This window comes from Pseudomonas sp. NPDC088429 (assembly GCF_044753305.1).
Lineage (GTDB): Bacteria > Pseudomonadota > Gammaproteobacteria > Pseudomonadales > Pseudomonadaceae > Aquipseudomonas > Aquipseudomonas rustica.
This window is the reverse complement of record NZ_JBIVMX010000012.1, coordinates 51,303-105,362: the sequence shown is the minus strand read 5'-3', so window position 1 is coordinate 105,362 and position 54,060 is coordinate 51,303. Positions and strand designations below refer to the sequence as shown.

The 54,060-nt window shown below is 59.6% G+C and carries 54 protein-coding genes and 1 pseudogene (1 of these 55 cut by a window edge); 30 read left to right on the top strand and 25 right to left on the bottom strand.

The features are described 5' to 3' along the window. Together ggt and ACIP66_RS09705 are read left to right on the top strand one after the other, a co-directional pair. Nucleotides 1–922, top strand: partial view of a gamma-glutamyltransferase gene (gene ggt, locus ACIP66_RS09710; protein WP_400647476.1) — the 3' portion only. 806 nt of this gene lie to the left of the window's left edge; 922 of the gene's 1,728 nt are visible here — the last part of the coding sequence; its start codon lies off the left edge, out of view; the stop codon is at nucleotides 920–922. A 66-nt stretch (nucleotides 923–988) separates the two neighbouring features. Continuing rightward, nucleotides 989–1,522: a cysteine hydrolase family protein gene (locus ACIP66_RS09705; RefSeq protein ID WP_400647473.1), complete on the top strand. Its 534-nt coding sequence runs from the start codon at nucleotides 989–991 to the stop codon at nucleotides 1,520–1,522. A gap of 139 nt (nucleotides 1,523–1,661) precedes the next feature. Here the strand turns inward: ACIP66_RS09705 and ACIP66_RS09700 are convergent, their stop codons facing one another. Further along, nucleotides 1,662–2,303, bottom strand: a complete 642-nt coding sequence (locus ACIP66_RS09700) for a TetR/AcrR family transcriptional regulator (RefSeq protein WP_400647470.1) — start codon at nucleotides 2,301–2,303, stop codon at nucleotides 1,662–1,664. 142 nt (nucleotides 2,304–2,445) lie between these two features. Between ACIP66_RS09700 and ACIP66_RS09695 the strand changes: the two are divergent. Beyond that, nucleotides 2,446–2,903, top strand: a pseudogene (locus ACIP66_RS09695) (GNAT family N-acetyltransferase). Here the strand turns inward: ACIP66_RS09695 and ACIP66_RS09690 are convergent. After that, complete coding sequence (locus ACIP66_RS09690) at nucleotides 2,894–3,202, bottom strand: hypothetical protein (RefSeq protein ID WP_212551477.1); 309 nt, start codon at nucleotides 3,200–3,202, stop codon at nucleotides 2,894–2,896. The pseudogene ACIP66_RS09695 and the gene ACIP66_RS09690 sit on opposite strands and share 10 nt — an antisense overlap. Before the next feature lie 157 nt (nucleotides 3,203–3,359). Between ACIP66_RS09690 and ACIP66_RS09685 the strand changes: the two genes are divergently transcribed. Beyond that, the gene (locus ACIP66_RS09685) at nucleotides 3,360–4,805 is read left to right on the top strand and encodes a SulP family inorganic anion transporter (protein ID WP_400647467.1); all 1,446 of its coding nucleotides are present in this window, start codon (nucleotides 3,360–3,362) and stop codon (nucleotides 4,803–4,805) included. 179 nt (nucleotides 4,806–4,984) lie between these two features. On the opposite strand, the gene ACIP66_RS09680 is transcribed toward ACIP66_RS09685, so the two are convergent. After that, nucleotides 4,985–5,503 carry a carboxymuconolactone decarboxylase family protein gene (locus ACIP66_RS09680; RefSeq protein WP_400647464.1) on the bottom strand — a complete coding sequence of 173 codons (519 nt, stop codon included), beginning with the start codon at nucleotides 5,501–5,503 and terminating at the stop codon, nucleotides 4,985–4,987. A gap of 133 nt (nucleotides 5,504–5,636) precedes the next feature. Here ACIP66_RS09680 and ACIP66_RS09675 point away from each other — a divergent pair, with 133 nt between their 5' ends. Then, a complete protein-coding gene (locus tag ACIP66_RS09675) occupies nucleotides 5,637–6,452 on the top strand; it encodes a cupin domain-containing protein (RefSeq protein ID WP_400647462.1) in 816 nt (271 codons plus the stop codon). A gap of 3 nt (nucleotides 6,453–6,455) precedes the next feature. Here the strand turns inward: ACIP66_RS09675 and ACIP66_RS09670 are convergent, their stop codons facing one another. After that, nucleotides 6,456–7,349, bottom strand: coding sequence for a DMT family transporter (locus ACIP66_RS09670; protein WP_400647460.1), 894 nt, complete (start codon nucleotides 7,347–7,349; stop codon nucleotides 6,456–6,458). 90 nt (nucleotides 7,350–7,439) lie between these two features. Between ACIP66_RS09670 and ACIP66_RS09665 the strand changes: the two genes are divergently transcribed. Both ACIP66_RS09665 and ACIP66_RS09660 read left to right on the top strand, forming a co-directional pair. Next, nucleotides 7,440–8,771 (top strand): PLP-dependent aminotransferase family protein, encoded by a 1,332-nt coding sequence (locus ACIP66_RS09665; protein WP_400647457.1) that lies wholly within the window; start codon nucleotides 7,440–7,442, stop codon nucleotides 8,769–8,771. 65 nt (nucleotides 8,772–8,836) lie between these two features. Continuing rightward, nucleotides 8,837–9,223: a c-type cytochrome gene (locus ACIP66_RS09660; protein WP_400647454.1), complete on the top strand. Its 387-nt coding sequence runs from the start codon at nucleotides 8,837–8,839 to the stop codon at nucleotides 9,221–9,223. 74 nt (nucleotides 9,224–9,297) lie between these two features. Here the strand turns inward: ACIP66_RS09660 and ACIP66_RS09655 are convergent, their stop codons facing one another. Further along, complete coding sequence (locus ACIP66_RS09655) at nucleotides 9,298–10,188, bottom strand: LysR family transcriptional regulator (protein WP_400647451.1); 891 nt, start codon at nucleotides 10,186–10,188, stop codon at nucleotides 9,298–9,300. A 160-nt stretch (nucleotides 10,189–10,348) separates the two neighbouring features. Between ACIP66_RS09655 and ACIP66_RS09650 the strand changes: the two genes are divergently transcribed. The 3 genes from ACIP66_RS09650 (at nucleotide 10,349) to ACIP66_RS09640 (ending at nucleotide 13,174) form a co-directional block, all read left to right on the top strand. Continuing rightward, a complete protein-coding gene (locus ACIP66_RS09650; RefSeq protein WP_212544671.1) occupies nucleotides 10,349–11,650 on the top strand; it encodes an FAD-binding oxidoreductase in 1,302 nt (433 codons plus the stop codon). Nucleotides 11,651–11,702: 52 nt separating this feature from the next. After that, nucleotides 11,703–12,791 (top strand): polyamine ABC transporter substrate-binding protein, encoded by a 1,089-nt coding sequence (locus ACIP66_RS09645; RefSeq protein ID WP_400647449.1) that lies wholly within the window; start codon nucleotides 11,703–11,705, stop codon nucleotides 12,789–12,791. An 89-nt stretch (nucleotides 12,792–12,880) separates the two neighbouring features. Further along, nucleotides 12,881–13,174 (top strand): hypothetical protein, encoded by a 294-nt coding sequence (locus ACIP66_RS09640; protein ID WP_400647447.1) that lies wholly within the window; start codon nucleotides 12,881–12,883, stop codon nucleotides 13,172–13,174. On the opposite strand, the gene ACIP66_RS09635 is transcribed toward ACIP66_RS09640, so the two are convergent. Together ACIP66_RS09635 and ACIP66_RS09630 are read right to left on the bottom strand one after the other, a co-directional pair. After that, nucleotides 13,175–14,818, bottom strand: coding sequence for a diguanylate cyclase (locus ACIP66_RS09635; RefSeq protein WP_400647444.1), 1,644 nt, complete (start codon nucleotides 14,816–14,818; stop codon nucleotides 13,175–13,177). Between the two features lie 144 nt (nucleotides 14,819–14,962). Next, the gene (locus tag ACIP66_RS09630; protein WP_400647441.1) at nucleotides 14,963–15,529 is read right to left on the bottom strand and encodes a chorismate mutase; all 567 of its coding nucleotides are present in this window, start codon (nucleotides 15,527–15,529) and stop codon (nucleotides 14,963–14,965) included. A 170-nt stretch (nucleotides 15,530–15,699) separates the two neighbouring features. On the opposite strand from ACIP66_RS09630, the gene ACIP66_RS09625 reads away from it, so the two are divergent. The 3 genes from ACIP66_RS09625 (at nucleotide 15,700) to ACIP66_RS09615 (ending at nucleotide 18,556) form a co-directional block, all read left to right on the top strand. Next, on the top strand, nucleotides 15,700–17,058 hold the full coding sequence (locus tag ACIP66_RS09625) for an MATE family efflux transporter (protein ID WP_053121529.1): 1,359 nt from the start codon (nucleotides 15,700–15,702) through the stop codon (nucleotides 17,056–17,058). A 92-nt stretch (nucleotides 17,059–17,150) separates the two neighbouring features. Continuing rightward, nucleotides 17,151–17,708 (top strand): YceI family protein, encoded by a 558-nt coding sequence (locus ACIP66_RS09620; RefSeq protein ID WP_400647437.1) that lies wholly within the window; start codon nucleotides 17,151–17,153, stop codon nucleotides 17,706–17,708. A gap of 161 nt (nucleotides 17,709–17,869) precedes the next feature. Then, nucleotides 17,870–18,556, top strand: coding sequence for a GNAT family N-acetyltransferase (locus ACIP66_RS09615; RefSeq protein ID WP_053121525.1), 687 nt, complete (start codon nucleotides 17,870–17,872; stop codon nucleotides 18,554–18,556). Here the strand turns inward: ACIP66_RS09615 and ACIP66_RS09610 are convergent. Next, nucleotides 18,553–19,179, bottom strand: coding sequence for a TetR/AcrR family transcriptional regulator (locus ACIP66_RS09610; protein WP_400647434.1), 627 nt, complete (start codon nucleotides 19,177–19,179; stop codon nucleotides 18,553–18,555). The genes ACIP66_RS09615 and ACIP66_RS09610 overlap by 4 nt on opposite strands. A gap of 85 nt (nucleotides 19,180–19,264) precedes the next feature. On the opposite strand from ACIP66_RS09610, the gene ACIP66_RS09605 reads away from it, so the two are divergent. Next, a complete protein-coding gene (locus tag ACIP66_RS09605) occupies nucleotides 19,265–19,852 on the top strand; it encodes an NAD(P)H-dependent oxidoreductase (protein ID WP_400647432.1) in 588 nt (195 codons plus the stop codon). 96 nt (nucleotides 19,853–19,948) lie between these two features. Here ACIP66_RS09605 and ACIP66_RS09600 read toward each other — a convergent pair whose 3' ends face one another. Then, nucleotides 19,949–21,067 (bottom strand): P1 family peptidase, encoded by a 1,119-nt coding sequence (locus ACIP66_RS09600; RefSeq protein ID WP_400647429.1) that lies wholly within the window; start codon nucleotides 21,065–21,067, stop codon nucleotides 19,949–19,951. Nucleotides 21,068–21,361: 294 nt separating this feature from the next. On the opposite strand from ACIP66_RS09600, the gene ACIP66_RS09595 reads away from it, so the two are divergent. Further along, nucleotides 21,362–22,135 (top strand): helix-turn-helix transcriptional regulator, encoded by a 774-nt coding sequence (locus tag ACIP66_RS09595; RefSeq protein ID WP_212544662.1) that lies wholly within the window; start codon nucleotides 21,362–21,364, stop codon nucleotides 22,133–22,135. Nucleotides 22,136–22,249: 114 nt separating this feature from the next. On the opposite strand, the gene ACIP66_RS09590 is transcribed toward ACIP66_RS09595, so the two are convergent. Then, nucleotides 22,250–23,191 carry a class I SAM-dependent methyltransferase gene (locus tag ACIP66_RS09590; RefSeq protein WP_400647426.1) on the bottom strand — a complete coding sequence of 314 codons (942 nt, stop codon included), beginning with the start codon at nucleotides 23,189–23,191 and terminating at the stop codon, nucleotides 22,250–22,252. Nucleotides 23,192–23,390: 199 nt separating this feature from the next. Between ACIP66_RS09590 and ACIP66_RS09585 the strand changes: the two genes are divergently transcribed. Both ACIP66_RS09585 and ACIP66_RS09580 read left to right on the top strand, forming a co-directional pair. Further along, a complete protein-coding gene (locus ACIP66_RS09585) occupies nucleotides 23,391–23,804 on the top strand; it encodes a response regulator (protein WP_053121513.1) in 414 nt (137 codons plus the stop codon). Between the two features lie 56 nt (nucleotides 23,805–23,860). Next, on the top strand, nucleotides 23,861–24,526 hold the full coding sequence (locus tag ACIP66_RS09580) for an HAD family hydrolase (RefSeq protein ID WP_400647423.1): 666 nt from the start codon (nucleotides 23,861–23,863) through the stop codon (nucleotides 24,524–24,526). 111 nt (nucleotides 24,527–24,637) lie between these two features. Here the strand turns inward: ACIP66_RS09580 and ACIP66_RS09575 are convergent, their stop codons facing one another. Together ACIP66_RS09575 and ACIP66_RS09570 are read right to left on the bottom strand one after the other, a co-directional pair. Continuing rightward, nucleotides 24,638–25,297, bottom strand: coding sequence for a methyltransferase family protein (locus tag ACIP66_RS09575; RefSeq protein ID WP_400647420.1), 660 nt, complete (start codon nucleotides 25,295–25,297; stop codon nucleotides 24,638–24,640). Nucleotides 25,298–25,502: 205 nt separating this feature from the next. Beyond that, complete coding sequence (locus tag ACIP66_RS09570; protein WP_400647418.1) at nucleotides 25,503–26,450, bottom strand: LysR substrate-binding domain-containing protein; 948 nt, start codon at nucleotides 26,448–26,450, stop codon at nucleotides 25,503–25,505. Nucleotides 26,451–26,562: 112 nt separating this feature from the next. Here ACIP66_RS09570 and ACIP66_RS09565 point away from each other — a divergent pair, with 112 nt between their 5' ends. From ACIP66_RS09565 to ACIP66_RS09555, 3 genes are read left to right on the top strand one after another with little or no spacing between them, the layout of a single operon-like run. Continuing rightward, entirely contained in the window at nucleotides 26,563–27,585 is a 1,023-nt protein-coding gene (locus ACIP66_RS09565) for an aldo/keto reductase (protein WP_400647415.1), read from the top strand. After that, complete coding sequence (locus ACIP66_RS09560) at nucleotides 27,582–28,379, top strand: SDR family NAD(P)-dependent oxidoreductase (protein WP_053121494.1); 798 nt, start codon at nucleotides 27,582–27,584, stop codon at nucleotides 28,377–28,379. The genes ACIP66_RS09565 and ACIP66_RS09560 overlap by 4 nt, the downstream gene beginning before the upstream one ends. A gap of 23 nt (nucleotides 28,380–28,402) precedes the next feature. After that, nucleotides 28,403–28,813 (top strand): SRPBCC family protein, encoded by a 411-nt coding sequence (locus ACIP66_RS09555; RefSeq protein WP_159814704.1) that lies wholly within the window; start codon nucleotides 28,403–28,405, stop codon nucleotides 28,811–28,813. A gap of 400 nt (nucleotides 28,814–29,213) precedes the next feature. On the opposite strand, the gene ACIP66_RS09550 is transcribed toward ACIP66_RS09555, so the two are convergent. Together ACIP66_RS09550 and ACIP66_RS09545 are read right to left on the bottom strand one after the other, a co-directional pair. After that, nucleotides 29,214–30,608 carry a sensor histidine kinase gene (locus tag ACIP66_RS09550; RefSeq protein ID WP_400647412.1) on the bottom strand — a complete coding sequence of 465 codons (1,395 nt, stop codon included), beginning with the start codon at nucleotides 30,606–30,608 and terminating at the stop codon, nucleotides 29,214–29,216. Continuing rightward, nucleotides 30,586–31,269 (bottom strand): response regulator transcription factor, encoded by a 684-nt coding sequence (locus ACIP66_RS09545; protein WP_212544654.1) that lies wholly within the window; start codon nucleotides 31,267–31,269, stop codon nucleotides 30,586–30,588. Before ACIP66_RS09545 ends, ACIP66_RS09550 begins: the two co-directional genes overlap by 23 nt. A gap of 309 nt (nucleotides 31,270–31,578) precedes the next feature. On the opposite strand from ACIP66_RS09545, the gene ACIP66_RS09540 reads away from it, so the two are divergent. From ACIP66_RS09540 to hcnC, 4 genes are all read left to right on the top strand, one after another. Beyond that, nucleotides 31,579–32,511: a hypothetical protein gene (locus ACIP66_RS09540; RefSeq protein ID WP_053121485.1), complete on the top strand. Its 933-nt coding sequence runs from the start codon at nucleotides 31,579–31,581 to the stop codon at nucleotides 32,509–32,511. 381 nt (nucleotides 32,512–32,892) lie between these two features. Beyond that, nucleotides 32,893–33,207, top strand: a complete 315-nt coding sequence (hcnA, locus tag ACIP66_RS09535) for a cyanide-forming glycine dehydrogenase subunit HcnA (protein ID WP_400647408.1) — start codon at nucleotides 32,893–32,895, stop codon at nucleotides 33,205–33,207. Next, nucleotides 33,204–34,613, top strand: coding sequence for a cyanide-forming glycine dehydrogenase subunit HcnB (hcnB, locus tag ACIP66_RS09530; protein ID WP_400647405.1), 1,410 nt, complete (start codon nucleotides 33,204–33,206; stop codon nucleotides 34,611–34,613). Before hcnA ends, hcnB begins: the two co-directional genes overlap by 4 nt. Further along, entirely contained in the window at nucleotides 34,606–35,865 is a 1,260-nt protein-coding gene (hcnC, locus tag ACIP66_RS09525; RefSeq protein ID WP_400647402.1) for a cyanide-forming glycine dehydrogenase subunit HcnC, read from the top strand. Before hcnB ends, hcnC begins: the two co-directional genes overlap by 8 nt. A gap of 135 nt (nucleotides 35,866–36,000) precedes the next feature. Here hcnC and ACIP66_RS09520 read toward each other — a convergent pair whose 3' ends face one another. Next, on the bottom strand, nucleotides 36,001–37,809 hold the full coding sequence (locus tag ACIP66_RS09520; RefSeq protein ID WP_400647399.1) for a monovalent cation:proton antiporter-2 (CPA2) family protein: 1,809 nt from the start codon (nucleotides 37,807–37,809) through the stop codon (nucleotides 36,001–36,003). 285 nt (nucleotides 37,810–38,094) lie between these two features. Between ACIP66_RS09520 and ACIP66_RS09515 the strand changes: the two genes are divergently transcribed. Continuing rightward, nucleotides 38,095–39,009 carry a LysR family transcriptional regulator gene (locus ACIP66_RS09515; RefSeq protein WP_212544650.1) on the top strand — a complete coding sequence of 305 codons (915 nt, stop codon included), beginning with the start codon at nucleotides 38,095–38,097 and terminating at the stop codon, nucleotides 39,007–39,009. Here ACIP66_RS09515 and ACIP66_RS09510 read toward each other — a convergent pair. Together ACIP66_RS09510 and ACIP66_RS09505 are read right to left on the bottom strand one after the other, a co-directional pair. Continuing rightward, entirely contained in the window at nucleotides 38,999–39,766 is a 768-nt protein-coding gene (locus tag ACIP66_RS09510) for a substrate-binding domain-containing protein (protein WP_212544649.1), read from the bottom strand. The genes ACIP66_RS09515 and ACIP66_RS09510 overlap by 11 nt on opposite strands. A gap of 12 nt (nucleotides 39,767–39,778) precedes the next feature. Continuing rightward, nucleotides 39,779–41,071, bottom strand: a complete 1,293-nt coding sequence (locus tag ACIP66_RS09505) for an MFS transporter (RefSeq protein WP_053121470.1) — start codon at nucleotides 41,069–41,071, stop codon at nucleotides 39,779–39,781. 424 nt (nucleotides 41,072–41,495) lie between these two features. Between ACIP66_RS09505 and ACIP66_RS09500 the strand changes: the two genes are divergently transcribed. Further along, complete coding sequence (locus ACIP66_RS09500) at nucleotides 41,496–41,801, top strand: RcnB family protein (protein WP_053121466.1); 306 nt, start codon at nucleotides 41,496–41,498, stop codon at nucleotides 41,799–41,801. Nucleotides 41,802–41,809: 8 nt separating this feature from the next. Here ACIP66_RS09500 and ACIP66_RS09495 read toward each other — a convergent pair whose 3' ends face one another. Continuing rightward, the gene (locus ACIP66_RS09495; RefSeq protein ID WP_400647394.1) at nucleotides 41,810–42,889 is read right to left on the bottom strand and encodes a diguanylate cyclase domain-containing protein; all 1,080 of its coding nucleotides are present in this window, start codon (nucleotides 42,887–42,889) and stop codon (nucleotides 41,810–41,812) included. Nucleotides 42,890–43,052: 163 nt separating this feature from the next. Here ACIP66_RS09495 and ACIP66_RS09490 point away from each other — a divergent pair, with 163 nt between their 5' ends. Next, the gene (locus ACIP66_RS09490; RefSeq protein WP_400647391.1) at nucleotides 43,053–43,391 is read left to right on the top strand and encodes an FKBP-type peptidyl-prolyl cis-trans isomerase; all 339 of its coding nucleotides are present in this window, start codon (nucleotides 43,053–43,055) and stop codon (nucleotides 43,389–43,391) included. Nucleotides 43,392–43,567: 176 nt separating this feature from the next. Here ACIP66_RS09490 and ACIP66_RS09485 read toward each other — a convergent pair whose 3' ends face one another. The 3 genes from ACIP66_RS09485 to ACIP66_RS09475 all read right to left on the bottom strand — a co-directional run bounded on the left by ACIP66_RS09485 (nucleotide 43,568) and on the right by ACIP66_RS09475 (nucleotide 45,997). Next, entirely contained in the window at nucleotides 43,568–43,879 is a 312-nt protein-coding gene (locus tag ACIP66_RS09485) for a helix-turn-helix domain-containing protein (protein ID WP_282356559.1), read from the bottom strand. Nucleotides 43,880–44,081: 202 nt separating this feature from the next. Continuing rightward, entirely contained in the window at nucleotides 44,082–44,459 is a 378-nt protein-coding gene (locus ACIP66_RS09480; RefSeq protein WP_282356558.1) for a DUF6124 family protein, read from the bottom strand. A gap of 434 nt (nucleotides 44,460–44,893) precedes the next feature. Continuing rightward, nucleotides 44,894–45,997: a cytochrome P450 gene (locus ACIP66_RS09475; protein ID WP_400647388.1), complete on the bottom strand. Its 1,104-nt coding sequence runs from the start codon at nucleotides 45,995–45,997 to the stop codon at nucleotides 44,894–44,896. Between the two features lie 78 nt (nucleotides 45,998–46,075). Here ACIP66_RS09475 and ACIP66_RS09470 point away from each other — a divergent pair, with 78 nt between their 5' ends. The 3 genes from ACIP66_RS09470 to ACIP66_RS09460 all read left to right on the top strand — a co-directional run bounded on the left by ACIP66_RS09470 (nucleotide 46,076) and on the right by ACIP66_RS09460 (nucleotide 49,018). Next, entirely contained in the window at nucleotides 46,076–46,837 is a 762-nt protein-coding gene (locus ACIP66_RS09470) for an ArsR/SmtB family transcription factor (protein ID WP_400647385.1), read from the top strand. A 142-nt stretch (nucleotides 46,838–46,979) separates the two neighbouring features. Further along, on the top strand, nucleotides 46,980–48,200 hold the full coding sequence (locus ACIP66_RS09465) for a putative DNA modification/repair radical SAM protein (RefSeq protein WP_212551534.1): 1,221 nt from the start codon (nucleotides 46,980–46,982) through the stop codon (nucleotides 48,198–48,200). Beyond that, nucleotides 48,197–49,018, top strand: coding sequence for a TIGR03915 family putative DNA repair protein (locus tag ACIP66_RS09460; RefSeq protein WP_400647382.1), 822 nt, complete (start codon nucleotides 48,197–48,199; stop codon nucleotides 49,016–49,018). Before ACIP66_RS09465 ends, ACIP66_RS09460 begins: the two co-directional genes overlap by 4 nt. A gap of 127 nt (nucleotides 49,019–49,145) precedes the next feature. Here ACIP66_RS09460 and ACIP66_RS09455 read toward each other — a convergent pair whose 3' ends face one another. The 4 genes from ACIP66_RS09455 to ACIP66_RS09440 form a co-directional block, all read right to left on the bottom strand. Beyond that, complete coding sequence (locus tag ACIP66_RS09455; protein ID WP_053121443.1) at nucleotides 49,146–50,165, bottom strand: branched-chain amino acid aminotransferase; 1,020 nt, start codon at nucleotides 50,163–50,165, stop codon at nucleotides 49,146–49,148. Nucleotides 50,166–50,379: 214 nt separating this feature from the next. Continuing rightward, the gene (gene lpdA / locus ACIP66_RS09450; protein ID WP_400647380.1) at nucleotides 50,380–51,753 is read right to left on the bottom strand and encodes a dihydrolipoyl dehydrogenase; all 1,374 of its coding nucleotides are present in this window, start codon (nucleotides 51,751–51,753) and stop codon (nucleotides 50,380–50,382) included. Between the two features lie 7 nt (nucleotides 51,754–51,760). After that, nucleotides 51,761–53,032 (bottom strand): dihydrolipoamide acetyltransferase family protein, encoded by a 1,272-nt coding sequence (locus tag ACIP66_RS09445; protein ID WP_400647377.1) that lies wholly within the window; start codon nucleotides 53,030–53,032, stop codon nucleotides 51,761–51,763. Further along, nucleotides 53,033–54,052 (bottom strand): alpha-ketoacid dehydrogenase subunit beta, encoded by a 1,020-nt coding sequence (locus ACIP66_RS09440; protein ID WP_400647497.1) that lies wholly within the window; start codon nucleotides 54,050–54,052, stop codon nucleotides 53,033–53,035. Nucleotides 54,053–54,060: the final 8 nt, after the last annotated feature.

Genomic DNA, 54,060 nt, shown 5'->3' with positions numbered 1-54,060 from the left:
TGGCTACCACGTGGTTTCCGCGCCACCGCCAAGCTCCGGCGGTGTGGTGATCTGCCAGATCATGAACATCCTCGAAGGCTATCCGATGAAGGAGCTGGGCTTCCATTCGGCCCAGGGCATGCACTATCAGATCGAAGCGATGCGCCACGCGTACGTGGATCGCAACAGCTATCTGGGTGATCCGGATTTCGTCAAAAACCCGATCGAACACCTGCTCGACAAGAACTACGCAACGAAACTGCGCGACGCGATTCAACCGCAGAAGGCTGGCGTCTCGGCTGAGCTGAAACCGGGTACCGCACCGCATGAAGGCAGCAACACCACGCACTATTCGATCGTCGACAAGTGGGGTAACGCGGTTTCGGTCACTTACACCCTCAACGACTGGTTCGGTGCAGGCGTGATGGCGAGCAAGACCGGGGTGATCCTCAACGATGAAATGGACGACTTCACCTCCAAGGTCGGCGTGCCGAACATGTACGGTCTGGTGCAGGGCGAAGCCAACGCGATCGCGCCGGGCAAGGCACCGCTGTCGTCGATGAGCCCGACCATCGTCACCAAGGACGGCAAAGTGGTGATGGTGGTGGGCACGCCGGGCGGTAGCCGGATCATCACCGCGACCTTGCTGACCATGCTCAACGTCATCGACTACGGCATGGGCCTGCAGGAAGCAGTCGATGCGCCGCGCTTCCACCAGCAGTGGATGCCGGAGGAAACCAACCTCGAAGACTTCGCGGCGAGTCCCGACACGAAGAAGATTCTCGAGAGCTGGGGCCACAAGTTTGCCGGCCCGCAGGATGCCAACCACATCGCCGCGATTCTGGTCGGCGCACCGTCGCTGGGCGGTAAGCCGGTTGGCAAAAACCGCTTCTACGGTGCCAACGATCCACGGCGTAATACCGGTTTGTCATTGGGTTACTGAGGCGCGTAAAAACGGGGCGGGCTCATGTCCGCCCCTGTTTCAAGGACTGATCAAGGAAGGCTCATCATGACCACCGCATTGCTGATCATCGACGTCCAGCAAGCTCTCTGCTCGGGCGAGTATGAGTGCCATGACATTCACCGGGTGATCGACACCATCAACGGCCTCAGCCGCCGAGCGCGCACGGCCGGGGTGCCGGTGGTGCTGATTCAGCATGAAGAAAAGGACAGTCCGTTGGCTCATGGTGCGGAAGGCTGGCAACTGGCCAAAGGGCTGGAAACATCGAGCGAGGATTTACGCGTGCGCAAGACCACGCCCGATTCGTTCTATCAGACTGATTTACGCAAACTGCTGCCGAGCGAGGATTTCGAACGCTTGGTCATTTGCGGCTTGCAAACCGACTATTGCATCAACGCGACCGTGCGCCAGGCCCATCAACTGGGCTACGACGTAGTGCTCGCCGCCGACGCACACTCCACCGTCGACAACGGCCCGATGAGCGCCGACGACATCATCGCCGAACACAACAAAGACCTCGCGCATTTGACCGGCTCCGTCGCGCGCATCGACGTGAAACCCGCTGCCACCATTATGTTTTGAAAACACCACACCCCTGTAGGAGCTGCCGGAGGCTGCGATCTGTTGATCTTGAAAATCATGATCAAAGATCGCAGCCTCGTTTCACTCGACAGCTCCTACAGGGGTTGTGTTTGCAGATGTACTGCGGTCATTCTGCGGTTCAAGTCGCAAACAAAACCCCGCGAATCTCCCCAGCCCTCGGCGGCACAACACCCTCCAGCACCAACCGCGTAATCGTCTCCGCCGCCCGTTCGTAATCCTCATCCAGCGGCTCTTCGCGTTCCATGATTCGGCCCATCTGCCAGCCAATGTTGGTGTACGTGCGCGTCGCCGACCAGATGAACAGCATCAAATGCTCCGGATCCACCGGTGCCAGCAAACCGCGCTCGATCCAGCTGCGCAAACACTCGACATTCCGTCGCGCTTCAGCGTGCAGCAGGTCGCGGCACTCGTCTGGCAACTGCCGCCCGCCGAGCAACAACTCTCCACTGAAAACCTTGGCTATCGCCGGATGCTCGCGGGCGATGCGAATCCGCGCAGCGACATAAGCGCGCAAGCCCACCAGCGGATCGTCGCTTTCACGCAGCACCGCCGACGCCTCCAGCAACGGTTCGACAAACCCCAGCAAGACTTTCGAGTAGAGGTTTTCCTTGGTCTGGAAGTAGTAATACAGGTTCGCCTTGGGCACGCCGGCGCGGGCGGCGATGTCGCGGGTCTGGGTGGCGTCGAAGCCGTTGGCGGCGAATTCTTCACTGGCAGCGTTGAGGATCAACTGCTCGTTGCGTACGCGGATGGCGCTCATGAAAACACGGTCTGAATGGACAACATGGAAAGATTCTGGCGATTTCGGTTTCGCAATATACAAAACTATATAGCGGTGAGGCCAGCTTACTCGACAGACAGCGCTATGCTGCTTCGATCATTGAATAAACGAGGAAGGGGTCATGACGATTAAGGCATTGCGCGCCGATAGCGCACAGCTGGAGGCGGTGGCGCAGTTGTTCGACGTTATCGGGGTTTCTACGAGCAGCCGTCGAATCTGCCACAGTCGCGCGCCTTCATCGCCGAACGCATGGCGGCGGGGGAGTCAGCGATTTTTCTGGCGCAGGACGAGCACGGTGAGGCGCTGGGATTTGTGCAGTTGTACCCGACGTTTTCCTCCATCGACGCCCATCGCACCTGGCTGCTCAGCGATCTGTTCACCACGCCGGCCGCCCGGGGTCGCGGCGTTGGCCGATTGCTGATGAACACCGCCCGCGCGTTTGCGCTGGAAACCGGCGCGAAGGGGTTGGTGCTGGAAACCGCCACCGACAACTTCACCGCGCAGGGTTTGTACGAGTCGTTGGGGTATGTGCGCGACACCGGTTATTACACTTACGTGCTCGACTTGCGTCAGGGCTGAGGGGATTGCGCCAGTAGCCGTTCGATCTGCGCCAATTCCCAAGTGCTGAGCAAACTCACCGGATCAGTGCCATAACGTTGCCAACCCTCGAGCGCGCCTTCGCGCCCATCGGTATCGCGCGCGTATTCACAGTGATGCAACCGGCCGCCGTCAAAATCCAGCAGCAAGCGCCAGCCTTCGATATCGACGGCAACCAGCCCGGACGCGGAAGGTGCCTCGCATACTTTAAAAACGAGCACCTCAAGCGCCGCGTCACGCAAACGCTGACAAACTTCGCGAGCGGTTAAAAATGCAGACATGTTCGAACTCGATGAAGACTGAGCGCACCAGCATAAAGCGCAGGTCGATAACTGTCAGCGATCACTGGCCGCTGCGGGGACAATTCCGTAACATCCGCAACCCACTTTTCCCCGAACACCTGCGGTCACCGACGTTGGCCGCTCAGTCAGGTAAGCCATGAAACCGATTCGTCTGCGCGCCGATGTCCTGGCCGGACTCACCACCTCGTTTGCCCTGTTGCCCGAATGCATCGCCTTCGCGCTGGTGGCACACCTCAATCCGCTGATGGGCCTGTACGGTGCTTTCATCATCTGCACGCTGACCGCTTTGTTCGGCGGTCGGCCGGGTATGGTCTCCGGGGCGGCGGGTTCGATGGCGGTGGTGATTGTTGCGCTGGTGGTGCAACACGGCGTGCAGTATTTACTGGCGACCGTGCTGCTCGGCGGTTTGATCATGATGGCGTTCGGTTTGCTGCGCTTGGGCAAACTGGTGCGCATGGTGCCGCACCCGGTGATGCTCGGGTTCGTTAACGGTCTGGCGATCATCATTGCCCTGGCGCAACTGGAGCATTTCAAGAACGGTGAGGAATGGCTCAGCGGCACGCCGCTGTACCTGATGGCAGGGCTGGTGGCGCTGACCATGGCGATCGTTTACATCCTGCCGCGCCTGACCAAAGCGGTGCCGCCGGCGCTGGTAGCGATTCTTGGCGTCGGCCTGCTGGTCTATCTCTTCGGCCTGCCGACCCGCACCCTCGGTGACATGGCGCACATCGCCGGTGGTCTGCCGACTTTCGCTCTGCCGGACATCCCGTGGACTTTCGAAACCCTGCGCATCATCGCCCCCTACGCGATTCTGATGGCGCTGGTCGGGCTGCTGGAAACCCTGCTGACGCTGAACCTCACCGACGAAATCACTGAAACCCGTGGCTACCCGGATCGCGAATGCGTGGCGCTGGGCGCGGCGAACATGGTCTCGGGCGCATTCGGCGGTATGGGCGGTTGCGCGATGATCGGCCAGACCGTGATCAACCTCAGCTCCGGTGGGCGCGGACGCTTGTCCGGCGTCGTGGCGGGCGTGCTGATTCTGTTGTTCATTCTGTTTCTGTCGCCGCTGATCGAGCGTATTCCGCTGGCGGCGCTGGTCGGGGTGATGTTCGTGGTCTCGCAACAGACCTTCGCCTGGGCGTCGTTGCGCGTCATCAACAAAGTCCCGCTCAACGATGTGCTGGTGATCATCGCCGTGACCACCATCACCGTGTTCACCGATCTGGCCACCGCTGTGCTGTGCGGCATCATCATTGCTGCGATGAATTTCGCCTGGCAGCAGGCGCGCGAGTTGTACGCCGATGAGCACTTGGAGGCCGACGGCAGCAAACTCTATCGCCTGCACGGCACGCTGTTTTTCGCCTCGACCACGCCGTTCCTCAACCAGTTCGACCCGGCGACCGATCCGCAAAAAGTCACCCTCGATTGCCGGCATCTGAGCTTTGTCGATTACTCGGCGATTGCCGCGCTGAAAACCCTGCGCGAGCGCTACGCCAAAGCGGGCAAGGATCTGCAGGTGTTCCACCTGTCCGAGCGCTGCAAAAAACTGCTGAAACGCGCCGGCGTTGATCACGAGTGACACACGGCGCTTACACGACTTTGTGATGAATGTGGACTTGTGGCGAGGGGATTTATCCCCGATGGACTGCGCAGCAGGCCCCTGTTTTCTAGTTAAAAGAGGGATCGGTCCGCAGTCCAACGGGGCGGTGCGACGTTTCGCTAAATCCGCTCGCCACAAGGGTTACACGGGGCTTCTAATCAGGCGTCGATGGCCGGGAAGTCGATCTCGGTCAGCGCCACGTTGTTCAGGTAGTTGGTCAGGGTCTGCACCGCCACCACGGCAATCACTTCGATGATCTTGCTGTCGTCAATCCCCGCAGCGCGAGCGGCGGCGATCTGCTCGTCACTCAAGTGGCCACGGCTTTCCGTCAATTGATAGGCGAGGGCGGCATAGGCGTTCAACTCACCTTGGCGCGCCGCGACGATTTCCTCGGCCGACAACCCGGCCTTGCTGCCGAAAAAGGTGTGCGCCGCCAGGCAGTAATCGCAGCCGTTAACCTGCGAGGTCGCCAGGTACACCGCTTCTTTTTCCTTGGCGCTGAGCGACGATTTGCCCAGTGTCGCTGACGCTTGCACGTAGGTGTCGAGCGCGACCGGCGCCTTGGCCAGTGTGGCGAACAGGTTCGGCAGGAAACCGATTTTCTTCTTCACACCTTCCAGCACGGGGCGGGTGGCGTCGGTGGCGGTTTCGAGGCTGATGGCGTTGATGCGGCTCATGGTGATTCTCCGAAAGTCCGGCGCGAACTGCGTCGGCGATGGAGTGAATGTTAGTGAGCGCAACTGGTGCTTTGGCGGCAAATCGTCGACGATATGCGGCAGATCGTCCAGATTCGCCCGCAGGAGTCGCCCAATGGATCGCCTTTCTACTTTGCTCAGCCACTTCGGTGTGAATGCCGGCACCTTTCACAGCGGCGCGTTTTGCGGCATCAGCGTGCATGAGGGCGAGCCGTGCGGGCATGTGCATCTGTTGCAGGCGGGCGAGTTGCTGCTCAGGCCGGGTAACGAACGCGAGCTCAGGCTGAGTGAACCCTCGCTGATTTTCTTTCCGCGACCGTTTCCCCATCGAATGTCTGCCGACGAGTCCATGGACACCCGCGTGGTCTGCGCCACGCTGACGTTCGACGGCGGATCGGGCAATGCACTCGCCACCGCGTTGCCGGATTATCTGGTGCTGAAACTCAGCGACATTCCCGAACTCGGCAGCACGCTGGAGTGGTTGTTCAAGGAAGCCTTCGAAGGACATTGCGGGCGGGTTGCGGTGATGGATCGGCTGTTTGAACTGCTGGTGATTCTGCTGTTGCGCCACCTCATCAGCAGTCGCGATCAACAACCGGGGATGATGGCCGGGCTGGCCGATCCGCGTTTGTCGCGGGCCTTGATCCAGATGCACGAGCAGCCGCATAAACCGTGGAGCGTGGCCGAGCTGGCCAGCGTCGCCAACCTCTCGCGCGCCAGTTTTGCCGAGCAGTTTCGCCGCGTGGTCGGGCAGACGCCGGCCGATTATCTGCTGAGCTGGCGGGTCAGCCTGGCGCAGAAACGTTTGCGCGAGGGCACGCCGATTGCGCTGATCGCCGCAGAGGTCGGTTACGAAAGCCCTTCGGCGCTGGCTCGCGCGTTTCGCCGCAAGACCGGGCTCAGCCCGCGCGAGTGGAAGGCTGGCGCCTAGAGATTATTTGGCGAACTTCTTCGCCCCGGCGACACACAGAATGACGCCCAACGTCACCGCGAGCATGCCGACGCTGACGTGTTCATGCAGCAACGTCGCCGCCAGCGCCAAACCAAAAAACGGCTGCAACAACTGCAACTGACCCACCGCCGCAATCCCGCCCTGCGCCAGGCCGCGATACCAGAACACAAAACCGATCAACATGCTGAACAGCGACACATAGCCCAGACACAGCCATGCCGACAGGCTGATGGTGCTGAACGAGGCGGGCGCCAGCCACAGACTGAGCACCGCCATCAGCGGCAGCGACAGCACCAGCGCCCAGCAAATCACCTGCCAGCCGCCGAGGCTGCGCGACAATTTCGCCCCTTCGGCGTAGCCCAGACCGCAGGCGACGATGGCGGCCAACATTAGCAAGTCGCCGGTTGGCGAAGCGGTCAGGCCTTGAGAGATCGCAAACCCCACCACCAGCGCACTGCCGAATACCGAGAAAATCCAGAACACCGGACGCGGCCGTTCACCACCGCGCAACACGCCGAAAATCGCTGTCGCCAGTGGCAGCAATCCTACAAAGACAATCGAATGTGCTGACGTCACGTGTTGCAATGCCAACGCAGTCAGCAGCGGAAATCCGAGCACCACGCCCATCGCCACGATGAACAACGACAGCCACTGATCGCGTGTGGGGCGCCGTTCGCGAAACAGCCACAGCAGTGCCACGGCCAATACCCCAGCGATGGCGGCACGCAATACCGTGAGAAACACCGGGTCGAATTCCAGCACCGCCAATCGCGTGGCTGGCAGCGAACCGCTGAAAATCACCACGCCAATAAAGCCGTTGATCCAGCCGCTGGTTTTTTCCAGTGCCGGGTTTGTCAGATTCGAGGTTCGTTCCATATCGGGGCGCGCTCAAAAGTGGGGTTGCGTCATTTCAATCCTATGGCTGAGAATCAGGACAATCAAAGAATTGTCATGGATACAGCCGACATGCCGCGCTCCCGATACAAGACGCTGGTTGATACTTACGCCGATGACATTCGCTCGGGTCGCCTGTCGCCGGGCACGCGCCTGCCGACGCACCGGCAATTGGCGGCGAGCGAAGGGCTGGCGCTGGTCACCGCTTCACGGGTTTATGCTGAGCTGGAGGCAATGGGCCTGGTCAGTGGCGAGGCTGGGCGCGGCACCTTTGTGCGAGAAACCTCGTTGTCACCGGGGCAGGGCATCGATCAGAAGGATGTCGCGGTCGGCATGATCGACCTCAATTTCAACTACCCGTCGTTGCCCGGTCAGGCGGATCTGTTGCGCACGGCGCTGCGGCAGTTGGCGTTGTCGGGCGATCTCGAAGCGTTGCTGCGCTATCAGCCGCACGCCGGTCGCGCTCATGAGCGCGCGTCGGTCGCGCAACATCTGCTAAGCCGTGGCGTGCAGGTCGAGGCCGAGCAAGTGCTGATCGCCAACGGTGCGCAGCAAGGGCTGGCGGTGACGCTGATGGCGTTGCTCAAACCGGGTGATGTGATTGCCGCTGACGCGTTGACCTATTCCGGGTTCAAAGTGCTGGCCGAAGCGCTGCATCTGGAAGTGGTGGCGATCCCGCTGACCGCGCACGGCCCGGATTTGCAGGCACTGGACAAGCTTTGTCGGCAGCGCTCGGTGCGCGCCGTTTACAGCATGCCGACGTTGCACAATCCGTTGGGTTGGGTGGCGCCGCATGAGCAGCGTGAGCAACTGGTGGCGATCGCCCGACGGCATGATCTGACAATCCTCGAGGATGCGGCCTACGCCTTTCTGGTGGAAAACCCACCGCGCCCGCTGATTGATCTGGCGCCCGAGCGCACGGTGTACGTGTCCGGACTGTCGAAAAACATCGCCACCGGTTTGCGCGTCGGATTCATCGCCGCGCCCGTGGGGATGGTGCCGGCGCTGGAACGCGTCATTCGCGCCACGACCTGGAACACGCCCGGCGTGATGACTGCGATTGCCTGCGGCTGGCTCGACGATGGCACCGTCATTGAGCTTGAGGAACAGAAGCGCAATGACGCCAAGGCACGGCAAAAATTGGCCGCGGAATTGCTCAAAGGGCTGTCGTGCATCGGCCATCCGTCTTCATACTTTTTATGGCTGCCACTGCCGGAAGATGTGCGCGCCGATCAGATCGTCGTGGAACTACAGCAGCATCAGATCTCCGTCACCACGGCCGAACCGTTTGCGGTGTCCGCCCATGTGCCGCACGCGATTCGGCTGGCGCTGGGCTCGGTGGACATGGCCGTTTTGCGTCAGGCATTGATCACCGTCAGAAAGATCATCGGCGCTTACCTGTAAAAAACTGCCTTGCACAAAATGTTAGGCTTGCCGCAATTGTGTAGCGCCTGTTTTTGGATCGTTCGATGAAAACCACTACCTTACTGTCTCTGGCCTTGAGCCTGATCGCCACCTGCTCATCCGCCCAAGCCGCCGGCGACCCTGAAGCGGGGGCAAAAATCTTCCCGCGTTTGTGCGGTGGTTGCCATCAGGTCGGTGAGTCGGCCCGCCCCGGTTTCGGCCCGGAACTCAACGGCATCGTCGGTCGGCCTGCCGGTACTTCAGCCAATTACGTCTATTCCGACGCGATGAAAAACTCCGGCGTGACCTGGGATGCCGACACGTTGAGGGCGTATCTCAAAGACCCGAAAGGCGTGGTGCCGGGCACGCGGATGATTTTCTGGGGCCTGAGCGATGAAGAGAAACTCGACAACCTGCTCGCCTACCTTCAAACCTTCTCGGAACACCCGTAGGAGCTGCCGAAGGCTGCGATCTTTTGATCTGGTTTTTAAGGGCAAGATCAAAAGATCGCAGCCTTCGGCAGCTCCTACGGGGATTGGGGGTTGAGGGTTTGTTTGGTGAACCATTGCATCACCGATGCACACGCCGGGTGCGTCGCCGCTGACGGCTGCAAGCACAGCGAATAAATGCCGCCGGTTTTCAGCGGTGGGCCGAACGGCACCACCAGCACGCCGCGCTCCAGCGACTCCGCCGCCAGCGTCATGTCCGTGACCGCCACGCCCAACCCGCGCGCCGCCGCATCCAGTGCCAACTCATCAAGATTGAACGGGATGTGCCGGTAATCCTCCAGCGGTTTGCCGTTATTCGCCGCCAGCCATTCGAACCACGCCTGACGATCAGCCGAGCGATGCAGCAAGGCAAAACGCTGCAACTCGTCCACTGATCGTGGTGCGCCCGGCAGATTGGGCGCGCACACCGGCACCAGCGTTTCTTCAAACAGCGTCAGATACGCCGGGTCGCTGGTCGCTTGCGGCAGATACAAAATGTACGCGTCGCTGTCGCTGGCCGGCTCAACCACTTCGGTGGCGACCGTCTCAATCGCCAAGGAAACCTCGGGATGGCTGAGGTAAAAGTCGCTGAGTTTGGGCAGCAGCCAGCGCACCGCCAGTGACACGTGCATGCGGATGCGGAATGGCCGCTCCTGTGGGGCGAGGCGCTCTTCGAGATTTTTCAGTTGTTCGAGAATGCTGCGCGCGCTGGCCAGCACCTGCTCGCCTTCTGCGGTGAGGCGCAGGCTGCGGCTGGTGCGGATAAACAGCGCGACATTGAAGTGACCCTCCAATTGCTGAACTTGCCGACTGACTGCGCTTTGGGTCAGGCACAGCTTCTGCGCCGCCAAGGTGAAGCTGCCGCAATCGGCGACTTCGACCAGTGCCTGCATGGCCTGAAGGGACGGTACGTGGCGAATTTTATCCATGCGATTTCAGAATGGCTCGATGATTTTATAACGTTGGTCGGTCTGACGAAGACCTTATAGATTCTAGCTCTGGCGGCGATCTTCTCAAGGTGTCCATGCGATTCACGCATGCACTTTACACAGAGGCAAGCCGTTGAACGACAGTCTTATGAGGTGATGCATGGAAAACATATGCGGCTGGATCGCGCAGGCTGGCCATTCGCCGGAGCGCGGTCGCCTGAGCGGCGCGCAGAAGGCCGATTGGCTGGTGATTGGCGCCGGCATTACCGGGCTCAGCGCTGCACACACGCTCGCCGACATGCACCCGCAGGCGCGCATCGTCGTGGTCGACCGGCAGCGCGCGGCGCAAGGCGCTTCAGCGCGTAACTCGGGGTTTGTCGTTGCTCACGAACACCCGGCGCACAGCGAATTGATCGGCACCGCCGGATTTGCCGGGTTCGAAACCGACACGATGATTTCCCGGGCGGCCAGCGAAGAAGTCCGTCAGCGCATCGGCCAGCACGCGATCGAGTGCGACTTTCGCGACAGCGGTTATTACTTTGCGGTCAATGACGCGGCCAAGCTTGATCATGTCGAGGCCAAACTGGCGACGTTGCGCGCGCTCGGCGCTCGGGCGGAATTTCTGCAGGGCGAACAACTGGCGCAAAAACTCGGCACCCGTCACTACGCCGCCGCGATCTGGTGTGGCCATGGCAATGCGCTGCTGCAACCGGCCAAGTATGTGAAAGGTTTGCTCAACGCACTGCCGGGCAACATCACCGTGTATGAGGACACCGACATCGCCAGTGTCGAGCGTCTGAGTCAGGGCGGGCTGCGCGCCAACGCGGCTAACGGCAGCGTGGAAGCGAAGAAAGTGCTGGTGTGTCTGAACGCGTTTATTCCTCGGGTCGGCATCAACGACAGCGGCACATTCCCCATGGAACTCAGCGCCAGCCTGACGCGGCCGCTGACCGATCACGAGTTTCAGGCGATTGGCGCGGTCGAGCCGTGGGGCGTGCTCTCGACCCGGCCGCTCGGCGCCACCGTGCGCCTGACCCCGGATCGCCGCGTGATGATCCGCAACACCGCCGAATACCGCACGCGCGACCTGTCCAACGGCGCACTCGCGCAACGTCGCCAGCATCATGTACTTGGATTGCAGCGGCGTTTTCCCTTCCTCGACGAGCGCGACATTCAATTCACCTGGACCGGCCACTTGAGCGCTACCCGCAGCGGTCAGGCGTATTTCGACCGGGTGGAAGAGGGCGTGTACGCCGTGGCGGGTTGCAACGGTTCCGGCGTTGCGCGCGGAACCTTGTGGGGCCGACTCCTGGCAGAACTGGCCTCGGGCGTTGACTCGCCACTGCTGCAATCGGTGATGCAACGCGCCGAACCCGGCTGGTTGCCGCCGCGTCCTTTCTTCGACATCGGTGCCATGCTTCGCATGCGCGTGGAGGCGGTCAGGGCCAGAACAGAAATCTGAAAATCCGCGTACCGCAGAAGAACAAAAGCCACTTCCTTTCAGGTGATAGAACATGCGCATCAATACGCTCACCCTGGCGATCGCCCTCGCTGCAACGTCGGCGGCCGCTTGTGCCGACGAAACCGTCAATATTTCCAACTGGAACAGCTACATCGCCCCGGACACGCTGGCCAATTTCACCCAGACCAGCGGCATCAAGACCACTTACGACATCCACGACAGCAACGAAGTGCTGGAGTCGAAGTTGATGACCGGCAACACCGGTTATGACGTGGTCAGCCCGTCGAACCACTTTCTCTCGCGCCTGATCAAGGCCGGGGCGATCCAGAAACTCGACAAGTCGCAACTGCCGAACTGGAAAAACCTCGACCCGGTGCTGATGAAGAAACTCGAAGTCAACGATCCGGGTAATCAGTACGGCTACCCGTACATGTGGGGCACGGCCGGCATTGGCTACAACGTCGAAAAAATCAAAGCGATCTTCGGCAACACCGACATCACCCGCTCGTGGAAGATGTTTTTCGACGAAGAGAACATCAAGAAACTGAGCCAGTGCGGTGTGGCGATCATCGACAACCCGACACAGGTGCTGCCAATCACCCTCAACTACCTCGGCTTGCCGCCGCACAGCCACGAACCGGCCGACTACAAACAAGCCGAGCAGGCCTTGCTGAAAATCCGCCCGTACATTCAGTATTTCCACGCCTCGAAATACATCAGCGACCTGGCCAACGGCAACGTCTGCGCGGTGATCGGTTTCAACGGTGACATTGTTCAAGCGGCGGCGAGCGCCAAGGAAGCCAAAAACGGCATCGACATCGCCTATTCGATCCCGACCGAAGGCACGACGTTGTGGTTCGACATGATGGTCATGCCGAAAAGCGCGCCGCATGAAAAGAACGGCTACGCCTACATGAACTACCTGCTCGAACCGAAGGTAATTGCCAACATCAGCAACAGCATCCATTACGCCAATCCGAATGCGGCGGCCAATGAGTTTCTCAATCAGGACGTGATCGGCGATCCGGCGATTTATCCGCCAAAAGAAGTGATGGACAAATTGTTCACCGTCGAAGAACTGCCGGCAGCGATTGCGCGGCTGACGACGCGGTTGTGGACGAAGTTGAAAACCAATACCTGACCCCCCGCGACAACGGTGACACTGGTGGGATGGGCGATTTTGAGTTATTGCTGACAGCGCGGCATGTCGCCGAAACCAAGGAGCTTTCCATGAAATCTTTGTTGCTGGGAGCACCTTTGTTGCTCATCGCATCAGTGGCCCACGCTGCCATCCCGATGCTCAATGCCACTTGCCCGGGCAAGATCGAAGTTCACGCCGATGAGGGCGGGCCGATCTATATCAATGGCAAGGAAGCCAAGCTGAAGAAATTCAACGACAACTATTTCGAGGCCAAAGGCGCGAGCGTGACCATTTCGCTGAGCATCAATCCCGATGGTTCACCGGGGGTGTCGTACACCGGGAAGAACAAGGCCAACGGGATCTGTGAAGTGAAGCAGGGCTGATCAGGCGATCTGATTACGCCCGGCGGCTTTTGCCCGGTACAGCTGTTGGTCAGCGCGTTTGATCAGCAGGGTCTGGCTGTTGTCAGCCGGATCCGCCAGGCCGATGCCGATGCTGACGGTCATGTTGCCGACATGAGGGAAATGCGCGTTGGCGATGGCTGTGCGGATTTTCTCGGCGACCACTTCAGGGGTATCCGGTTGCGCGACTTCCGGCAACAACACCGCGAACTCTTCACCACCATAGCGCGCCACGAAATCGGTGCTGCGGGTGCTCTCGCGAATCAGTTGCGCCAGTTGCACCAGCACGTCATCACCGATGGCGTGGCCGTAGGTGTCGTTGATCCGTTTGAAATGATCGGCGTCGATCAGCAGCAAGGCAAACGGGCGGCCGGTACGGCGGAACAGCAGGTTGTACTCGGTAAGCTTTTCGTCGAAGCGACGACGGTTGAAAACGCCGGTCAGGGAGTCGTGAGTCGCCAGACTGAGCAGTTCGGCGTTGGCTTGGGTGAGGGCCGCCGTGCGCTGCGCGACGGTGGCTTCCAGCGAGGCATTGGCGTCCTGCAACTGACGTTCTTTGCCGAGCAGTGATTGCGTCATCGCATCGATCGACTGGCCGAGTTGGGCAATCTCCTGCACCGGATGTTGCAGCGGGAAGTGTGCGCCGGGCTGATTGTTCTGTACGCGTTTGGCCGAGCGAGCGAGTTGTTCAATCGGGCGGCTGAGGTACAGCGCCAGGTAGTACGCCACCAAGCCACAACCGATTGCCGCGAACACGCCCAACAGCAACAGTTTGTAGAGCAGCAGGCGAGCCGGTTGCAGGGCAGTGTCCAGCGGTTGGCGCACAGCAATCGACCACGACAATGCAGTGCTCGACGGTGTCGGCACGGTCACGCGACTGGTCAGATAGCCGTTGCCGACCGTCCAGCCCGGCGAGTTCGGATCGTTGGCCGCGACCTGTTGGCCCATCAACGCCTCCGGGTACAGCACTTTACCGTCATGATCGATGATCAGCGCTTCGAGATCCGGCGCCGAATCCTTGTGCGACACCGCTGCCGATTCGACAATCCGCGTCACCCAGCTCCAGTGTGCGTGAGCCCCCAGCACACCAATCACTTGGCCCTCGGCGTTGTGAATCGGCGCGGCGAAGTCAATGAAGCGCAACGGTTCGCCATTCGGCAATCCCGGCAGCAATTTGGCGAGTAACACGGCTTCGTGCGGATCACCGGTGTACTCATTGCGCAGACCAGCCTGGAACCACGGCCGTTGTTGCACCGATTGACCGACCAGCAAACCGTTTACGGCCTGATGCACGAGACCGTCGGCATCGGCCACGCCCATCCACGCATATTCGGCGCGAGCCTGGGTGCGCAACTGCATCGACTTGAGAATCGCCGGGTTGTCCAGATCGCCGCGCTCCAGATGCGGCGCTCGACTGAGCAAATAAACCTCAAGTTGCCGCTCGCGCAACTGTTCGCCAAGCAATGCCGCCGCCGAGCGCGCGGTGCTCAGCAGCGCATTGCCACTGGCCTGTTTCATCTGCTCGGTGGCGATATGACCGACGTAGAAACCCACGCTCAGCAGCGTCAGCAGGGATAAACCGGCAAACCAAAGAGTGAGATGGCTACGCAGACTGGCTTTGAGCATGGGCGAGCGGATTCTGTTTTGAAGTTGTGGCCGGATGGTATGCGCAATGATCGACCGACCGCCAGTCGTCACTTGCGCCAGGATTTGTCAGACACGTCGCTGACCCTTGTAGGAGCTGCCGCAGGTTGCGATCTTTTGACTTTATTACCTCGCCGCCCGCACACACAATTCACCGGTGCCCCGCATCAACGCCAACTCATGCAGCGCATCCCGCGCCAACCCCTTGCGCGCTTCCGCCAGCCAGCTCGAACAATTCGGATCCCGACGGTAAGGCGCGAAATCAGCGTACTGCTGCAACAATCGGCTCTGCAGCTCATCCAGTCGCGGCCGAATCTGCTTGCCCAGATCCGGGCGTGCAGTGTCCGGCGCCACACCCGCCGCTTGCCATTGTGCGAGCAAACCGTACTGCACCAGTTTATTGGCCTCCATTTGCGCAGCAATCAATTGCGCCACGTCTTCAGCATCAAGTTTGCGCTCGGCGGCCAGCGTGCGCGCATTGGCAATCACCTGCGCTTCACGCGCGCTGTCCTGAATCGGCTTGCCGCTGTCCCACTTGGTCAGCGCTACCAGATCGCCGATGTTCAGGCGCTCGTTCAACGTCATCAACAATGGCTTCAAGGCTTCGGGAGCAGCGCTGGGCGTGGCGGCGCAAGCGCTGCCGGCGAGGAGAGCGAGGAGGGCGCTGGTCAGCAGATTTGTAACGTGCGGCATGAGCAAAATCTCAATCACGAACAATGGGTGGAGTGTTGTTTACCACAGACTCCGGCATCGCTTCAGGGCGAAATTAAACACGAAGCTTAAATGTTAATTGCGCCCCGCCGACAACTCATCGAAGCTATCCTCCTTAAGCCTTCCTGCCGTCGAGATGGACCTCCTGCCCCATGCAAACCCCAGCCGTCACCAAACCCCTCTGGCAAACGTATTTGTTGTTCCTCGCCCCGATGGTGTTGTCGAATTTTCTGCAGTCGATGTCGGGCACGGTGAACAGCATTTACATCGGCCAGATGCTCGGCACTCAGGCGCTGGCGGCGGTGTCGGGGATGTTTCCGATCATCTTCTTCTTTATCGCGCTGGTCATCGGCCTTGGTGCGGGCGCGGGCGTGTTGATCGGTCAGGCGTGGGGCGCGCGCGAGCCGCACATGGTTAAAGCCATCGCCGGCGCAACGTTGTTGCTGGGTGTGCTGATTGGTTTGATCGCGGCGGTGCTCGGCAGTGTGTTCGCGCGGCAGGCGTTGACCGGATTGGGCACGCCGGCGGATGTGCTGGACGATGCGGTGGCCTACGCGCACGTGATGATGTGGATTCTGCCGTCGATGCTGGTGTTTGTGCTGTTCACGCAATTGCTGCGCGGGGTGAGCGACACACTGTCGCCACTGCTGGCGCTGATCGTCTCGACCAGTGTAGGCCTGGCGCTGACTCCGGCGTTGATTCGCGGCTGGTTTGGCCTGCCGCAACTGGGCATTCAAAGTGCGGCGTACGCGGGCCTCGCCGGTAACCTCGCGGCGATGGCGTGGCTGGCGTGGCGCTTGATCCGCAAGGGCCATCCGCTGGCGCCGGATCGAGAGTTTTTTGCAGCGCTGCGGCTTAACGGTGCAATCCTCGGCAAGGTGCTGCGTATCGGCCTGCCGACCGGCGTGCAGATGATTGTCCTGTCGTTGTCGGAACTGGTGATTCTGGCGCTGGTGAATCAGCACGGTTCGCAGGCAACGGCGGCGTATGGCGCGGTGACGCAGATCGTTAACTACGTGCAGTTTCCGGCGTTATCGATTGCCATCACTGCGTCGATTCTGGGCGCACAGGCGATTGGTGCCGGGCGTCTGGAGCGCATGGCGCCGATTCTGCGCACGGGTTTGCTGATCAACGTGTGCCTGACCGGTGGGTTGATTGTGCTGGGTTATCTGCTGTCGCACTGGTTGCTTGGCTTGTTCCTGACCGAAGACTCGACCCGGGCGATGGCCGAGCATCTGCTGCACATCATGCTCTGGAGCCTGTTGGTGTTCGGCTTCCAGGCGATCATCGGCGGGATCATGCGCGCCAGCGGCACGGTGCTGGTGCCGGTGATCATTGCGATTATTTGTGTGGTCGGCGTGCAGTTGCCGGCGGCGTACTGGCTTGATGGCCAGTACGGTTTGCAGGGTGTGTGGATGGCGTTTCCGGTGGCGTATCTGGGGATGCTGGTGTTGCAGACGCTGTATTACAAATTGGTGTGGAAGCATCAGAAGATCGAGCGGATGGTTTGAACTTCAAACCCTGATCCCGAAGTGGCGTAACCGGCGGATGTTTGCTTAAGTCAATCGAGGCCCTCGACGGCAAGCGCTGCCCGGAGAATCCCATGTCGATCCGATTGCTGCTCGCTGCCGTGCTTTGCCTGTGCGCCGTGCCGATTGCGCAGGCGGTTGAATACAACCGGGTCAACACGACCGCCAGTCAGATCAGCTTCACCTATAACCAGATGGGCTCGCGGATGTACGGCACGTTCGGCAAGTTCGAGGCGACGCTGAGCTTCGATTCCGACAATCTCGCCAATGCCCATGCCACGCTGCACATCGACCTCACCAGCATCGATGCCGGCAGCGAAGACGCCAACACCGAACTGGTGAAACCGGCGTGGTTTGACACGGAAAAATTCCCCGTCGCGGTATTCGAATCGAGCCATTTCACGAAAGTGGCCGAAAACCGCTATCTGATTGCCGGCCAGCTCACCCTCAAAGGCATTACCCGCGACGTGCAGGTGCCGGTTGAATTGAAGCCGGAGAACGCCATCGGCATTTTTGACGGTGAGCTGCTGCTCAAGCGCGACGAGTTTGGGCTCGGCGCGGGGGAGTGGGCGGACACGGTGGTGTCGAAGGACATCGCGATCAAAATCAAAGTGGTGGCGCCGCAGCAGTAATACCTCCCCGATTTTCCAATGTAGGAGCTGCCGAAGGCTGCGATCTTTTGATCCTGTTTTTAAAAGACAAGATCAAAAAATCGCAGCCTTCGGCAGCTCCTACAGGGGTTGGCGCAGGGACAAGGTATGATGTCGCGGTTTTCTGCCGGAGTTCAGCTGCCATGCCTCGCATCACCCACTACAAATCCCCATGCCCCGAGGGCGTCAACAGCCAGATTCTGCAAATGGTCGTCGACTACCTGACCGACATCAGCGCGGTTGGCCTGGGCCCGAGCAACCTGCTGTACAACGTGTATCAGTACGCGGTGGGCTACGAGGTGCATTTGTATCTGGAAGCGTTGAATGGCGACAAGGGCACCGAAGTCGAGTTGCTGGTGGCGACCGCCGATGAAGATCCGGAACAGGTGATCGGTTTCCTTTTGTACCTGCCGGTGCAGGGCGACTGGGAAGCGTGCAGCGTCGCCTACATGGCGGTGCGCGAAGGGCACCGGCGGCAAGGCGTGGCGCGGGCGATGATCGGTGAAATGCTCGGCCGTTATCCGCATGCGGAGCTGGGCTGCACGGTCGGCAAAGTCCCGTATTTCGAAGCGCTGGGCTTTGAGGTGATCGGCTCGCGTGAAACTCAAGTGCTGATGAGCACCCGGCATTACCGCAGCAACGGCTTGCGCGGTTTCATCGACACCACGCCGATTTACCGCTCACTGGAAGTGCAGCAGATTCACACGTATCTGCTACAGAAAAACAGCAAGCGCGCGATGCTCGATGCCGAGAAGCAGCGCGATCGCCATCTGGATCAAACCACTCGCCACACGGAAGAATTTGTCCGTCAGCGACTGACCCTGCACTAGAGCCTGACAGTGGCGCGTTCGACCATTGCGATGATGGTTGCGAACAACTCGTTGATCGCGTCCTCGGCGCTGATTTCACCGTTGGCGGCAGCGTGCGACAGCGCTTCGGCGGCGCCGAGCATTGCACGCAAAGCGGCTGCGGTAATCAGTCCACCATTAGCGTAGGGCGCCAGGTCGCGGCGGCACTTTTCGAGGAAGATCGCCTCGTACTCCCGCTTGATTTTCTCCAGTTCCGGGGTGCTCGCCAGCGCGGCGATGATCCCCGGAATTTCCGTTCCCTGAAACATCACACAATCGACATACGCCTTGGCAATCACTGAGGCGGTGCCGACGAGTGTCGGCTCGCATTCGGCGATCGCGGCGTCCATCACCACGGTCTGGCGTGCATCGAAATCGCGGTACAGCGCCGCGAGTAACCCTGCGCGGGTGACGAAATGGTCGTAGACCACGGGTTTGGTCACGCCGGCCTTTTCGGCGAGATAGCCGAGGGTCAGCGCATCGGTGCCCTCGGCGCGGATGATCTGCCAGGCGACATCAAGCAACTGGCGCAGGCGATCCTCACGGGAAAGGCGTTTGCGCGGTTGCGCGGGGGAATTCTGTTTGGTCAGTTGATCAGTTGACATGGTTTATATACCAAAGGTAACTTAAGCTTCGTAACTTACCAAGAGTATATAAGCCTTGGTCTGCCTCACCAACCGGAGAATTGCCATGCACGCATTGATTGTTGTTGCTCATCACGATCCGCGCTCACTGACCCACAGCGTTGCCACACAAATTGCTGCCGGCCTGACCGAAGCCGATCCGGCCAACACCTTCGAGATCGCCGATCTCTACGCTGAAGGCTTCGAACCGCGTTTCGGCGCAGCGGATTTTGCCGTGCATCATCGCGAGGCCTCGCCGCCGGAGGATGTGCTGGCGGAACAGGCACGCATTGATCGCGCCGATGCGTTGGTGCTGGTTTACCCGGTTTACTGGTGGTCGATGCCGGCGCTGCTCAAGGGCTGGATTGATCGGGTGTTCAGCAATGGCTGGGCGTTCGATTTTGCGGGTGACTTGAAGCATGTGAAGTTGCTGCAGCGTTTGCGCGTGCACCTTGTACAACTCGCCGGGGCGGACGAACGCACCTATGAACGTCACGGTTACGGTGCGGCGATGAAGGCGCAGATTGAACACGGGATTTTCGATTACAGCGGGGCGACGGTGCTGAGCTCGACGTTGCTGCCGGAGTCAGAATTGCGCGAGCCGCAGGCGCAACTCCAAGTGGCCCGGAAACTCGGTTATCAGATGTTCACATAACCCCTGTAGGAGCTGCCGAAGGCTGCGATCTTTTGATCTTGAAAAACAACATCAAAAGATCGCAGCCTTCGGCAGCTCCTACAGGGATTTGTGGGGTTATCGCGAGCCGGGCCAGCCTGCCTTTTCGAGGGCGGCGAGCAAGGTTTGTGCATCCAGCCCCTGAACCGAATGGCCATTGCCTTCAGTGCTCTCGCTGGCCAGCAAGGCATTGATGATCGCTTCCTCAACCGCCTCGGTGGCGGCCAGAAACAGCTCGCTGATGTGATCGTTATTGACCATCCGCAAGCCGTCACACGTCGGCGCACCTTTGCTTTCATAGGCCGCCGGCGGCACGTGATCATTACCCGTGGCGAAGGCGATAAAGATGTCGCCGCTTTGATCTTCATTGCCGCCACCGGTGCGCGCCAGACCGACGCTCGCCCGTTGCGCCAGGCGTGTGCACTGATGCGGCAACAACGGCGCATCGGTGGCCAGGCAAACCACGATCGAACCCATGCCAGGGTGCGGCAATGCGGCGCGCAAAAACGGTGAATCCTTCTGTTCCATGTAGCGCCCGACCGGGTAGCCGTCAACCCGTAACTGATTGCGAATGCCATAGTTGGCCTGGACGATCGCGCCCACTGTCCAGCCGCCCTGCGTAGCGCTCAATCGCCGCGACGAAGTGCCGATGCCGCCCTTGAATTCATGGCAGATCATGCCGCTGCCTCCGCCGACCGCGCCTTCCTCAACCGGGCCGTCGACCGCGTTGTGCAGGGCTTCGGCGACATGTTCAGGTTTGACGTGGAAGCCGTTGATGTCATTGAGCAACCCGTCGTAAGTCTCCAGCACCACCGGCATGTTCCAGTAGAGACGGCCATCGTCCGGTTGCTGCTGACGATCCAGCACAATCAGCGCATCGCGCACCACGCCGAGGCTGTGGGTATTGGTGAAGGCGATCGGACTGGTCAACAAGCCCGCCTCGCGAATCCACTCAAGACCGCTGGCGTCACCGTTGCCATTGAGCACATGCACGCCAGCGAAACACGGTTGCTGGTTGGTCGAACCCTGACGCGGTTCGATCAGGGTGACGCCAGTGAAAATGTCACGACCGGCCGTGCTTTTACCGCGCACGTTGCTGTGGCCGACACGCACACCGGGCACGTCGGTGATCGCATTGAGCGGGCCGGGCTGCATCTGGCCAATGCGGATGTTGAGGTCACGGGCACGAGGTTTCATTGATTTCTGTCTCTCCATAAAAATCTTACATGTGTCGCGATCTCTGTAGGAGCTGCCGCAGGCTGCGATCTTTTGATCTGCAAAAACAACGTCAAAAGATCGCAGCCTGCGGCAGCTCCTACAGGAAATGCGTTGGTCTTGCTGATCAGTGGTCACCGGTTGATATCCCTCCGATGACCCCGCATGATTCGGCACTTCTGGCCGCTGCGGCCGGTGTTGATCAAGTGCGGTCAGCCTATCGATCCGATCGCGCCTGACCCATTCCCATCATGGGTTACACAAAAGGGGTAGAGCGTGGACGCGTTGTTGCAGGAATTGCCTGTGCATCAAAGTCTGGCGCGGGTCTTCACCTGTGTCGGGCAGGACGGATTCTGGCGGGCGCTGGTCGATACCTTGCGCCTGCTGGTGCCGATGGATAACGCCTTGGTCGCGGTGATGAAGGCGGGCCAGGCGCCGCAATTGCTGATTGATATCGACAGCAAGGGCGCTGTCGAGGAGCAGGAAAACCTCGCCGATTACACCGCCGGCATGTACCTGCTCGATCCGTTTTATCAGGCCGCTTCGGCGGGGCTCGCTGATGGCTTGCACAGCCTGGCGTCGGTGGCGCCTGACCAGTTTTTGCAGAGCGAGTACTACCAGAGCTACTTCCGCTCGGTGGTGGGCGCGGATGAACTGCAGTTCATGATTAACGTCGATGGCAGCGTTTTGGGCTTATCGATGGGACGTTCGACGCCGTTCGAAATGGCCGAGCAGGGCCGGTTGCTGTGTGTGCGCGACTGGGTGCTGGCGGCGATGCGCCGGCATGTGCAGCTATTGCCGCCGCAAGGGGCGGTTGCTGAAGTGCTGGTCGGCGATCTGGCGACGTTGCTGGATCGTTTTGATGCGCGGCTGACGGTGCGTGAAAACGACACGGCGCGGCTGATCTTGCAGGGTTTCTCCAGCAAGGCGATCGCCCAGCAGATGGGCATATCGCCGGAAACGGTGAAAGTGCATCGGCGCAATCTCTATCAAAAGCTCAATGTCACCGGACATGGTGAGCTATTCGCCCTGGTGCTGCGCCCGAACTGACTCTCCACCCCCCTGTAGGAGCTGCCGAAGGCTGCGATTTTTTGATCATGTTTTTAAGAGATCAGGATCTAAAGATCGCAGCCTTCGGCAGCTCCTACAGGGATTTGGGTTGTGTCAGGAAGTGCGTTTGAAGACGAGGGCTTTCAGGCCGCTTTCGGGATCGATGTCGGGAAATTCCGGCGGGTTCTCCAGCCGCTGTTCAAAGCGCAAACTCGGCGCCTCCTGCGTCACGCCATCAATCAAAAAGTCCGAACCAAACGCCGGATCATTCATGCAGGCCAGCACCGTGCCGTCCGCCGTCAGCAACTCCGGCAGACGCCGCAACACGCGCTGATAATCCTTGGTCAGCAAAAAACTGCCTTTCTGAAACGACGGCGGGTCGATGATCACCAGATCGTAAGGGCCGCTGTTGATCACCTTGCCCCAGGACTTGAACAGGTCGTGGCCGAGGAAGCTGACTTTGCCGGTGTCATGGCCATTCAAACGGTGATTGTCTCGACCACGGCTGAGCGCGGCGCGGGACATGTCCAGATTGACCACATGGCTGGCGCCACCCTCGATGGCCGCCACGGAGAAACCGCAGGTGTAGGCGAACAGGTTCAGCACGCGCTTGCCGTCGGACTGTTCGCGCACCCAGTTGCGCCCGTAACGCATGTCGAGAAACAGCCCGGCGTTCTGCTTGCGGCCCAGGTCGACGCGGTATTGCAGACCGCCCTCGACGATGGTCATTTCCTCGATCTCATCGCCCAACAGCCATTCGGCGGTGCTCTGCGGCAGATAACGGTGCTGGATCAGCAACGTGTGCGCTTTGGACTGCTGCCATTCGGCCGAAGAAGTGATGTTGAGCAATACGCGCTTGAGATCTTGCAGTTGCTCCGGCGCCGGTTCCTTGAACAGCGACACCAGCACCACGCCTTGCAGCCAGTCCACCGTGACCTGTTCCAGCCCCGGCCAGCAACGCCCGCGCCCATGAAACAAGCGACGGGTTTCGCCCGGTGCGCTGGCGAGTGCCGGCAGCAAATGGGCGTGGAGGGTGGCGAGGGCTTCAGGGTTCATCGGTCACGGTCGGCAAGCAAATGGGCCGGCATTTTAACCACAATTACGCCACTTCGAACGTTTGTCTCAGGATTGCCAATCCGACCATTTAGAAAACTCCTGTATCAAAAATGAATTTCTACAGAACGCGCTGCTCATACCAGATAAGCAGCGGATTCAAGCCGCTAAATCGTTAATGCTATTCAGGGAGTGCAGTTTCATGTGCCCATCACCAACGGCGGACGCGCACCTTCCTGGCGGGTTGATTCTGGTAGTTGAGGATGATCCGTTGATTCTGGAGTTTCTTTGCGAAATTCTTCAGGAGGAAGGTTTCAAGGTCGAGCCGCATAGCAGCGCCGACGCAGCCAAATTATATCTGGACGAGCACGCGCCGGAAGTGAATCTATTGCTGACCGACATCACCATGCCCGGCACCCTCAACGGCGCCGATCTGGCCAACCTGGTCGGCGATCGCTGGCCGGACAAACCGGTGATGGTCATGTCCGGTTATGAAACGCCGGAGACGTCTGGGGTCAAGCACTCGGTCGCGTTCATCAAGAAACCCTGGGCGATCGGCCAGTTGCTCGATTGCGTCGAGAGTGCCTTCAAGTCCAAGGCTCCGCGTCTGCACTGACAAGTGCTACATTGCCGGGCAAATTTGCCCGGCCCCTTGCCAGAGGATGCGACCCTTTGTCTGCTCACAATGATCTTTTCGACCGCGCGTTCGGCGCGTTCCTGTTCGACATGGACGGCACCGTCCTCAACTCCATCGCCGCCGCCGAGCGGATCTGGTCTGCCTGGGCCGTGCGCCATGGCGTCGATGTCGAGGCGTTTCTGCCGACCATTCATGGCGCACGGGCGATCGACACGATCAATCGCCTGAACCTGCCGGGCTTGGACGCGGAGGCACAAGCGGCGTTTATTACCGCAGCGGAGATCGGGGATGTTGAAGGCATTGTCGAGATTCCGGGGGCGGCGGCGTTTCTCAATCAATTGCCAAAGGATCGTTGGGCCATGGTGACGTCGGCTCCACGCGATCTGGCATTGCGGCGGATGGCGGCGGCGGGGATTCCCGAGCCGGCGGTGATGATTACGGCTGAGGATGTGAAGGCGGGGAAGCCGGATCCGGCGGGTTACTTGCTGGCGGCTAAACGTTTGGGGCTGGAGCCGGCGGAGTGTCTGATTTTTGAGGATGCAACCGTTGGGATTCAAGCCGCTGAAGCGGCGGGCGCGTCGCTGGTGATCATTACCACGACGCATCAGCATCCGCTTGAAACCGAGCACGCGACACTGGCCAGTTACGATGCGATCCGCCTCCAAATCGACAACGACGGCCTGCACCTACAGCCTGCCTGAAGCTGTCCCCCTGTAGGAGCTGCCGAAGGCTGCGATCTTTTGATCTTGTTTTTTTAAAAGACCAAGATCAAAAGATCGCAGCCTTCGGCAGCTCCTACAGGGGGTGCGGCGTTAGTAGACACCCGGTAACAAGCGCCGGCTCCGGGCGCAGTAGGCGTCATACTCGGCGCCAAACTGCCCGCGCAGCAGCGCCTCTTCTGAATGAATACGCGCAATCAACGGGATCAACGTCAGCGCCGCCAGCAGCAACCCGACAGTTGAACGAAACGCCAACGCCCATCCCAGCGCATTCACCACCAACCCCAGATAACTCGGGTTGCGCAGGTGTTGATAAATCCCATCGGTCACCAACCGATGCCCCGGCTGAATCGCCACCAACCCACTGAACCGGTGGCCCAACACAAACACCGGCCACAAGCGCAACGCCCCGCCAATGATGAACAACAACGCGCCAAGCCAGCGCACACCTTCGCCGCCAAACGTCCAGAAATTCAGCCGATCGCAGTACGCGGGTAGAAACCCGCTGAGCAAACCAATCACGCCAAACGCCGGAAGCACCCAGCGATTGGCGCGATCCTCGCGTTCGCCGGAACTCAGGTTGACCTCGGTAAACATCGACGCGATCACCATCGCCACAGTGGCCAGCGCGACCACCACCAGCGAGCCGTGGGAAAAGAACATCCCCACGCCACCAATGCCCCACACCGCCAGGCCCAGATAGGCGAGGGTGGCGAGCACGGCGACCACGGTCATTTGCGCTGACATTCTCATGGCGTTCTCACGGCGGCATACACACTCTTGCAGTGTAGATCCCCGTAGGAGCTGCCGAAGGCTGCGATCTTTTGATCTTGTTTTTAGAAGAACAGGATCAAAAGATCGCAGCCTTCGGCAGCTCCTACAGTAATTGGCGGTGCACACAGAATTTGCGTACGCCACCAACCCCTGTGGGAGCGAGCCTGCTCGCGAATGCGGTGGTTCAGTCAATATTGCCGGTAACTGGCAGACCGCTTTCGCGAGCAGGCTCGCTCCCACAAGGGATCGGTTGTTCGGCGGTGAGGACTTTGCGGAAGGTTTCCACCAACGGCCGCAAATTGATCCGGTGCCACGCCGCCCACAACGGCGTAGTAAACGCCAGCCACGGCACCTCACGCAGCACCACTCCGGGCGGTGCGTTATGGCTCAGGCCTTTCTGAATCATCGCAATTCCCAGCCCCGATGCCACCAGCCCCAGCGCGGTAAATGGCTCAGTCGCCTGCATGCGCACATCCGGCGTAAACCCTGCGCGGATGCAGGCGCTGACAAACTCATCACTCGCGTCCTGCCGTGGCTGCACGCCGATCCATTCCTGATCCGCCAGATCCTGCGGACTCAACACCGCCTGCTGCGCCAGCGGGTGCTGTTCCGGCAGCGCCAGCAGCATCGGGTCATCCAGCACCTGAAAACCCAGCAGATCCGGGTCGTCATCGGTCGGCGGCTCACTCACCAATGCAATATCAAGGCTACGCTGACGCAGGCCTTCGAGTTGCTCGGCGGAACTCAGGTTGTACAGCGCGACGTGGACATTCGGCCGATCGACCCGCAACACACGCAGGGCATTGGGCAGAACCCCGGCGTGCATGGCGTTCTCGATATAGCCGATGCACAAACCGCCTTCTTCGCCACGACCCAAGCGCTTACCGAGGGATTCGAGGCGATTGGCGTGCGTGAGCAGTGCGCGTGTTTCGGCGAGAAAGGTCTGGCCATCGCGGGTCAGGCGAATGCGCTGCTGGCTGCGTTCGAACAGCGTCAGACCGAGGCGCTCTTCAAGCTGAGCGATCTGCCGGCTCAGTGGCGACTGGGAAATATGCAGCCGTTCGGCGGCGCGGCCGACGTGTTCTTCCTCGGCGACGGCGACGAAGTAGCGCAATTGGCGGATGTCGATCATGTAAGACCTATAGGGACTCAAGTACTGCGCATTATGTCTTGGACGGTCTCGGTGTCGCAATCTAGGATCTGCTCAACGGTCACGCAGACCACCAACGAATGAGGACAATCCGATGAGCTTGAAAGACAAACTGCCCGGCCAACTGGGCTTCGGCACCGCGCCACTGGGCAACATGTTCCGCGCCATTTCTGAAGCAGAAGCGCAGGCCACTGTGCATGCTGCGTGGGATGCCGGCGTGCGTTACTTCGACACCGCACCGTTTTACGGCTCGGGCCTGTCGGAAATTCGCCTCGGCGAAGCCTTGAAGCAATACAAGCGCGACGACTATGTGCTGAGCAGCAAGGTTGGCCGGGTGATTCTTGATGAAGTCGAAGACGCTGCAGCCCGCGATCTCGGCGAAAAAAGCGGCGTGTTCGAACACGGTCGCCCGAACAAAATCGTCAATGACTACAGCGCCGACGCGACCCTGCGCTCGATCGAAGACAGCCTCAAACGCCTGCAAACCGATCGCCTCGACATCGTCTGGGTACACGACATCGCTCAGGACTTTTACGGCGATCAATGGCTGGAATACTTCAATCAGGCCCGTACTGGCGCGTTCAAAGTGCTGACCCGTTTGCGCGAAGAAGGCGTGATCAAGGGCTGGGGTCTGGGCGTGAACAAAGTCGAACCGTGCGAGTTGACCCTCGATCTGACCGAAGCGCAGCCTGATGGCTTCCTGCTGGCCGGGCGCTACACGCTGCTCGATCACGAACGTCCGTTGCAACGTTTGATGGACTCGGCGCTGGCGCAGAACGTTGAAATCGTCGTCGGCGGCCCTTACAGCTCGGGCATTCTGGCCGGTGGTTCGCACTTCGAATACCAGAAGGCCAGCCCGGAAGTGATCGCTAAAGTTGAACAGATCAAACGCATCGCCGCCGCTTACAACGTTGATGTGAAAGCTGCCGCGCTGCAATTTTCGTTGGCCAATCCTGCCGTTGCTGCGGTGATTCCCGGCGCGAGCAAACCGGGCCGCATCGTTGAAGATGTCGCGGCGTTGTCGGCGGTGATTCCTGCCGGGTTCTGGCAGGCCATGCGTGAGGCAAAACTGGTTTCTGAACGTGCACCATTACCCATCGATGAGGTGAAAGCATGAAGATTGATCTGAGTGGAAAACTGGCCATCGTCAGCGGCAGCACTGCTGGGATCGGTCTGGGCATCAGCCAGTCGCTGGCGGAAGCCGGCGCCACGGTGGTGGTGATCGGCCGCGACAACGGCAAGGTCGAGCAGGCGCTGGCGAGCATTCGCGAAAAAGTGCCGGGCGCGCAATTACGCGGTCTGGCGGCCGACCTCGGCACGGCGGAGGGCGCGCAGACACTGTTCGCCGCCGAACCGCGCGCGGACATTCTGGTGAATAACCTTGGCATCTTCGACGCCGTCGATTTCTTCGAAGCGCCGGACAGCGAGTGGACGCGTTTCTATGAGGTCAACGTGATTTCCGGTGTGCGCCTGGCGCGGCATTACGTGCCGGCGATGGTCGAGCAGGGCTGGGGGCGGGTGATCTTTCTGTCCTCGGAATCCGGGGTGGCGACGCCGGCCGACATGATCAATTATGGCGTGACGAAAAGCGCCAACCTCGCGGTGTCCCACGGTTTGGCCAAGCGCTTGGCAGGCACTGGTGTGACGGTAAACGCGATTTTGCCGGGGCCGACGTTCACCGATGGCCTGCAAGACATGCTCAAGGATGCCGCCGCCGAGTCTGGCCGCAACTTGCGCGATGAAGCCGACGCCTTTGTGCTCAAGGCTCGCCCGACCTCGATCATCCAGCGTGTCGCCGATGTTGAAGAAGTCGCGCACCTGGTGACTTACATTGCTTCGCCGCTGTCCTCGGCTACCACGGGCGCTGCGTTGCGCGTCGATGGCGGCGTGGTCGACAGCCTGACTATTTGAATTCTTGAGAGAGACGTTTATCCATGGCATCTGCATCTGCACATATCGACATCCCGGCCTCGGCCGATCAGGTCTGGCAATTGATCGGCGGCTTCAACACGCTGCCGGACTGGCTGCCGTTCATTCCCAAGAGTGAACTGAGCGACGGCGGCCGTGTTCGCACCTTGCAAACCGCTGACGGCGCCGTGGTGATCGAACGCCTGCAAGCGTTCGATAACGCCGCCAAGACCTACAGCTACTCGATCGAACAGGCACCTTTTCCGGCAACGGATTATCTGGCGACGATCAAGGTTGAAGCTCAGGGGCAGGGCGCACGGGTCACGTGGTCAGGGCGCTTCACCGCCAAAGGCGTGAGCGATGAAGAAGTGGTGGCGCTGTTCACCGGCATCTACCAAGGCGGCCTCGAAGCCCTGCGGGCCAACTACCCAACCTGATCATCCACCATAAAAACCTGTGGTAGCGGGCTTGCTCGCGAAGGCGGTGGATCAGTAGACACATTTGTTGCCTGACACACCGCCTTCGCGAGCAAGCCCGCTCCCACATTGATCGCAGTTGCGCCCCGGATTTTGTGTACAGCCGAGATCCCTGTAGGAGTGAGCCTGCTCGCGAATGCGGAGGATCAGTAGACACATTTGTTGCCTGACACACCGCCATCGCGAGCAAGCTCAGCTCCTGCACTGATTTGTGGTGTGCACGGGATTTTTTGTGCGACTAAGAACCCTGTAGGAGCCGAGCTTGCTCGCGAAAGCGGTGGATCAGACGATACATTTGTTGCCTGACACACCGCTTTCGCGAGCAGGCTCACTCCCACAGGGATTGCATTCCACATGAACTTCAAGAATGGGTGATCAGGCTCTGCCGGCAGTCGAGCACCAGTTTCGCGCCGCCGAGGTCGCTGGTGCCGACTTCAAGGTTGAAGCCGTGCAAGCTGACAATCGCCGCAACGATCGAAAGCCCCAATCCGAACCCGCTCTGCGGCTGCCCACCCTCGGTGCGATAGAAGCGCTGGAACACCGCCTCACGCTCTGACTCGGCAATCCCCGGCCCCGAATCGTGCACTTCGATGCGCGTATGCCCTGCGTCATTCACACCGCGCAAAACCACGGTACCGCCCGCCGGGGTGAATTTGATCGAGTTGCTCAGCAGATTCGCCAGCGCTTCAAACAGCAGCGCCCGGTCGCCGTTCAAGGGTGGCAATGTTTCCGGCATGTTCAGTTCGAAATGCAGTTTATCTTCTTCAGCCAGCGGCAGATAAAACTCATGCAACTCCTGCAGCAATTGCACCGGATCCAGCTCGACAAAACCGGAGCGGCGCTGGCGATCTTCCAGTTCGGAAATCCGCAACAAACCACGAAACCGCGCCATCAGCGTATCCGCTTCGGCCAGTACCAAATCCAGTTGCGCTGCTTCCTGCGAGCCTTCACCCGCCTGTTGCTGCATGCGATACAACTGCGCGCGCAAGCGGGTCAACGGCGTGCGCAAGTCATGGGCGATGTTGTCGCAAACCCCCTTGACCTCGTTCATCAAACGCTCGATGCGTTCAAGCATGGCATTGACGATGGCGGCGAGCATGTCCAGTTCATCGCGGCGATTGGACAGTGGCAGGCGATGGGTCAAGTCGCCCGCGACGATCGCCTGAGCGCTGTCCTGAATCGCTCTGATCCGCCGCAAAGGTCGGCGCCGCAGCAAATGCCAACCGGCAATCCCCGGCAGAATCGTGAATGACACCCCCCAGAACAACGCATGCAGAATGATCCGCGTCACCGCGAACAGCGAACCGTTGTCACGCAGCAGTACCAGCCAGCGGCCGTCACGGGTCTGCGTGGCGACGGCGTCGCAACTGTCGTTGGGCAGGGTCGGATCATCGGAGCCCGCGCAGTCGGCGAGCATGTGAATCTTGCCGTCCAGCGGCAGACCTTCGGGGATTTGTTGCAGGGCGCCGCCAAGGTAGCGGCCTTCGACATCGAACAAACCGTAAGCATCAATGCCGCGAATGTCGAAAGTCATGCTCGCGGCGAGGGCGTCTTCCAATTGTTCGCCGCGAAAGTGCGAAAACAGATGCTGACGTTGCATCAGCGAATGCTTGGCGAGGTTATCGAGGTAGCTGGACACCTCGAAGTACATGACCCCCATGAGGATCGCGCTCCAGGCCACGAACAACGAACTGTACAGCGCCAGCAAGCGGCTGCTGGAAGAGCGCCAGCCGTCAGACGGGTTCGGCAATGACATAACCGGAGCCCCGTACCGTGCGGATCAGTGGAACATTGCCCACCGCGTCGATTTTCTTGCGCAAGCGGCCGATGTGCACGTCAATCAGGTTGGTGCCCGGGTCGAAGTGATAACCCCAGACTTCCTCGAAAATCATCATCCGCGAGAGGATCTGGCCGCTGTTGCGCATCAGAAACTCGAGCAATTTATATTCGGTCGGCAGCAGCGTCAGCACTTGTTCGGCGCGGCGTGCTTCGTGGCTGATCAAATCGAGCTCAAGGTCGGCGACTTGCAACGTGGTCGGTGGCGTATCGGCGCTGCTTTGGCGGCGCAACAGCACTTCAACCCGCGCGGCCATCTCATCGGTGGCGAACGGTTTGGTCAGGTAGTCATCACCACCGGCGCGCAAACCGCGCACGCGTTCATCGACATCGGAGAGGGCGCTGATCATCAGAATCGGTGTCGACACGCCCATGGTGCGCAGCGTTGTGACGATGGCTAGGCCATCCAGTTCGGGCAGCATGCGATCAAGGGTGATCAGGTCGTAGTTGCCGCTGACGGCACGGTCCAGGCCTTCTCGGCCATTGTCGACCCAATCCACGTCGAGGCCATGGCTGCTCAGTTCGGCAACGATTTCCCGGGCGGTCACGGCGTCGTCTTCGATGGTCAAAATGCGAGTCATGGGCAGGCCTGCTGATCGGTTGAAACGGAATGGCAGCATTTTGCCAAGATTTTTGCCTGACGCTTTAAATTAACTTTCATGAAAGGGCTGTCAGAAACGCAGATTCGCTTGCTACGGATCAATGCAGACTAATGCATAAAACCCGCTGTAATTCACAGCTTGTTGCAATTTGCATGGTCTTAGGAAGTTCATTCTTTGTAACTGATTGAAAATAAACGATTTATTAAATATCTGCATCTGGCACGGTCGCTGCAATTCCTCTCTCGAACGAGTTGTAACACCATTTTTCATGCCTGGAGCAGAACAACAATGAATAGATCCTCTGATGGGTTTTATCCTGCCTTTGAAGGAGATTCGAGCAACGTCTCAGGGGTGTCCTGGGGCGCGATCTTCGCTGGCGCGGCGGCGGCTGCGGCATTGTCGTTGATCCTTGTACTGCTCGGTTTCGGTCTGGGTTTCTCCGCTGTTTCACCGTGGGCCGGGGAGGGCGTGAGTGCCAAGGGCCTGGGTATTTCAACAATCGTGTGGCTGGCGGCGACGCAGATTATCGCTTCCGGCATGGGCGGTTATGTGGCCGGGCGTCTGCGCGTCAAGTGGGCGAACATGCACGGTGACGAGGTGTACTTCCGCGACACCGCGCACGGTTTCCTCGCCTGGTGTGTGGCAACGTTGGTCACCGCAACATTAGTGGTCGGCTCGGTCAGCAGCATTGTCAGCGGCGGTGTGCAGGCCGGTGCCAGCGTGGCGGGCGGTGCAGCCAGTGCCATGACCCAGGCGGCCGGTACCGCTGCGGCGAACACCGACAGCAACCAGTACGGTTACTTCATCGACAGCCTGTTCCGTGATGATCGCCCGGCTTCGGTCAGCGATGACGCTGCCCACGGCGCCGTGGCCCGCATCTTTGCGCAAAGCTTGGCCAACGGTCAGCTGAGTGCCGAGGATCGTACCTACCTGGCGCAGTTGGTCGCTCAACGTACTAACTTGTCGCAGGCTGATGCCGAGCGCCGCGTAGATGAAGTCTATGCCCGCACTCAGAAAGCCATCGCCGACGCCAAAGTCAAAGCTCAACAAGCGGCTGACACCGCTGCGAAAGTCGCTGCCTGGACTTCGCTGTGGATGTTCATCGCGCTGCTGGCCGGTGCCTTCTTCGCCAGCCTCGCGGCCACCTTTGGCGGTCGTCGTCGCGATGCAGTCGAGTACGTTGAAGTCGATACCTACACCACGACCACTCCAGTCCGTTAAACAAGGAGCATCACCATGCGCTCACTTCTACTGTTTTTTCTCGGCGTACCGATCCCGATCATCATCCTGATTGCGCTGTTCGTACACTGATCTATTGGGGCTTATGCCTCGGCCGCTTGCACCTTCGGGTGCAAGCGGCTTTTTCGTTTCTGCCTGAATGACCGGCTACCGATCTGGGTCAATATTTCTCTCTGGAATATTCACTAACGTATTTGATCCAGACCTTGGCTGGGCGTGAGCTACAGTGCAACAGGCGCAAGTACTGCGCTGACGTAGTAGCCGAAGCGACGCACGAATCAAATGAAGTGAACACGTCGACACGCTGTAGTACAGCAAGGAGCGGACGCACAACTCCCCTGAACTTTTCACGGATGAATTGCAATGCACTGCCTAGTAAGAACCTTCGATATCCAGCCCTTGGCGCAGGCGGATATGACTGTCCATATCAACGGCCAGGCGGTCGATGCCGCCATCGGCGAAACCGTCCTCAGCGTCATTCAAGCCCTCGGCATGCGCCAGATCGCACGCAACGACCATGAGCAGATCAGCGGTGCCTACTGCGGCATGGGCGTGTGCCAGTGCTGTCTGGTGAAAATCGATGGCCGGCATAAGCGCCGCGCCTGCCAGACGGTGGTGCGCGACGGCATGCAAATTGAAACTCAAGCCAACCGCATCACTGCGCAGGAGGTCGTATGAACCTGCATCCGGTGATTGTTGGCGGTGGGCCGGCGGGCATGGCCGCGGCCATTGAACTGGCTCGCCACGGCGTGCGTTGCACGGTGCTGGAAGAGGCTTCGCGTCTGGGCGGTGTGGTCTATCGCGGGCCATTGCGCGACGGCGTGCAACTGGATTACCTAGGGCCGCAGTACGCGGAAGCGCTGGGCAAATTGCACGGTGAATTTCAGCAGCATGCCGGGTTGATCGACGTTCGTCTCAACCACCGCGTGGTCGGCGCTGAGGGTACACGAGCATTGGTAGTGCTTGATGGCGACGAACAGTTGCACGAAATCCAATACCCACAATTGTTGCTCGCGGCCGGTTGCCACGAACGCAGCGTGCCGTTTCCTGGCTGGACGCTACCGGGCGTGATCATGCTCGGCGGCCTGCAGTTGCAGATTAAAAGTGGCGTGGTCAAACCCCAAAGCCCCGTGATCATTGCCGGCACCGGGCCCCTGCTGCCGTTGGTGGCGACGCAACTGCATGCGTCCGGCGTCAAGGTGTCTAGCGTTTATGAGGCCTGTGCGTTCGGCAAGATCGCCCGGGAGAGTCTGGCGCTGCTGAACAAACCACAGCTTTTCCTCGACGGCTTGAGCATGCTGGCCTATCTGAAACTGCATGGCATCCCGATGAACTACGGCTGGGGCGTGGTCGAAGCCCACGGCGAGGGCGGGCTGAAAAGCGTCAGCGTCGCGCCGTACTCGGCCACTTGGGAGCCGGACATGGCCCGCGTCGAGCGTTTTGAAGCGCAGACATTGGCCGTCGGTTACGGCTTTATCCCGCGTACGCAGCTCAGTCAGCAAATGGGCCTGGATCACGGTTTCAGTGACGACGGTTATCTGCGTGCCCATTCGAATATCTGGCAGCAAAGCAATCAGCCTCACGTGCATCTGGCCGGTGACATGGGCGGGATTCGCGGCGGTGAAGCGGCGATGCTCGCCGGCAAAATTGCCGCCACGTCGATCCTCTTGCAACGCGGCGTCTTCGAAGAGGAACTGGCGCAGATTCGCCGCGACCGCTTTCTGAGCAAACTCAAAGCCATTGTGCGGTTTCGCGCGGCGGTCGATCGCTACACCGAACGCGGGGTTGGCCAAACGGCATTGCCCGCGGCCGACACGGTTATCTGCCGCTGCGAACACGCCACCCGTGCCGATATCGATCTGGCGCTGGAGCAAGGCGTGCAAGACATCGCCAGTCTGAAAATGCGCACCCGCGTGAGCATGGGCGATTGTCAGGGGCGCATGTGCGTCGGCTATTGCAGCGACAGGCTGCGCCAAGCCACCGGGCGCAAGGACGTCGGTTGGCTGCGCCCGCGTTTCCCGATTGATCCGATTCCCTTTTCCGCGTTTCAGTCCGTCGGCACGGAGGCCGTTTCCCATGAGTAAGTTCTACGACGTGATCATCGCCGGTGGTGGCGTGATCGGCGCGTCCTGCGCCTATCAATTATCAAAACGCAAAAATCTTAAAGTCGCGCTGATCGACGCCAAGCGCCCGGGCAACGCCACCCGTGCTTCGGCCGGTGGTTTGTGGGCGATTGGCGAGTCGGTCGGCCTCGGTTGCGGGGTGATCTTTTTTCGCATGATGTCGGCCAACCGCAAGCGCGAAACCCAAGGCGCCGCTGTTGCAGTCGACTCGAGCACGCCGCACATTCTGCCGCCGTCGTTCTTCGACTTCGCCCTGCAATCCAACGCGCTGTACCCGGCGCTGCACCGTGAGTTGAAGGACAACCACGGGATGGATTTCAAGTTCGAAAAAACCGGGTTGAAATTCGTTATCTATGACGACGAGGATCGGTTGTACGCCGAGCACATTGTTGGCTGCATTCCGCATCTGGCCGATCAAGTGCGCTGGCTGGATCGGGCCGAGTTGCGCGCAGCTGAACCGAGCGTCAGTCACGAAGCACGCGGGGCGCTGGAGTTTCTCTGCGACCATCAGGTCAGCCCGTTCCGTCTCGCCGATGCCTACACCGAAGGCGCGCGGCAGAACGGCGTCGATATCTACGTCAACACTAACGTGACCGGCGTGTTGCATCACGGTTCGCGGGTGACCGGCGTGCAAACGGCGGAAGAAGGTGTGTTCCACTGCAAAACCCTGATCAACGCGGGCGGTGCCTGGGCGGCAGATTTGAGCGAGTGGGCGACCGGCATCCGTATTCCGGTAAAACCGGTGAAGGGCCAGATTCTGCTGACCGAACGCCTGCCGAAAATCCTCAACGGCTGCCTGACCACCAGTGATTGCTACGTGGCGCAAAAGGACAACGGTGAAATCCTGATTGGCAGCACCACCGAAGACAAAGGTTTCGACGTCACCACCACCTACCCGGAAATTGCCGGGCTGGTGCAGGGCGCGGTGCGCTGTTTGCCAGAGCTCAAGGATGTGAACCTGAAACGCACGTGGGCGGGATTGCGCCCGGGTTCGCCGGATGAGTTGCCGATTCTAGGGCCGATGCGCGGCGTGCAAGGGTATTTGAATGCCTGCGGGCACTTCCGCACCGGGATTCTGACCTCGGCGATTACCGGCGTATTGCTGGACAAACTGGTCAATGATGAGCCGTTGCCGTTGGACATCACGCCGTTTCTGGCGGATCGCTTTGAAGCCGCGCCGGTCAAGCAAGCCCTGGAACTCGAACTGGCCTGACACAATCCCCCTGTAGGAGCTGCCGAAGGCTGCGATCTTTTGATCTAGATCTTTAAAATCAGAGTCAAAAGATCGCAGCCTTCGGCAGCTCCTACAGGGTTGGGTGATCACATTATTTCGGTATTGAACACGGGCTCAGGGCTTACGCGATTCCTCTTCCAACTGATCCGATTCAAACAGCCGCGCCAGCTCGGCCCTGGCTTCCTGGGCGGTTTGCAGCACCTTGGCCATGTCGTCGTAAACCGCGTGTTGCGCTTCCAGCACCTGTTCGTCGTGATGCTTGAAGCGTTTGATCCGCGCATCGGCCTGCGCTTGCGTCAACCCAAGCCCCACCAACGTGCGCCGGCTCATTTCCAGACTTGAGTAGTACGTTTCACGAATCGCCTCAGCGCCGACATCCACCAAACGGTGAACATGCTGACGGTTACGCGCGCGAGCGATGATTTTCATGTGCGGATACAGCTTGCGCACCACTTCGGCGGTCTTGATGTTGGTCTCCGGATCGTCCGTGGCAATCACGAAATATTCCGCCTCGCCAACCTTCGCCGCGTTGAGAATTTCCGGGCGCATCGGGTCGCCGTAGAACACCGGCACACCGCCGAAGCTGCGCGACAGTTCGATGGTTTCCACCGACGTGTCGAGGGCGACAAATTTGATGTTCTGCGCACGCAAAATCCGCGCGACGATCTGACCCATCCGTCCCATACCAGCGATCACCACGCGCGGGCTGTCGGTATCGATTTCGCGAAATTTCTCCGGCACTTCCACCGGCTGCACTTTCGGGCTGACCATTTTGGCGCAGATCAACAACAGCAGCGGCGTCACCGCCATCGACAGGGTGATGGTCAGTACCAGCAAATCATACAGGCGCGGATCGAACAGGTTCTGATCGCGTCCGATCTTGAACACCACAAAGGCAAACTCACCGCCGGCCGCCAACACGATACCGAGACGAATTGCGCTGACCTTGTTCAGCCCTCCAGCCAAGCGTCCCACGACAAACAACAGCGGCAGTTTCAGACCAATCAACAGCAAAGTCAGCCCGAGCACGGTAATCGGCGCACTGAGCAGCAAACTGAGGTTGGCGCCCATGCCGACGCTGATGAAAAACAGGCCGAGCAGCAAGCCTTTGAACGGTTCGATCTGCGCTTCCAGCTCATGGCGATATTCCGAATCCGCCAACAGCAGGCCGGCGAGAAACGCGCCCAGTGCCATCGACACGCCGACCAGATCCATCAGCCACGCCGTGCCGATCACCACCAGCAATGCGGTGGCGGTCGAGACTTCCGGCAGTCCGGTTTTCGCGACAATACGAAACACCGGGCGCAACAGATAACGGCCGCCGACCACGACCACGGCAATACTGCCCAGCACCTGTAAACCGTGGTTCAGGTCTTGAGCGGCGCTGGTGGTGTGATCGCCGCCGGCCAGCATTGGCACCAGCGCAATCAACGGGATCGCCGCAATGTCCTGAAACAGCAAAATCGCAAACGCCAGCCGACCGTGAGGGCTGGTCAGCTCTTTGCGCTCGGCCAGGCTTTGCAGGCCAAAAGCGGTGGACGACAAGGCCAGACCGAGGCCGAGCACAATTGCGCTGTTGAGCGGTTGGCCGAAGGCGAACAACGCCAATACACCAATCACCGAGGCCGTCAGCAGCACCTGCGCCAGGCCAACGCCGAACACCGATTTACGCATCACCCACAAACGTCGCGGCGACAGCTCAAGGCCAATGATGAACAGCAGCAACACCACGCCCAATTCAGAAATATGGCTGACGCTTTGCGGGTTGCCGATCAGCCCCAGTACGGACGGGCCGATGATCACCCCGGCAAACAGATAACCGAGCACAGCGCCCAATTGCAGACGTTTGGCCAAAGGCACGATAAGCACCGCCGCCAATAGAAAGACGACGATGGCTTGTAACAAATTGCCTTCATGGGGCATGGGTTTACTCCTGACAACGGTACGGCGAATGCGGCAAGGATAAGGGCTGGCCGCGCGACGCACCACAAAACCGAGCATCGCATCCCTTGGACACACCCTGTAGGAGCTGCCGAAGGCTCGGGCCGCGATCGGACGATCTTTTGATCTTTGTTTTGCCTCCAAAAATGAAAGATCAAAAGATCGCAGCCTTCGGCAGCTCCTACAGGGATCTAGATGTGGTCTGTAATAATTTGCATCAATTGGTTACATTTATAACTCCTGCGTATCAATCCCTGCGAGTCCGCCATGGCCATCAACTTCGACCTCAACGACCTGCAAGCCTTTCGCGCGGTGGTCGAGCAGGGCAGTTTTCGCAAGGCCGCCGACACCGTGCGGCTGTCGCAACCAGCCCTGAGCCGGCGCATCGAGAAGCTCGAAGACGCGCTCGGGGTAAAACTGTTCGAACGCACCACGCGCAAAGTCAGCCTCACCCAGGCCGGGCGCGGGTTTCTGCCCAGCGTCGAGCGTTTGCTGGATGATCTGGATGTCGCGCTGCTCGGCATCAGCGAAGTCGCCTCGACCCGATTGGGCCACGTCACCGTCGCCTGCGTGCCGTCTGCCGCGTACTTCTTCATGCCGCGCGTGGTCGCCCGCTATCACCAGCAATTTCCGCGGATCAAGGTCAAAGTCCTCGACTCCAGCGCCCACGATGTCCTTACCGCCGTGGTCAACGGCGAGGCGGATTTCGGTTTGAGTTTTATGGGCACGCAGGATGCCAAAGTCGATTTCGAACCGCTTGTGCAGGAGTGCTACGTGGTCGCTTGTCGCCGCGATCACCCGTTGGCCGGGCGCAGCAGCGTGACGTGGGACGAGTTTTATCAGCAGGATTACATCTCGCTGGACAAGACCTCGGGCAATCGCTTTTTGCTAGATCAAGCGTTGAGCCGGGTGGTGCCGCAGCGTCAAAGTATCTGCGAAACCCTGCATGTGACGACGATGATCGGTTTGGTGGAGGCCGGGTTGGGCGTGGCGGCGGTGCCGTTGATGGCGATGCCGGGGCCGGATCATCCGATTCTGACGCGGGTGCCGCTGACCGATCCGCAGGTGATGCGCAGCGTCGGCATCATCAAGCGCCGGGATCGTACGTTGACCCCGGCAGCATTGGAACTGGAGCGGCTGGTGGTGGAAATGAAAGTCGTGTCGCCGACCGTCAGCGCTTGACCGAATCCAGCCCGGTCGCTTGCACGTCAGCCTGGGCGGCGGGCGCGGCGAGATAAGCGAGCAAGGCTTTCGCTTCGGCTGGATGCTCAGCGTTCACCGGAATCCCGGCAGCAAAACGCGTCACCGATTGCACCGATTCCGGAATCTTCGCGACAAAACTCACCCCCGGCACCGGCAGCAATTCGCTGACTTGCTGAAAGCCCAGTTGATAGTCGCCAGTGGCAACCACCGAGCCCACCGGGACTTTCGGGATCATCTTCGCTTTCGGTTTCAGTTGATCTTCGATGCCGAGTTTCTTGAACAATTGCTGCTCGATGTACACGCCGCTGGCGCTGTCGGAGTAAGCCACCGACTGTGCGTCGAGCAGGGTTTTCTTAAGAGCGTCGACGTTGCTGATGTCCGGTTTCGCCGCGCCTTCGCGTACCACCAGGCCGATCCGCGAGTCTGCCAGTTCAACGCGGGAAGCCGGGTCGACCTTGCCTTGTTTGATCAAGTCATCGAGGGCATAGCCGACCATGATCACCACGTCGGCGTGTTCACCGCGCGCGAGGCGATTGGGGATTGCTTCCGGCGCCTTGCCCATCGACGGGCCGAGTTGGGTGTCGAGGGTGTTGCCGGTGGCAGCAGCGAATTTCGGGCCGAGGATTTTGTAGGCAGCGGTGAAGCCTCCCGACGTCATCACGTTCAGTTGTTCGGCATGTGCCAGAGCGCTGAACGCGAAGAGGGCGAGGGCGGTGAGGTTGAAGAGTTTTTTCATGGTCATTATTCCTTATGCGGCAACCGGTTGCAGACGGCCGCCCGCGCGGCGATAGAGGTACAGCGTCGCGCACAATGCGCACAGCGCGCCGATGCTCATCCAGTAACCCGGCGCGGCTTTGTCGCCGGTGTACTGAATCAGGAAGGTCGACATGGCCGGGGTGAAACCGCCGAAAATTGCGGTCGCCAGGCTATACGCCAGAGAGAAACCGGCCACACGCACTTCGACCGGCATGATCTCGGTCAGCGCCGGAATCATCGCGCCGTTGTACATGCCGTAGATAAACGACAGCCACAACAGCGACAGCAACATGTGGCTGAAGCTTGGCGCCTGCACCAGATACGACAGCGCCGGATAAGTCGTGGCCAGTGCCAGCAGCGACATCGCGATCAGCACCGGGCGACGGCCGATGCGATCCGACAACATGCCGCCGATTGGCAGCCAGAAAAAGTTCGAAACGCCGACCAGCAAAGTCACCAGCAGCGCATCCGAGGTACTCAGGTGCAGCACGGTTTTGCCGAACGTCGGCGCATAAACGGTGATCAGGTAAAACGCGGTGGTGGTCAGGGCGACCATCAACATCCCGCCGAGCACCACCACCCAATTCTGGCCAAGAGTGCGGAACACTTCGCCCATTTTTGGACGGTGTTTGCGCGCGGCAAACTCTTCGGTTTCCGCCAGATTACGACGCAACAGAAAGATGAATGGCACGATCATGCAACCGACGAAAAACGGAATGCGCCAGCCCCAATCGGCAATCACGTCCGGCGCCATCCACGCGTTCAGCGCGAAGCCCAACGCGGCGGCAACGATGATCGCCACTTGCTGACTGGCCGACTGCCACGCGGTGAAAAAGCCCTTGCGGCCCGGCGTGGCGATCTCGGACAAGTACACCGAAACCCCGCCCAATTCCGCACCGGCGGAGAAGCCTTGTAACAGACGCCCGATCAGCACCAGCGCCGGCGCAAACAGGCCGATGGTTTCGTATCCGGGCACCAACACAATCAATATCGTGCCGCTGGCCATGATCGACAACGTGACGATCAAACCCTTACGGCGACCGACGTCATCGATGTACGCACCGAGCACGATTGCCCCCAGCGGACGCATCAAAAAGCCTGCGCCGAACACCGCGAAGGTCATCATCAGGGACGCGAATTCACTGCTCGCCGGGAAGAACACCGACGCGATTTGTGTGGCATAGAAGCCGAACAGAAAGAAGTCGAACTGTTCGAGGAAGTTGCCCGAGGTCACCCGGAAAATGGCGCCGGCCCGCGAGCCGCCGTGAGGGATTGTGGCTGTCATAGCAAAGTACTCCACCGCTTTTATGACGTGCGCCACGGAGAGTCTGCGCACGGATGTTATTGGGGCGGATGGTGGCGCAGGTGTAACAATATGTTAATTGCATTGTTGGCATGCATTGATGTGTAAAGCGGATCAATGCATCAGCGAACGCTTTTGTAGGAGCCGAGCTTGCTCGCGAAAGCGGTAGATCAGTTGATGAAGAGGTTGGCCGTGCCGACGCCTTCGCGAGCAAGCTCGGCTCCTACAGGTTCTGCGGTGTTCACGAAATTCGTAGACACCTGAAAATCTTGTAGGAGCAGAGCTTGCTCGCGATGGCGGCGTGACTGGCGACTACAATTTCCCGGCCAGCCATAGCAAAAACACGGAATGATTCCCGCGCCCCGCAGTCGGAGTTCAGGTATCACACATCAATAGAGGTTCACCGATGAACAGCAAAACCCTAATCGCCAGCCTGGCCCTCGTCGCCGGCATTGCCGGGATCAGTCCACTTGTTCAAGCGGCGCAAACCTCAAGCGATCCCTCCGTTCAATCCCCGGTTAGCGACCGCGAATTGAAGGTCAACGACCGCGCCCCGGATATCTATCAACGCAGCGAAAAAGCCATCGACTGGAAAGCCAAAGGCCTGAAAAAACCGGTTGAGCAGGCGCAATGGGTGCAGATCAATGATCAGTACGTCATGGTGATGATTACCAACGGGACGATTGTCGAGATGAAACCGGTTCCGCGTTAAGTTGAGATTCAAAAGCCCTGCGCATGCACTCGCGCAGGGCTTTCCCCGCCCAACCGATACTGATTATTCCCACTGCGCTTAGCCTCATACATCGCCAGATCGGCAATGTGCAGCAGCCGATCCATCGCCGTCGCATGATCCGGAAACACCGCCACCCCAAGGCTGGTGCCGATGTGGCGCTGGTCGTTGCCGATGCTGATCGGTGGCGACAGTTCGATGAAAATTTTCTGACAGATGCTGCGGGCTTCGTCCTGCAGGTTGAGGCTCGGTGACAGGCCCTGCAGGATGACCACGAATTCGTCACCGCCAATCCGCGCGACGGTGTCGGTGCTGCGCAGGATGCGTTTCAGGCGGGTGGCGGTGGTGATCAAAACGCGGTCGCCGGCGGCATGGCCGTAGTGGTCGTTGATGTTTTTGAAACCGTTGAGGTCGACGAACACCAGCGCGACGCGGGTTTCGGTTTGTCGCGCCTGATCCAGTGCTTCGGACAGCCGTTGCTCCAGCACCAGACGATTGGGCAAACCGGTCAGCGGATCGAAGTGGGCGAGGTGCTGGAGGTAGCTGGCCGAGGCCTTTTCTTCAGTGATGTCGCGCACCACGCCCATCATTTTGATCACCGCATCATGGTCGTTGCGCACTACGTTGCCGGTCTCGCGCAGCCAGCGAATCGTGCCGTCGGGCCAGACCACGCGGTATTCCTCGTCATGGTTTTCCCCGGTTTCCAGGCAACGCAACTCACCTTCGCGCACCCGCACGCGGTCATCCGGGTGTACGCAGGAGCAGAAGAGGGCGTAGGACGGGGTGATGTCACCGATCTTGAAACCGAACATGCCGTAGATGGCGTCTGACCAGTAAAGGCGATCGGTATCGACCTCCCAATCCCAGGTGCCAATGCGCGCGAAATATTGGCTGCGTTTAAAGCGCTCGGCATCGCCGTCTTGATGAATGTTCTGGCCATCGGCTGCGCGGGTCAGCAGCTCTCGGTAATCGGCGAGTTGCCGACGCAATTCACGTTCACGCCAGATCAGCACGGCAATCACGGCCAGCAAAATCACGCCAACGGCGAGGCCGATCCAGAGCTGGGTCATTGGGGCGCTGCCGGCATGGCGAATCGATCCGTGAAGTAGTGGCGGTTGGCTATCTTAATTCGTCATCACTCGATTCGGATACAGCGTTGATCTGCGTGTTCGGGTTGCCAATAGCCAACAATTCTGGGAAAACGGCGGCCTGCTGAACAATAGAGCGAATGTTATGAATGAAGAACTGCAGGTAATCGATCTTCAGGTAGGCGAGGGCAAAGCCGCAGTCAAAGGCGCGCTGATCACCACCCAATACACAGGCTGGCTGGAAGACGGCAGCGAGTTCGATTCTTCCTACAGCCGTGGCAAACCTTTTCAGTGCGTGATTGGCACCGGTCGTGTGATTAAGGGCTGGGATCAAGGGCTGATGGGGATGCAGGTGGGCGGCAAGCGTAAATTGCTGGTGCCAGCGCATTTGGGTTATGGCGAGCGGACGATGGGCAAGATTCCGCCGAATTCGAATCTGGTGTTTGAGATTGAGTTGTTGGAGGTTTTAACGCGGGAGGATTGAGGTGGGTGGCTTAGGTGTTTTTATTTGAGCCGTGAACACAAGGAATGCGCCTCTATCATCCAGCGAAGCGTTGCCCTCACTGGATGATGTTGAGGTTATCCAAAAAGCCTGCGCATTCTAACTTTGCGGACTTCTAGCGGTGGTTGGGTTGAAGTGCCTTTAGGCGATAGCTGATATCAGGCCCATTGCAGTGGCGGAGCCAAGGGAAAGCAGATATCTACTTCTAATTTCGCAGCGGCGGACAGATTGACCAATGCATCCAGCGAGAACTTGTCGATTTTACCGTTGAGTACATCATTGAGGCGTGGCTGAGTGATGCCCAACCGTTTCGCTGCGTCCTTCTGAGGAAGCTCCCAGGCGCGAATGGTCTCGCAAAGCGTACGCATCAGTTTGGCTCGCCGACGCATATCGGCTGCGTGCTGCGGGGTGTCTTCCAGTGCATCCCAAATACTTGAAAAGCATTGATTGTGGTCTGGATGATCCTTCATGGGTTCATAGCCTGTTTCCTTGGTTTCAGACGGCCTGCTTTTTTGTGGCGAGGGAACTTGCTCCCGCTGGGTTGCGTAGCGACCCTAAAACCATTCGATCCGGGTAATTCAGATACACCGCAGATACCGGTTTTGCGACTGTTTCGCAGCCGAGCGGGACGGTGCGACGATTCGACAAGCTCCCTCGCCACAGTTTTCAGTCTCAGTTTCGGGTGGGCGGTTCGAGGTTGTCGAGGGCGCGGTTGACGGCGAGTTCGCCGAGCATGACGACTTGCTGGATGCCGAGCAGGGTGTTGCGGTAGGGCGTTTCGAGCAGGCCGGCGAAGTCGCTGAGCATGATGCTGGCGGAGGCCATGGATTCGCAGGCGTGGGCTAACAGGGATTCGGTTTCCATGTCCGGCGCGACGATGAACATGGTGCTGGGTTTTCGTTCGGACGGGATGTGCGGTTTGAGGTAATGGTCGAGGGCGCGTTCGGCGGCCTCGTGGAGTTTTCTGGAATTGGGGGCGGAGTAGGGGGAGGTTGGATCTGATTCGGGTATGGCATCTGTTTCTGGTGGATTCGGCGTTACTTTGAACATTGCGGAGGTTTCCAAAGTGATGCTGACACCACCTCGCGACTAAACGAGAGGTGGCAGCTATACGCAGGTTAGTCGACCGGAAAACCCACCCAAACCGGCGCACCCGAAGGCGCCCTGCGCACAGCTACCATTGAGTGAGGTATCGAAATACCTACTGTCTGGAATGTTGTACAGATTGAGTGGATTACCGAGCGACTAAACCCGATCACTGAACATTCAGTGACGCGAACCAAGTTACCGGCAGCCCCCAAACCGCACAAGCCGGCGGATTCTGGCGTAGTTGTAGGCAAAGGCGCAAGGCGCTGTAGCCTTGTGGATGATGCCGAAATGATGCTGCGTTTTTCCGGGGCTTTCGCGAGCAAGCTTTGCTCCTACAGTTGATCGGCGACGCGCAAATCCTTGTAGGAGCCGAGCTTGCTCGCGAAGGCGGCCTATCAGTCACCCACGAAACTGAACATAGGCATCCGCCCATTCAGCGAAGGCCGGTAATGCCAGGCCAGTCGCTCCAGATTCACACCGTGATCGAGGATTTCTCTGACAGTCGCACTGGCAATTTCCATCGCCAGTATTTGCCCGGGACACTGATGCCGTCCGCTGCCAAAACTGAAACTGCGCCGGTTCGGGCGATCCGGCAAAAGCTGCTCAGGATGCTCGTTCAATGCCGGATCCCGATTGGCCGAGGCCAACAACAGCAGAATCACATCCCCAGCCTCAACGCGCACCCCATCAATCTCGCAGGACTGCGCCACAAACCGTCGCGTGTTCTGCACTGACGGATCAAAACGCTGCACTTCCGCCAACACCGCTTCCAACGGCGCCTCACGCAAATTGGGCTGAAGTTTTAGCGCCACCAAAGCATTGCCAATCAACCCGGCAGTGGCTTCATAAGTCTGTGAACACAGCCCGATCAAATTGGCGAACAGCGCATCTTCATCGCCTTCAAACCGCCGCTGAATTTCCGTCAGCAAAGCGCTGTCCGCCTCAGCCAGCAACTCGATGAAATACCCGCGCAACTGCTCAGCCGCCGCATGCGCCGCCGCCAATTGAAGGTCATTGCTCAACGGTGAGAGACAGGCGATGAAATCCGCCGTTAGCTCACTGATCGCCCGGCCCTGCGCCGGGGTAAAACCAAGCAGCGCCGCGACCACGCAAACAGGCCCGCGAAACATGGCTTTATATAAGCCGTCGGCGTCCACGTTTATCAACCGGGCAGCCACCAAGGTGCGAACCTCGGCTTTATTGATCAGCTCAAGCGCAGGCTCGATTGCCGAACGCGGGCAACGCTGACGCTCGCCATCATTCATCCGCATCAACTGGCCGAACACCTTGCCGGCCATGCCATCGGCAATCGCTTTCGGCACGGGTTCCTGTGCGGGACGCACGCGGCAATCGGCATGCGCCAACACCGCGCACACCACACGGGCACTGCTGGCGACCCACAATTTCAGTTCCTGATGAAACACCAAGCCTCCTTGAGCACGCAGCGATGCGTAATAAGGATAGGGATCGGTATGAGTCGCAGCGTTGATCGGATCCATGGTTCGCAGCCTTGTCGTCAGGAAAGTGTTGCGAGTATCGTCAGTCGTCAGCGGCGACGATTCGTCCGGGAGCGAAATATGCACGCAGAACATCAAGACATCGGCGTTTCGCAAGTGGCCGCCGCCATCGCGGAACCGGCGCGTACGAAAATGCTCTGCTCGCTGATGGACGGCCACGCCCGCACCCCTACGGAGCTGGCGGCCATCGCCGAGGTCAGCGCCTCCACGGCCAGTGCGCACCTGGCCAAACTCAAGGATCTCGCGCTGGTGCGTCTGCATGTGCAGGGCCGTCATCGTTATTACAGCCTCGCCGATCAGCGCGTCGCCCAGGCGTTGGAAGCCTTGATGGTGATTGGCCAAAGCGCCGCGCCGACGTTCAAGCCGCACACGCCGGATCGTCTGCAATTCGCCCGGACTTGCTATGACCATATGGCGGGGACGCTGGCGGTGTTGCTGCATGACCGATTTATCGAGGCCGGATGGCTGGTGGAGACCGACGAGCAGGCGTATCGCTTGAGTGACAGTGGCGCGGCGCTGTTTGAAGGTCTGGGTATCGAGGTTCAGGATTTGAGCACGTTGCGCCGCAAGTTTGCTTGTCCTTGTCTGGACTGGAGCATGCGTCGGCCGCATCTGGGTGGCTCGTTAGGGGCGGCGTTGTTGCAAGCGGCGTTGAGGCGTAAGTGGGTGACGCAGGATCTGGACAGTCGGGCGTTGGCGTTGACGGCCGTAGGGCGCAGGGAATTCGGGGCTCGGTTTGGTGTTGAGGTGGCGATTGATAAAGGCCAGATCAAAAGATCGCAGCCTTCGGCAGCTCCTACAGGACGTGTGTACACCCGATGAACCCCGATCCGGAATCTACGTAGGAGCTACGGAACGCTGCGATCTTTTCATCTTCGCTCCAAGCCGACGAGGGGTCGTGCCCAACCTTGTGCCCAAGCTCGCGACGCTATACTGTATATCCAAACAGTAAAGAGCCCGCGCCATGCAAATCATCGACAAGCTGAGCATTCTCGCCGACGCCGCCAAGTACGACGCGTCATGCGCGAGCAGTGGTGCGCCCAAGCGCAGCTCCGAGGGCAAGAGTGGCCTGGGCTCGACCGATGGCATGGGCATTTGCCACAGCTACACGCCGGACGGGCGCTGCGTGTCGTTGTTGAAGATTTTGCTGACCAATTTCTGTCTCTACGATTGCCAATACTGCGTCAATCGCCGTTCCAGTGACGTCCCTCGGGCACGTTTCACGCCGGAAGAAGTGGTGGCGCTGACCATGGATTTCTACCGGCGCAACTGCGTCAGCGGCTTGTTCCTCAGCTCCGGAATCATCCGCTCGGCGGACTACACCATGGAGCAACTGGTGCGCGTCGCGAAGCTGCTGCGCGAAGAACATGAATTTCGCGGTTACATCCACCTTAAAACCATCCCCGAAGCTGATCCTGCGCTAATCGAAGAAGCGGGGCGTTACGCCGATCGTTTGAGCGTCAATATCGAACTGCCCACCGACGCCAGCCTGCAGACGTTGGCGCCGGAGAAGGATATCGGTTCGATCAAGCAGGCCATGAACACCATCTACACCGGTGTGCAAACCGTCCTTAACGAACCCCGTTCAGCGAAGTTCGCACCCGCCGGACAAAGCACGCAAATGATCGTCGGCGCCGATGACACCGACGACAGCACAATTTTGCACAGTGCGCAGTCGCTGTACGGCAACTTCCGTTTGCGCCGCGTTTACTATTCGGCATTCAGCCCGATACCCGACAGCCCGAAAAGCGTGCCACTCGCCGCGCCGCCACTGATGCGTGAACACCGTTTGTACCAAGCCGATTTCCTCCTGCGCAGCTACGGTTACAGCGCTGACGAACTGCTCAAGGGCCCGGGCAATCTGGCCTTGGACATCGATCCGAAACTGGCGTGGGCACTGCAGAATCGTGAAGTGTTCCCGCTGGATCTGAACCGTGCCGAAGCGTCTCTGATCTCACGCATCCCCGGCATCGGCCTGCGCACCACCGAACGCTTGGTCGAGCTGCGTCGTCAGCGCCGAATCCGCTACGAAGACGTCGCGCGCATGCGCTGCGTGCTGGCCAAGGCCAAGCCGTTCATCATCACCAGCGATTACCACCCACAGCAGGCCGAAGTCACCAGCCATTTGCTCTATCAGCAATTGCGCGACCGACCGATGCCGCAACAGATGGGGTTATGGGGATGATCAATCTTGATTGCCACGATCTGTTCGAGACGTGGCGTCAGCAAGCACGTTGGCTGCTGAGCCATGAAATCGATCCAAGTCTGGTGAGTTGGGCGTCGGAAGGGGGGGGAGATCTGTTCGCCAGTGATGATCCAGTTCCAGAGGGTCAGGGGCCGTTTATGGCGAGGATCCCGCGTGCATTGCTCGATACGCTGGAACAAGCGGCGCAATACCGCGGCGATCAACGCTGGAGCCTTTTGTATGAAGTGCTGTGGCGGGTCAGCCATGGCGATCGCACGGCCATGCTTGCCGGAGACAAGCTTGGCAGCGAGCTACAGCGGCGTATCAAACAGGTGCGCCGCGAAGCCCATCACCTGCATGCGTTTGTGCGTTTCATCGAACGCCCGTCAGCCAGCGCTGGCCCGCAATACGTGGCGTGGCACGAACCGGCCCACGACATCCTGCACAGTGCCAGCGAACATTTCATCGGGCGCATGGGTCGCCATCGCTGGCTGATCGCGACGCCGCGTGACGGGGTTTATTACGATGGCGAGCAACTGATTCACCAGCGTCAATGCCCCGTGGAATGGCAGCAACTGGCGCAGAACGTCGATGATCCGCATGGTGATCTGTGGTTGACGTATTACAGCCACATCTTCAATCCGGCGCGGTTGAATCCGAAGGTCATGCAGGGACATTTGCCGGTGCGGTTCTGGAAGAATCTGCCGGAGGGCGAGTTGATTCCTGGACTGATTACGCAGGCGCGGATGGGGAAGCAGCAGAACGGGCAGGCGAGTGGGATCGCCAGTCGTGCCGGGAAAAGGATTGCCTTGAAATAGAAGATCAAAAGATCAGGCGATCATGTAGGAGCTGCCGAAGGCTGCGATCTTTTGATCTTTATCACCACAAAAAAAAGCCCCCACCAATCACTCGGTGGAGGGCTTTTATACATCCCGAGTCGTCAAATCAAACCTTAACGATCCAACCCGCTGGCGCTTCGATGTCGCCGGTCTGTACACCGGTCAGCTCTTTATAAAGCTTCTGGGTCACAGGGCCGACTTCTGTCTCGCTGTGGAACACATGCAGATGATCGTTGTAGCTGATGCCACCGATCGGCGTGATCACTGCCGCTGTACCGCAAGCGCCGGCTTCTTTGAAGTCCGACAGTTTGTCGATCAGCACGTCGCCTTCAACCACTTCCAGGCCCAGACGCGATTTCGCCAGTTCGATCAGCGACAGGCGGGTGATGCCTGGCAGAACCGACGGCGAGTTCGGGGTGATGAACTTGTTGTCGTGGGTGATCCCGAAGAAGTTGGCCGAACCGACTTCTTCGATCTTGGTGTGGGTCATCGGATCCAGGTAGATCGCGTCAGCGAAGTTGGCTTTCTTGGCTTTCGAGCCCGGCATCAGGCTGGCCGCGTAGTTGCCGCCGACTTTGGCTGCGCCGGTGCCTTGTGGAGCGGCGCGGTCGTAGCTGGAAATCTGGAAGTTATGCGGGGTCAGGCCGCCCTTGAAGTAGGCGCCGACCGGGATGCAGAAGATTGAGAAGATGAACTCGGGGGCAGTGCGCACACCGATGTTGTCACCTACGCCGATCACGAACGGGCGCAGGTACAGCGCGCCGCCGGTGCCATAAGGCGGAATGAAGCGCTCGTTGGCACGAACCACTTCCTTACAGGCTTCGATGAACTGCTCGGTATCAACGGTCGGCATTAGCAGACGCGCGCAGCTGCGTTGCATACGCAGGGCGTTCTGATCCGGGCGGAACAGGTTGATCGAGCCGTCCTTGCAACGATAGGCCTTCATGCCTTCGAAGCACTGCTGGCCATAGTGAAGGGCAGTCGAGCCTTCGCTGATGTGCAGCACGTTGTCTTCGGTCAGGGTGCCTTTGTCCCACTCGCCATCGCGAAAGTACGACAGATAGCGCTTGTCGGTCTTGATGTAGTCAAAACCCAGCTTGTCCCAATTGATGCTTTCGTTACCCATGACACCCTCTATCACTGAACAACCGTCGAAACGGTTCAAGGCTTCTGACGTTTTTTGGATGGGCACAACAATACTTCATTCTTGAGCGGTTTCGCAGCCCGGACTATCGGATGACAGACAGATAAATCGCGTTGGCCTCAAGAATTCGCGAGCAGGCTCGCTCCCACAGGGAAACTCATTCCCAATGTGGGAGCGAGCCTGCTCGCGAAGGGGCCTACAGGTGCAACGCATGCCCGAGGGCACGCAACGCCGCTTCCTGCACCGCTTCTCCCAAGGTCGGATGCGCATGGATGGTGCCGCCGATGTCCTCGAGCCGCGCGCCCATTTCCAGGCTTTGCGCAAACGCGGTCGACAGCTCGGATACACCTACGCCCACCGCCTGCCAGCCGACAATCAGATGATTGTCCCGACGAGCGACCACGCGCACGAAGCCGCTTTTCGACTCCAGCGTCATCGCCCGGCCATTCGCCGCGAACGGGAAACTGGAAACGATGCAGTCCAGACCGGCAGCCTTGGCTTCGTCCGGCGTCTTGCCGACCACCACCAATTCCGGATCGGTAAAGCACACCGCAGCAATCGCCGTCGGGCTGAATTCGCGGGTTTTGCCGCTGATCAACTCGGCAACCATTTCGCCCTGCGCCATCGCGCGGTGGGCCAGCATCGGCTCGCCACTCAAATCGCCAATCGCGTATACGTTGCGCATGCTGGTCTGGCAGCGGCTGTCGATCTTGATCGCCGAGCCGTTCATGTCCAAATTTAGCGCTTCAAGGTTCCAGCCTTGGGTATTCGGTTTACGACCGACGGCGACCAGCACCTGATCGGTTTCCAGATTGAGGGTTTCGCCATCAGGATCACGCACCTGCAACGTGCCGTCGAAACCCAGCACGCTGTGTTTCAAGAACAGCTTCACGCCGAGTTGCTTCAGCGCGTCATGCACCGGTTGCGTTAGTTCGGCGTCGTAGGCCGGCAGGATGCGATCCTGCGCCTCGACCACACTGACGTCGGCGCCGAGTTTGCGATAAGCGATGCCCAACTCCAGACCGATGTAACCCCCACCCACAACGACCAGACGTTTCGGCACGGATGTCGGCGCCAGCGCTTCGGTGGAGGAAATGATTGGCCCGCCAATCGGCAGGATCGGCAGATTGACGCTGGTCGAACCGGTGGCCAGCACCAGGTGCTCGCACTGAATGCGCGTGTCGCCGACTTCAACAGTCTTGCCGTCGATGACTTTGGCCCAGCCATTGATGACCTGAACCTTGTTCTTCTTCAGCAACGCCGCAACGCCAGTGGTCAGGCGATCAACGATGCCGTCCTTCCACTCGACACTTTTGCTGATGTCGAGCGTCGGCGCCGAAACGCTGATGCCCAGCGCCGAATGCTGACTGTGATGCCGGGTCTGGTGAAACTGCTCAGCCACATGAATCAACGCTTTCGACGGGATGCAGCCGATGTTCAGGCAGGTGCCGCCCAGCGATTGGCCTTCGACCAGAATCGTCGGAATGCCCAGTTGCCCGGCGCGAATCGCGGTTACATAACCGCCGGGGCCACCGCCGATGATCAGCAGCGTGGTGTTCAGAGATTGCATGCGCGCCTTACTCCACAAACAAAGTGGCAGGTTGTTCGATCAGGCCACGAATGGCCTGGATGAAGAGTGCCGCGTCCATGCCATCGACCACGCGGTGATCGAAGGAGCTGGAGAGGTTCATCATCTTGCGGATCACCACCTGGCCTTTGACGACCATCGGCCGTTCGACGATTTTGTTGACGCCGACGATGGCCACTTCCGGCAGGTTCAACACGGGTGTGCTGACGATGCCGCCCAGCGCACCGAGGCTGGTGAGGGTGATGGTCGAACCGGACAACTCATCGCGACTGGCCTTGCCATTGCGCGCAGCATTGGCCAGACGCGAGATTTCCGTGGCGCTGTCCCACAGGCTGCGCGCTTCGGCGTGACGCACCACCGGCACCATCAGGCCGACATCGCTTTGCGTGGCGACGCCGACATGCACCGCGCCGAGGCGGGTGATGACCTGAGCTTCGTCGTCGTAAAGGGCGTTCATCTGCGGGAAGTCGCGCAGGGCGACGACCAAGGCGCGGACGAGGAATGGCAACAAGGTCAACTTGCCACGGCTGGCGCCATGTTTTTCATTCAAATGCGCGCGAAGTTCTTCAATCGCGGTGACGTCGATTTCTTCAACATAACTGAAGTGCGCGGCGCGCTGAGTAGCGTCCTGCATGCGCTGAGCAATCTTGCGGCGCATGCCGATCACTTGAATCTGTTCTTCGTCATTACGCTGGGCATAAGCAGCGGCAACCGGCGCCGAGGCGTTCGACTGACCTTGCGCCAAGTAGGCTTCAAGGTCTTCGTGCAGCACACGACCGGCCGGGCCGGAACCGCGCACCAGACGCAATTGAATCCCCAGATCCAGCGCATGTTTGCGCACGGCCGGGGAGGCGAGAGGACGTTCGTCTGCTTCGCGAGCAACCATCGGGCCTTGGCAAACCGCAGCCGGACGCGGGGCGGCTGGAGCAGGTTTGCTCTCAACAACGGCCTCAACTTTCGGCGCAACGGGTGTTTCTTTGACGGCAGCAGGCGCGGCGGATTCTTTCAGATTGCCGGCACCTTCAACCTCGATGCTGATCAGCACACTGCCAACCGCCATCACTTCACCCGGCTGACCACCAAGCGCAATCACTTTGCCATGTACCGGCGACGGAATATCGACCATGGCCTTGTCAGTCATCACGTCCGCCAGCAACTGATCTTCAACGACCAGATCGCCAACCTTGACGTGCCACTGCGACAGTTCTACTTCTGCGATGCCTTCGCCGATGTCCGGCATCTTGATAACGTGCGTGCCCATTCAGACCTCCATAACCCGTTTCAACGCCGCGCCCACTCGGGACGGCCCTGGGAAATAAGCCCAATCCTGAGCGTGCGGGTAGGGGGTGTCCCAACCGGTGACGCGTTCGATCGGCGCTTCCAGGTGATGAAAGCAATGCTCTTGCACCAGCGACACCAGTTCGGCGCCGAAACCGCAGGTGCGCGTGGCTTCGTGAACCACCACGCAACGGCCGGTTTTCTTCACCGACTTGACGATGGTTTCCAGATCCAGCGGCCACAGGCTGCGCAGGTCGATGACTTCGGCATCGACACCAGATTCTTCGGCAGCGACTTGCGAGACATACACGGTGGTGCCGTAGGTCAGCACGGTCACGTCCTTGCCCGGACGAGTGATGGCGGCAACGTCCAGCGGCACGGTGTAGTAACCGTCCGGAACCTGCGCTTGCGGGTGTTTCGACCACGGCGTTACCGGGCGGTCGTGATGGCCGTCGAACGGGCCGTTGTACAGGCGTTTCGGCTCAAGGAAGATCACCGGGTCATCGTTTTCGATGGAGGCGATCAGCAAGCCTTTGGCGTCATACGGGTTGGATGGCATCACGGTGCGCAAGCCGCAGACCTGAGTGAACATCGCCTCGATGCTCTGGCTGTGCGTCTGGCCGCCGTAGATGCCGCCGCCGCAGGGCATGCGCAGGGTCATCGGTGCGGTGAACTCGCCAGCCGAGCGATAACGCAGGCGCGCCGCTTCAGAAATGATCTGGTCGGAAGCCGGGTAAACGTAGTCAGCGAACTGAATCTCGGCGACCGGGCGCAAACCGTAGGCGCCCATGCCCACGGCCACGCCGACGATACCGCTTTCAGAAATCGGTGCGTCGAATACACGCGACGCGCCGTACTTGGTTTGCAGGCCTTCGGTGCAACGGAACACGCCGCCGAAGTAGCCGACGTCCTGACCGAACACCACCACGTTGTCATCACGCTCAAGCATCACATCCATGGCCGAGCGCAGGGCCTGGATCATGGTCATGGTGGTCGTGCTCATGGCGGGTT

What these genes read in the sequence shown, in the direction of transcription:
- ACIP66_RS09705 (WP_400647473.1), top strand. Translation starts at nt 989, where the DNA reads ATGACCACCGCATTGCTGATCATCGACGTCCAGCAAGCTCTCTGCTCG.
- ACIP66_RS09700 (WP_400647470.1), bottom strand. Translation starts at nt 2,303, where the DNA reads ATGAGCGCCATCCGCGTACGCAACGAGCAGTTGATCCTCAACGCTGCC.
- ACIP66_RS09690 (WP_212551477.1), bottom strand. Translation starts at nt 3,202, where the DNA reads ATGTCTGCATTTTTAACCGCTCGCGAAGTTTGTCAGCGTTTGCGTGAC.
- ACIP66_RS09685 (WP_400647467.1), top strand. Translation starts at nt 3,360, where the DNA reads ATGAAACCGATTCGTCTGCGCGCCGATGTCCTGGCCGGACTCACCACC.
- ACIP66_RS09680 (WP_400647464.1), bottom strand. Translation starts at nt 5,503, where the DNA reads ATGAGCCGCATCAACGCCATCAGCCTCGAAACCGCCACCGACGCCACC.
- ACIP66_RS09675 (WP_400647462.1), top strand. Translation starts at nt 5,637, where the DNA reads ATGGATCGCCTTTCTACTTTGCTCAGCCACTTCGGTGTGAATGCCGGC.
- ACIP66_RS09670 (WP_400647460.1), bottom strand. Translation starts at nt 7,349, where the DNA reads ATGGAACGAACCTCGAATCTGACAAACCCGGCACTGGAAAAAACCAGC.
- ACIP66_RS09665 (WP_400647457.1), top strand. Translation starts at nt 7,440, where the DNA reads ATGCCGCGCTCCCGATACAAGACGCTGGTTGATACTTACGCCGATGAC.
- ACIP66_RS09660 (WP_400647454.1), top strand. Translation starts at nt 8,837, where the DNA reads ATGAAAACCACTACCTTACTGTCTCTGGCCTTGAGCCTGATCGCCACC.
- ACIP66_RS09655 (WP_400647451.1), bottom strand. Translation starts at nt 10,188, where the DNA reads ATGGATAAAATTCGCCACGTACCGTCCCTTCAGGCCATGCAGGCACTG.
- ACIP66_RS09650 (WP_212544671.1), top strand. Translation starts at nt 10,349, where the DNA reads ATGGAAAACATATGCGGCTGGATCGCGCAGGCTGGCCATTCGCCGGAG.
- ACIP66_RS09645 (WP_400647449.1), top strand. Translation starts at nt 11,703, where the DNA reads ATGCGCATCAATACGCTCACCCTGGCGATCGCCCTCGCTGCAACGTCG.
- ACIP66_RS09640 (WP_400647447.1), top strand. Translation starts at nt 12,881, where the DNA reads ATGAAATCTTTGTTGCTGGGAGCACCTTTGTTGCTCATCGCATCAGTG.
- ACIP66_RS09635 (WP_400647444.1), bottom strand. Translation starts at nt 14,818, where the DNA reads ATGCTCAAAGCCAGTCTGCGTAGCCATCTCACTCTTTGGTTTGCCGGT.
- ACIP66_RS09630 (WP_400647441.1), bottom strand. Translation starts at nt 15,529, where the DNA reads ATGCCGCACGTTACAAATCTGCTGACCAGCGCCCTCCTCGCTCTCCTC.
- ACIP66_RS09625 (WP_053121529.1), top strand. Translation starts at nt 15,700, where the DNA reads ATGCAAACCCCAGCCGTCACCAAACCCCTCTGGCAAACGTATTTGTTG.
- ACIP66_RS09620 (WP_400647437.1), top strand. Translation starts at nt 17,151, where the DNA reads ATGTCGATCCGATTGCTGCTCGCTGCCGTGCTTTGCCTGTGCGCCGTG.
- ACIP66_RS09615 (WP_053121525.1), top strand. Translation starts at nt 17,870, where the DNA reads ATGCCTCGCATCACCCACTACAAATCCCCATGCCCCGAGGGCGTCAAC.
- ACIP66_RS09610 (WP_400647434.1), bottom strand. Translation starts at nt 19,179, where the DNA reads ATGTCAACTGATCAACTGACCAAACAGAATTCCCCCGCGCAACCGCGC.
- ACIP66_RS09605 (WP_400647432.1), top strand. Translation starts at nt 19,265, where the DNA reads ATGCACGCATTGATTGTTGTTGCTCATCACGATCCGCGCTCACTGACC.
- ACIP66_RS09600 (WP_400647429.1), bottom strand. Translation starts at nt 21,067, where the DNA reads ATGAAACCTCGTGCCCGTGACCTCAACATCCGCATTGGCCAGATGCAG.
- ACIP66_RS09590 (WP_400647426.1), bottom strand. Translation starts at nt 23,191, where the DNA reads ATGAACCCTGAAGCCCTCGCCACCCTCCACGCCCATTTGCTGCCGGCA.
- ACIP66_RS09585 (WP_053121513.1), top strand. Translation starts at nt 23,391, where the DNA reads ATGTGCCCATCACCAACGGCGGACGCGCACCTTCCTGGCGGGTTGATT.
- ACIP66_RS09575 (WP_400647420.1), bottom strand. Translation starts at nt 25,297, where the DNA reads ATGAGAATGTCAGCGCAAATGACCGTGGTCGCCGTGCTCGCCACCCTC.
- ACIP66_RS09570 (WP_400647418.1), bottom strand. Translation starts at nt 26,450, where the DNA reads ATGATCGACATCCGCCAATTGCGCTACTTCGTCGCCGTCGCCGAGGAA.
- ACIP66_RS09565 (WP_400647415.1), top strand. Translation starts at nt 26,563, where the DNA reads ATGAGCTTGAAAGACAAACTGCCCGGCCAACTGGGCTTCGGCACCGCG.
- ACIP66_RS09560 (WP_053121494.1), top strand. Translation starts at nt 27,582, where the DNA reads ATGAAGATTGATCTGAGTGGAAAACTGGCCATCGTCAGCGGCAGCACT.
- ACIP66_RS09555 (WP_159814704.1), top strand. Translation starts at nt 28,403, where the DNA reads ATGGCATCTGCATCTGCACATATCGACATCCCGGCCTCGGCCGATCAG.
- ACIP66_RS09550 (WP_400647412.1), bottom strand. Translation starts at nt 30,608, where the DNA reads ATGTCATTGCCGAACCCGTCTGACGGCTGGCGCTCTTCCAGCAGCCGC.
- ACIP66_RS09545 (WP_212544654.1), bottom strand. Translation starts at nt 31,269, where the DNA reads ATGACTCGCATTTTGACCATCGAAGACGACGCCGTGACCGCCCGGGAA.
- ACIP66_RS09540 (WP_053121485.1), top strand. Translation starts at nt 31,579, where the DNA reads ATGAATAGATCCTCTGATGGGTTTTATCCTGCCTTTGAAGGAGATTCG.
- hcnA (WP_400647408.1), top strand. Translation starts at nt 32,893, where the DNA reads ATGCACTGCCTAGTAAGAACCTTCGATATCCAGCCCTTGGCGCAGGCG.
- hcnB (WP_400647405.1), top strand. Translation starts at nt 33,204, where the DNA reads ATGAACCTGCATCCGGTGATTGTTGGCGGTGGGCCGGCGGGCATGGCC.
- hcnC (WP_400647402.1), top strand. Translation starts at nt 34,606, where the DNA reads ATGAGTAAGTTCTACGACGTGATCATCGCCGGTGGTGGCGTGATCGGC.
- ACIP66_RS09520 (WP_400647399.1), bottom strand. Translation starts at nt 37,809, where the DNA reads ATGCCCCATGAAGGCAATTTGTTACAAGCCATCGTCGTCTTTCTATTG.
- ACIP66_RS09515 (WP_212544650.1), top strand. Translation starts at nt 38,095, where the DNA reads ATGGCCATCAACTTCGACCTCAACGACCTGCAAGCCTTTCGCGCGGTG.
- ACIP66_RS09510 (WP_212544649.1), bottom strand. Translation starts at nt 39,766, where the DNA reads ATGAAAAAACTCTTCAACCTCACCGCCCTCGCCCTCTTCGCGTTCAGC.
- ACIP66_RS09505 (WP_053121470.1), bottom strand. Translation starts at nt 41,071, where the DNA reads ATGACAGCCACAATCCCTCACGGCGGCTCGCGGGCCGGCGCCATTTTC.
- ACIP66_RS09500 (WP_053121466.1), top strand. Translation starts at nt 41,496, where the DNA reads ATGAACAGCAAAACCCTAATCGCCAGCCTGGCCCTCGTCGCCGGCATT.
- ACIP66_RS09495 (WP_400647394.1), bottom strand. Translation starts at nt 42,889, where the DNA reads ATGACCCAGCTCTGGATCGGCCTCGCCGTTGGCGTGATTTTGCTGGCC.
- ACIP66_RS09490 (WP_400647391.1), top strand. Translation starts at nt 43,053, where the DNA reads ATGAATGAAGAACTGCAGGTAATCGATCTTCAGGTAGGCGAGGGCAAA.
- ACIP66_RS09485 (WP_282356559.1), bottom strand. Translation starts at nt 43,879, where the DNA reads ATGAAGGATCATCCAGACCACAATCAATGCTTTTCAAGTATTTGGGAT.
- ACIP66_RS09480 (WP_282356558.1), bottom strand. Translation starts at nt 44,459, where the DNA reads ATGTTCAAAGTAACGCCGAATCCACCAGAAACAGATGCCATACCCGAA.
- ACIP66_RS09475 (WP_400647388.1), bottom strand. Translation starts at nt 45,997, where the DNA reads ATGGATCCGATCAACGCTGCGACTCATACCGATCCCTATCCTTATTAC.
- ACIP66_RS09470 (WP_400647385.1), top strand. Translation starts at nt 46,076, where the DNA reads ATGCACGCAGAACATCAAGACATCGGCGTTTCGCAAGTGGCCGCCGCC.
- ACIP66_RS09465 (WP_212551534.1), top strand. Translation starts at nt 46,980, where the DNA reads ATGCAAATCATCGACAAGCTGAGCATTCTCGCCGACGCCGCCAAGTAC.
- ACIP66_RS09460 (WP_400647382.1), top strand. Translation starts at nt 48,197, where the DNA reads ATGATCAATCTTGATTGCCACGATCTGTTCGAGACGTGGCGTCAGCAA.
- ACIP66_RS09455 (WP_053121443.1), bottom strand. Translation starts at nt 50,165, where the DNA reads ATGGGTAACGAAAGCATCAATTGGGACAAGCTGGGTTTTGACTACATC.
- lpdA (WP_400647380.1), bottom strand. Translation starts at nt 51,753, where the DNA reads ATGCAATCTCTGAACACCACGCTGCTGATCATCGGCGGTGGCCCCGGC.
- ACIP66_RS09445 (WP_400647377.1), bottom strand. Translation starts at nt 53,032, where the DNA reads ATGGGCACGCACGTTATCAAGATGCCGGACATCGGCGAAGGCATCGCA.
- ACIP66_RS09440 (WP_400647497.1), bottom strand. Translation starts at nt 54,052, where the DNA reads ATGAGCACGACCACCATGACCATGATCCAGGCCCTGCGCTCGGCCATG.